This window comes from Pseudoneobacillus rhizolycopersici, assembly GCF_054786815.1.
The window spans coordinates 115,343-173,013 of sequence record NZ_JBTOOE010000007.1 but is presented as its reverse complement, the minus strand read 5'-3'; the positions used below and the strand labels follow the sequence as shown (position 1 = coordinate 173,013).

The 57,671-nt window shown below is 37.2% G+C and carries 56 protein-coding genes and 1 other annotated feature (2 of these 57 running past the window's edge); of the genes, 54 read left to right on the top strand and 2 right to left on the bottom strand.

The features are described from left to right. From ACX9YW_RS10085 to pyrE, 47 genes are all read left to right on the top strand, one after another. Positions 1–497 carry the 3' portion of an acetyl-CoA carboxylase biotin carboxylase subunit gene (locus ACX9YW_RS10085; RefSeq protein WP_460345727.1) on the top strand. It extends 850 nt beyond the left edge of the window, so the window shows 497 of its 1,347 coding nt (coding positions 851–1,347); its start codon lies beyond the left edge, outside the window; it ends in the stop codon at positions 495–497. 14 nt (positions 498–511) lie between these two features. Further along, complete coding sequence (locus tag ACX9YW_RS10080; protein ID WP_460345724.1) at positions 512–724, top strand: biotin/lipoyl-binding carrier protein; 213 nt, start codon at positions 512–514, stop codon at positions 722–724. Positions 725–749: 25 nt separating this feature from the next. Continuing rightward, a complete protein-coding gene (locus ACX9YW_RS10075) occupies positions 750–2,288 on the top strand; it encodes an acyl-CoA carboxylase subunit beta (RefSeq protein ID WP_460345721.1) in 1,539 nt (512 codons plus the stop codon). 111 nt (positions 2,289–2,399) lie between these two features. Then, on the top strand, positions 2,400–3,296 hold the full coding sequence (locus ACX9YW_RS10070) for a 2-dehydropantoate 2-reductase (RefSeq protein WP_460345718.1): 897 nt from the start codon (positions 2,400–2,402) through the stop codon (positions 3,294–3,296). Next, entirely contained in the window at positions 3,286–3,678 is a 393-nt protein-coding gene (locus ACX9YW_RS10065; RefSeq protein ID WP_460345715.1) for a DUF3397 domain-containing protein, read from the top strand. The genes ACX9YW_RS10070 and ACX9YW_RS10065 overlap by 11 nt, the downstream gene beginning before the upstream one ends. Positions 3,679–3,757: 79 nt before the next feature. After that, positions 3,758–5,392, top strand: coding sequence for a bacillithiol biosynthesis cysteine-adding enzyme BshC (bshC, locus tag ACX9YW_RS10060; protein ID WP_460345712.1), 1,635 nt, complete (start codon positions 3,758–3,760; stop codon positions 5,390–5,392). A gap of 208 nt (positions 5,393–5,600) precedes the next feature. Beyond that, positions 5,601–6,032: a division/cell wall cluster transcriptional repressor MraZ gene (gene mraZ, locus ACX9YW_RS10055; protein WP_460345709.1), complete on the top strand. Its 432-nt coding sequence runs from the start codon at positions 5,601–5,603 to the stop codon at positions 6,030–6,032. A 48-nt stretch (positions 6,033–6,080) separates the two neighbouring features. Continuing rightward, positions 6,081–7,013, top strand: coding sequence for a 16S rRNA (cytosine(1402)-N(4))-methyltransferase RsmH (rsmH, locus tag ACX9YW_RS10050; RefSeq protein ID WP_460345706.1), 933 nt, complete (start codon positions 6,081–6,083; stop codon positions 7,011–7,013). A gap of 26 nt (positions 7,014–7,039) precedes the next feature. Then, complete coding sequence (ftsL, locus tag ACX9YW_RS10045; protein WP_460345703.1) at positions 7,040–7,405, top strand: cell division protein FtsL; 366 nt, start codon at positions 7,040–7,042, stop codon at positions 7,403–7,405. Next, on the top strand, positions 7,402–9,621 hold the full coding sequence (locus ACX9YW_RS10040) for a penicillin-binding transpeptidase domain-containing protein (protein ID WP_460345700.1): 2,220 nt from the start codon (positions 7,402–7,404) through the stop codon (positions 9,619–9,621). Before ftsL ends, ACX9YW_RS10040 begins: the two co-directional genes overlap by 4 nt. 103 nt (positions 9,622–9,724) lie before the next feature. Further along, positions 9,725–11,641: a stage V sporulation protein D gene (locus ACX9YW_RS10035; protein ID WP_460345697.1), complete on the top strand. Its 1,917-nt coding sequence runs from the start codon at positions 9,725–9,727 to the stop codon at positions 11,639–11,641. Between the two features lie 141 nt (positions 11,642–11,782). Then, positions 11,783–13,243, top strand: coding sequence for a UDP-N-acetylmuramoyl-L-alanyl-D-glutamate--2,6-diaminopimelate ligase (locus ACX9YW_RS10030; RefSeq protein ID WP_460345694.1), 1,461 nt, complete (start codon positions 11,783–11,785; stop codon positions 13,241–13,243). 1 nt (position 13,244) lies between these two features. Then, positions 13,245–13,676 carry a hypothetical protein gene (locus tag ACX9YW_RS10025; protein ID WP_460345691.1) on the top strand — a complete coding sequence of 144 codons (432 nt, stop codon included), beginning with the start codon at positions 13,245–13,247 and terminating at the stop codon, positions 13,674–13,676. Positions 13,677–13,678: 2 nt separating this feature from the next. Further along, positions 13,679–14,653: a phospho-N-acetylmuramoyl-pentapeptide-transferase gene (gene mraY, locus ACX9YW_RS10020; RefSeq protein ID WP_460345688.1), complete on the top strand. Its 975-nt coding sequence runs from the start codon at positions 13,679–13,681 to the stop codon at positions 14,651–14,653. Next, positions 14,654–16,003: a UDP-N-acetylmuramoyl-L-alanine--D-glutamate ligase gene (gene murD / locus ACX9YW_RS10015; protein ID WP_460345685.1), complete on the top strand. Its 1,350-nt coding sequence runs from the start codon at positions 14,654–14,656 to the stop codon at positions 16,001–16,003. Positions 16,004–16,077: 74 nt separating this feature from the next. Beyond that, entirely contained in the window at positions 16,078–17,178 is a 1,101-nt protein-coding gene (spoVE, locus tag ACX9YW_RS10010; protein WP_460345903.1) for a stage V sporulation protein E, read from the top strand. Between the two features lie 120 nt (positions 17,179–17,298). Further along, positions 17,299–18,207, top strand: coding sequence for a UDP-N-acetylmuramate dehydrogenase (murB, locus tag ACX9YW_RS10005; RefSeq protein ID WP_460345682.1), 909 nt, complete (start codon positions 17,299–17,301; stop codon positions 18,205–18,207). 145 nt (positions 18,208–18,352) lie between these two features. Beyond that, entirely contained in the window at positions 18,353–19,135 is a 783-nt protein-coding gene (locus ACX9YW_RS10000) for a cell division protein FtsQ/DivIB (protein WP_460345679.1), read from the top strand. Continuing rightward, positions 19,119–19,814 carry a DUF881 domain-containing protein gene (locus ACX9YW_RS09995; RefSeq protein WP_460345676.1) on the top strand — a complete coding sequence of 232 codons (696 nt, stop codon included), beginning with the start codon at positions 19,119–19,121 and terminating at the stop codon, positions 19,812–19,814. The genes ACX9YW_RS10000 and ACX9YW_RS09995 overlap by 17 nt, the downstream gene beginning before the upstream one ends. Before the next feature lie 27 nt (positions 19,815–19,841). Continuing rightward, complete coding sequence (locus tag ACX9YW_RS09990) at positions 19,842–20,570, top strand: DUF881 domain-containing protein (protein WP_460345673.1); 729 nt, start codon at positions 19,842–19,844, stop codon at positions 20,568–20,570. 4 nt (positions 20,571–20,574) lie between these two features. Continuing rightward, positions 20,575–20,928, top strand: a complete 354-nt coding sequence (locus ACX9YW_RS09985; RefSeq protein ID WP_460345670.1) for a small basic family protein — start codon at positions 20,575–20,577, stop codon at positions 20,926–20,928. 132 nt (positions 20,929–21,060) lie between these two features. After that, complete coding sequence (gene ftsA, locus ACX9YW_RS09980; protein ID WP_460345667.1) at positions 21,061–22,341, top strand: cell division protein FtsA; 1,281 nt, start codon at positions 21,061–21,063, stop codon at positions 22,339–22,341. A gap of 38 nt (positions 22,342–22,379) precedes the next feature. Next, positions 22,380–23,519 carry a cell division protein FtsZ gene (ftsZ, locus tag ACX9YW_RS09975; protein WP_460345664.1) on the top strand — a complete coding sequence of 380 codons (1,140 nt, stop codon included), beginning with the start codon at positions 22,380–22,382 and terminating at the stop codon, positions 23,517–23,519. A 230-nt stretch (positions 23,520–23,749) separates the two neighbouring features. Further along, positions 23,750–24,688, top strand: a complete 939-nt coding sequence (spoIIGA, locus tag ACX9YW_RS09970; RefSeq protein WP_460345659.1) for a sigma-E processing peptidase SpoIIGA — start codon at positions 23,750–23,752, stop codon at positions 24,686–24,688. A 46-nt stretch (positions 24,689–24,734) separates the two neighbouring features. Beyond that, a complete protein-coding gene (gene sigE / locus ACX9YW_RS09965) occupies positions 24,735–25,454 on the top strand; it encodes an RNA polymerase sporulation sigma factor SigE (RefSeq protein WP_460345656.1) in 720 nt (239 codons plus the stop codon). A 171-nt stretch (positions 25,455–25,625) separates the two neighbouring features. Continuing rightward, positions 25,626–26,405 carry an RNA polymerase sporulation sigma factor SigG gene (gene sigG, locus ACX9YW_RS09960; protein ID WP_460345653.1) on the top strand — a complete coding sequence of 260 codons (780 nt, stop codon included), beginning with the start codon at positions 25,626–25,628 and terminating at the stop codon, positions 26,403–26,405. A gap of 88 nt (positions 26,406–26,493) precedes the next feature. Beyond that, a complete protein-coding gene (locus ACX9YW_RS09955) occupies positions 26,494–26,760 on the top strand; it encodes a YlmC/YmxH family sporulation protein (protein ID WP_460345650.1) in 267 nt (88 codons plus the stop codon). Between the two features lie 73 nt (positions 26,761–26,833). Continuing rightward, positions 26,834–27,652 (top strand): peptidoglycan editing factor PgeF, encoded by an 819-nt coding sequence (gene pgeF / locus ACX9YW_RS09950; protein ID WP_460345647.1) that lies wholly within the window; start codon positions 26,834–26,836, stop codon positions 27,650–27,652. A gap of 9 nt (positions 27,653–27,661) precedes the next feature. Next, positions 27,662–28,333: a YggS family pyridoxal phosphate-dependent enzyme gene (locus ACX9YW_RS09945; RefSeq protein WP_460345645.1), complete on the top strand. Its 672-nt coding sequence runs from the start codon at positions 27,662–27,664 to the stop codon at positions 28,331–28,333. A 17-nt stretch (positions 28,334–28,350) separates the two neighbouring features. After that, positions 28,351–28,773 (top strand): cell division protein SepF, encoded by a 423-nt coding sequence (locus ACX9YW_RS09940; protein WP_460345642.1) that lies wholly within the window; start codon positions 28,351–28,353, stop codon positions 28,771–28,773. A gap of 15 nt (positions 28,774–28,788) precedes the next feature. Beyond that, positions 28,789–29,052 (top strand): YggT family protein, encoded by a 264-nt coding sequence (locus ACX9YW_RS09935; RefSeq protein ID WP_460345639.1) that lies wholly within the window; start codon positions 28,789–28,791, stop codon positions 29,050–29,052. Between the two features lie 49 nt (positions 29,053–29,101). Next, positions 29,102–29,875, top strand: a complete 774-nt coding sequence (locus ACX9YW_RS09930) for a YlmH family RNA-binding protein (RefSeq protein ID WP_460345637.1) — start codon at positions 29,102–29,104, stop codon at positions 29,873–29,875. Between the two features lie 78 nt (positions 29,876–29,953). Next, positions 29,954–30,472: a DivIVA domain-containing protein gene (locus ACX9YW_RS09925; protein ID WP_460345634.1), complete on the top strand. Its 519-nt coding sequence runs from the start codon at positions 29,954–29,956 to the stop codon at positions 30,470–30,472. Positions 30,473–30,522: 50 nt separating this feature from the next. Next, positions 30,523–30,762: a binding site (T-box leader), on the top strand. Positions 30,763–30,867: 105 nt separating this feature from the next. Continuing rightward, positions 30,868–33,639, top strand: coding sequence for an isoleucine--tRNA ligase (gene ileS / locus ACX9YW_RS09920; protein ID WP_460345631.1), 2,772 nt, complete (start codon positions 30,868–30,870; stop codon positions 33,637–33,639). Between the two features lie 117 nt (positions 33,640–33,756). Beyond that, on the top strand, positions 33,757–34,053 hold the full coding sequence (locus tag ACX9YW_RS09915) for a TraR/DksA family transcriptional regulator (protein ID WP_460345628.1): 297 nt from the start codon (positions 33,757–33,759) through the stop codon (positions 34,051–34,053). A 78-nt stretch (positions 34,054–34,131) separates the two neighbouring features. Continuing rightward, positions 34,132–34,623 carry a signal peptidase II gene (gene lspA, locus ACX9YW_RS09910; RefSeq protein ID WP_460345625.1) on the top strand — a complete coding sequence of 164 codons (492 nt, stop codon included), beginning with the start codon at positions 34,132–34,134 and terminating at the stop codon, positions 34,621–34,623. Continuing rightward, positions 34,595–35,506 (top strand): RluA family pseudouridine synthase, encoded by a 912-nt coding sequence (locus ACX9YW_RS09905; RefSeq protein WP_460345622.1) that lies wholly within the window; start codon positions 34,595–34,597, stop codon positions 35,504–35,506. The genes lspA and ACX9YW_RS09905 overlap by 29 nt, the downstream gene beginning before the upstream one ends. Before the next feature lie 202 nt (positions 35,507–35,708). Continuing rightward, positions 35,709–36,251, top strand: a complete 543-nt coding sequence (gene pyrR, locus ACX9YW_RS09900; protein ID WP_460345619.1) for a bifunctional pyr operon transcriptional regulator/uracil phosphoribosyltransferase PyrR — start codon at positions 35,709–35,711, stop codon at positions 36,249–36,251. A 153-nt stretch (positions 36,252–36,404) separates the two neighbouring features. Then, positions 36,405–37,709 (top strand): solute carrier family 23 protein, encoded by a 1,305-nt coding sequence (locus ACX9YW_RS09895; protein WP_460345616.1) that lies wholly within the window; start codon positions 36,405–36,407, stop codon positions 37,707–37,709. A gap of 131 nt (positions 37,710–37,840) precedes the next feature. Then, on the top strand, positions 37,841–38,776 hold the full coding sequence (locus ACX9YW_RS09890) for an aspartate carbamoyltransferase catalytic subunit (protein ID WP_460345613.1): 936 nt from the start codon (positions 37,841–37,843) through the stop codon (positions 38,774–38,776). Further along, positions 38,742–40,022, top strand: a complete 1,281-nt coding sequence (pyrC, locus tag ACX9YW_RS09885; protein ID WP_460345610.1) for a dihydroorotase — start codon at positions 38,742–38,744, stop codon at positions 40,020–40,022. Before ACX9YW_RS09890 ends, pyrC begins: the two co-directional genes overlap by 35 nt. After that, entirely contained in the window at positions 40,019–41,107 is a 1,089-nt protein-coding gene (locus ACX9YW_RS09880; RefSeq protein WP_460345900.1) for a carbamoyl phosphate synthase small subunit, read from the top strand. Before pyrC ends, ACX9YW_RS09880 begins: the two co-directional genes overlap by 4 nt. Further along, entirely contained in the window at positions 41,104–44,316 is a 3,213-nt protein-coding gene (gene carB, locus ACX9YW_RS09875) for a carbamoyl-phosphate synthase large subunit (protein WP_460345607.1), read from the top strand. Before ACX9YW_RS09880 ends, carB begins: the two co-directional genes overlap by 4 nt. Further along, positions 44,316–45,092, top strand: coding sequence for a dihydroorotate dehydrogenase electron transfer subunit (locus ACX9YW_RS09870; protein ID WP_460345897.1), 777 nt, complete (start codon positions 44,316–44,318; stop codon positions 45,090–45,092). Before carB ends, ACX9YW_RS09870 begins: the two co-directional genes overlap by 1 nt. After that, entirely contained in the window at positions 45,089–46,027 is a 939-nt protein-coding gene (locus ACX9YW_RS09865) for a dihydroorotate dehydrogenase (RefSeq protein ID WP_460345604.1), read from the top strand. Before ACX9YW_RS09870 ends, ACX9YW_RS09865 begins: the two co-directional genes overlap by 4 nt. Beyond that, positions 45,999–46,715: an orotidine-5'-phosphate decarboxylase gene (gene pyrF, locus ACX9YW_RS09860; RefSeq protein ID WP_460345601.1), complete on the top strand. Its 717-nt coding sequence runs from the start codon at positions 45,999–46,001 to the stop codon at positions 46,713–46,715. The genes ACX9YW_RS09865 and pyrF overlap by 29 nt, the downstream gene beginning before the upstream one ends. Next, the gene (gene pyrE, locus ACX9YW_RS09855) at positions 46,712–47,347 is read left to right on the top strand and encodes an orotate phosphoribosyltransferase (protein WP_460345599.1); all 636 of its coding nucleotides are present in this window, start codon (positions 46,712–46,714) and stop codon (positions 47,345–47,347) included. The genes pyrF and pyrE overlap by 4 nt, the downstream gene beginning before the upstream one ends. Before the next feature lie 29 nt (positions 47,348–47,376). On the opposite strand, the gene ACX9YW_RS09850 is transcribed toward pyrE, so the two are convergent. Further along, on the bottom strand, positions 47,377–48,432 hold the full coding sequence (locus tag ACX9YW_RS09850) for an ATP-binding protein (protein ID WP_460345596.1): 1,056 nt from the start codon (positions 48,430–48,432) through the stop codon (positions 47,377–47,379). Between the two features lie 326 nt (positions 48,433–48,758). After that, entirely contained in the window at positions 48,759–50,480 is a 1,722-nt protein-coding gene (locus ACX9YW_RS09845) for an Rqc2 family fibronectin-binding protein (protein WP_460345594.1), read from the bottom strand. Between the two features lie 155 nt (positions 50,481–50,635). On the opposite strand from ACX9YW_RS09845, the gene ACX9YW_RS09840 reads away from it, so the two are divergent. From ACX9YW_RS09840 to priA, 7 genes are all read left to right on the top strand, one after another. Then, entirely contained in the window at positions 50,636–53,314 is a 2,679-nt protein-coding gene (locus ACX9YW_RS09840; protein ID WP_460345591.1) for a cation-translocating P-type ATPase, read from the top strand. A gap of 81 nt (positions 53,315–53,395) precedes the next feature. Then, entirely contained in the window at positions 53,396–54,271 is an 876-nt protein-coding gene (locus tag ACX9YW_RS09835) for a YicC/YloC family endoribonuclease (protein WP_460345587.1), read from the top strand. A 60-nt stretch (positions 54,272–54,331) separates the two neighbouring features. After that, entirely contained in the window at positions 54,332–54,595 is a 264-nt protein-coding gene (remA, locus tag ACX9YW_RS09830) for an extracellular matrix/biofilm regulator RemA (protein WP_460345584.1), read from the top strand. 9 nt (positions 54,596–54,604) lie between these two features. Then, entirely contained in the window at positions 54,605–55,219 is a 615-nt protein-coding gene (gene gmk / locus ACX9YW_RS09825; protein ID WP_460345581.1) for a guanylate kinase, read from the top strand. Between the two features lie 2 nt (positions 55,220–55,221). Further along, positions 55,222–55,434, top strand: a complete 213-nt coding sequence (gene rpoZ, locus ACX9YW_RS09820; RefSeq protein ID WP_460345578.1) for a DNA-directed RNA polymerase subunit omega — start codon at positions 55,222–55,224, stop codon at positions 55,432–55,434. Positions 55,435–55,570: 136 nt separating this feature from the next. Beyond that, on the top strand, positions 55,571–56,779 hold the full coding sequence (coaBC, locus tag ACX9YW_RS09815) for a bifunctional phosphopantothenoylcysteine decarboxylase/phosphopantothenate--cysteine ligase CoaBC (RefSeq protein ID WP_460345575.1): 1,209 nt from the start codon (positions 55,571–55,573) through the stop codon (positions 56,777–56,779). Further along, on the top strand, positions 56,776–57,671 hold the beginning of the coding sequence (gene priA / locus ACX9YW_RS09810) for a primosomal protein N' (RefSeq protein ID WP_460345573.1). 1,519 nt of this gene lie beyond the right edge of the window; only the first 896 of its 2,415 coding nucleotides appear in the window; the start codon lies at positions 56,776–56,778; its stop codon lies off the right edge, out of view. The genes coaBC and priA overlap by 4 nt, the downstream gene beginning before the upstream one ends.

The window sequence follows — 57,671 nt, the reverse complement described above, 5'->3', positions numbered from 1 at the left end:
ATTTCTTAGAAATGAATACACGTCTACAAGTTGAACACCCTGTGACTGAGGCAGTTACCGGATTGGATTTAGTTGAATGGCAAATAAGAGTAGCAAGAGGAGAACGCTTACCTTTATTACAAGCAGATATAAAACAAACTGGCTATGCTATCGAATATCGATTATATGCGGAGGATCCAGTCACTTTTTTTCCTTCACCTGGAAAAATCGAAACATTAGATTGGCCAAACATGATAAACGCCCGAATAGATAGCGGTTATGAGAGTGGCCAAAATGTAACCCCTTTCTATGACCCGATGATTGCTAAATGTATTATGTTTTCTGATAGTCGTGCCGAAGCCCTTTCTGTATCGAAAAAATTTTTTCAATCGTTGAAAATCGAAGGGATAAAAACAAATGCACCACTATTCCTTGAAATTTTAAAGGATGAAGATTTTGAAAAAGGTCATTATACAACATCATTTCTAGCTAAAAAGCAATTTACGATTAAAAAATAGGAGGAAAATGAATAATGAAAGAAATTACTGCATCAATGGCTGGCACTGTATTTAATATTTTAGTTTCTACAGGTGAGGAAGTGGCTGTAGGAGATCAAGTTCTAGTTTTGGAATCAATGAAAATGGAAATTCCGGTTGACAGCTCTTTTGCAGGTAAAGTTGTTGAGGTAAAGGTTAATATCGGTGATTTTGTTAATGAAGGTGACGTTTTAGTAGTCATCGAATAAGATACAAAACTTTGGGAGGAGAAATATGACAATCCAAACTTTAAATGATAGCTTGTTTCAAAAACGAAAAGAAATAGAAGCAGGCGGCCATCTAAAATATCACGAAAAACAAAAGGAACAGAATAAATTGTTCGTTCGCGACCGATTAGCATTGCTGTTTGATAATGGGGCATATGAAGAAGATGGCAAGTTTGCTAATTATACTGCAGGTGACCTGCCAGCTGATGGGGTTGTTACTGCTATTGGAAAGGTGAATGGCCAAACAGTTTGTGTAATGGCCAATGATTCGACTGTTAAAGCAGGTTCATGGGGTGCTCGAACAGTTGAAAAAATCATCCGAATTCAAGAAGTTGCTGAAAAATTGAAAGTACCACTGCTTTACCTAGTTGATTCGGCCGGTGCGAGGATTACCGACCAACTTGATATGTTCCCGAATCGCCGTGGAGCTGGTAAAATTTTTTATAATCAAGTGAAATTATCAGGTATGGTACCTCAAGTTTGCTTGCTTTTTGGACCATCTGCTGCGGGTGGAGCTTACATACCTGCATTTTGTGATATTGTCATTATGGTTGATAAAAACGCATCCATGTATTTAGGTTCACCGCGTATGGCGGAAAAGGTTATTGGCGAAAAGGTTACCCTTGAGGAAATGGGTGGTGCAAGAATGCATTGCACTATTAGTGGCTGTGGTGACCAGTTGGCCTTAAGTGAAGAGGATGCCATTGAATCTGCGAGAAAATATTTGAGCTATTTTCCAGCTAATTTTAAAAATAAGCCAGTTAAATTGGATGGTGTGTTGCCAAAACAAGGGCGAACATTAGAGGAAATCATTCCGGAGAATCAAAACGCCCCGTTTGATATGTACGAGTGTATTGACCAATTAATTGACGAAGGCAGTTTTTTTGAAATAAAAAAACTTTTTGCACCTGAAATTATCACGGGATTTGCTCGAGTAGATGGTAGAGTTGTTGGAATTATCGCCAACCAGCCAAAGGTAAAGGGTGGAGTATTATTCGTTGACTCAGCTGATAAAGCAGCCAAATTCATTACTCTATGTAATGCCTTTCATATTCCATTAATTTTCCTTGCTGATGTGCCAGGTTTTATGATTGGAACTAAGGTAGAACGTGCGGGGATTATTCGTCACGGGGCCAAATTAATTGCGGCGATGAGCTCGGCAACTGTACCGAAAATTTCGGTTATTGTTAGAAAAGCTTACGGGGCTGGTCTATATGCAATGGCTGGTCCAGCTTTTGAGCCGGATTGTTGTATCGCATTACCAACAGCACAGATTGCTGTCATGGGACCAGAAGCTGCTGTTAATGCTGTTTATTCTAATAAAATAAATGAAATAACAGATCCTAAGGAAAGATTTGCATTTGTTCAAGAAAAACATCAAGAGTATAAAGAGCATATTGACATATACAAATTAGCGTCAGAATTAATTGTCGATGAAATAGTTGCTCCATCCGAGTTGCGAGACGTACTTGTACAACGGTTGAATCTATACGAAACGAAAGAAATGTTTTTTAGTGACAGAAAGCATCCAGTTTATCCTGTATAATTAATGGAGGATTCCTATTTTGGGATCCTTTTTTGTTGATAATTTTTTGTACAAGCCTCCTCTATCTTTGGTAATATATAGATAAATCGGGAGAGAAAGAAGGGTTAACATTTGAAGGTAGCAATTATTGGTGGTGGATCAATTGGTCTCCTTTTTGCCTATTATTTAAGCGACAAGTACGATGTGACCTTATATACAAGAACAGAACAACAAACACAAGCAATTTTAGACAATGGCATCCATATAATGACAAATGGGATAACTCATAGAAAATGGGTAAATTCGAAGTGTGTTGATTATTGGCAAGGGATGGAAGAACTTACATTTATAGCGGTTAAACAATATCATTTGGAACAATTTATAAATGATACCTTGAATAAAAATTCCCGCAATACCAAGCTAATATTTCTTCAAAACGGTATGGGACATCTAAAACTACTAGAGAATCTTGATTCGACTTCAGTCTATGTTAGTACGGTTGAACACGGTGTGTTTAAAAAGAATAATTTTTCCGTTTCCCACAACGGCATCGGGCTAACGAAAATATCTTTATATAAAGGGGAGGAAACACTACCCTCTACAATCTTTTCGATTTCTAATTTTCCAATTGTACTTGAGGAAGATTTTTATAGTATGCTAGTTAGAAAACTAATCATTAACGCAATCATAAATCCATTAACCGCACTGCTCCGTATAACTAACGGTCAAATTATTGAAAATATGTATTATCTTGAAGCTGCTAAAGGTATTTTTAGAGAAGTGGCTGAGGTTTTGGAATTAGAAAATCGTGAATCGTATTTCCAACAGGTACTTGATGTGTGTCATAAGACAGCGAAAAATCGTTCGTCAATGCTTAAGGATATTGAACAAAATAGACAAACAGAAATCGAGGCAATCATTGGATATATTTTAGAAGAAGCTGAAAAGAAAGAGAAAAAGGCTCCCATCTGTCAAATGCTGTTTGATTTAATTAAGGGGAGTGAAATAGGGAGATCAAATGATGGTTGATATTTTTTCGTCATTTTTAGCTACATTCATTACTGTTCCTATGTTTGTGTATTTTGTTTTATTTATTGTTAGCAAGGTAATGACAAAGCATCATCGTAGGTCAGTTCAATTGGCCATCGATTATAGTACGATATTTTTTATTTTAGCGGTTCATTTTTTAATTGTAACGATCTGGGAACGTTCATTTCTATGGGTAATCATAATCATTATGCTTTTTTGTGCTATTATATTCGCGATAATAAACTGGAAGGTAAAAGGTGAAATTATTTTCACACGCGTTTTTAAGGGTTTCTGGCGTTTTTGTTTTCTTATTTTTGTCATTGCTTATTTATCATTGCTAATATATGGAATCATACATAGGGTGAATGGTTACTTATCGTAAGCAAAAATTTTTTATGTTTTTAGCGACAGTGTTATACTCATATTTAGAAAATAGTGTTACTTAGAAAGGGCGTAAATGAATGGAGATTTTAAATCTCTCGTTACCAACAACAAATCAATTTGCATCAGGATACCTACAGCAAAATCCTGAAATAATGACTTTTTTTCATTACCGATATGGAGATTTAACTAGTGATAAAAAGCGGTTAGCTGAACTTAAGGATAGAGTATTCCCTAGAGAACTTTTAGCAAATCACATTGAGCAGTTTATGAATCGGTATCCAACATCTGCAAAGGTGTCGGAATCTCTTTCAAAATTAAAAAATCCCGATAGCGTAGTGGTAATTGGCGGTCAGCAAGCAGGGATTTTAACAGGTCCTTTATATAGCATACATAAGGTCATTTCGATTATTAAACTTGCTGAGGAAAAAGAAAAAATATTAAATGTACCTGTTATACCTGTTTTTTGGATTGCTGGTGAGGACCATGATTATCAAGAGGTCAATCATGTCTACCTTCCGCATGGGCAAAAACTTGCTAAAAAAGTGTATCCAGATAAAATTGCAAATAAGAAAATGGTTTCAGATATAGAATTAAATGAGGAATTATGTCAGACATGGATGGAAGAAATACTGGAAGTTCTTGGTGAGGCTGAATATACTCATGAGATCCAACATTTCGTTCAAAAGGCTATTTCCCAATCTAAAGACTTTGTTGATTTCTTTGCTTACATAATTATGGAGTTGTTTAAGGACAAAGGAATTCTGCTTGTTGATTCAGCCAACCCTGATTTAAGAAAAATAGAAAAAGCCTACTTTCTTGATTTTATAAATTATCATAGAGAAATTTCAATTGCTTTATTTAGGCAACAAGAAGAGATTTTATCTAACGGATTTTCATTAACAATTGAATCAGCGAAGAACTCTGCCAATCTTTTTTATTATGAAGAGAAATATAACGAGCGACTATTGTTAGAGTTTAATGAAGATACCAATTTATTTATGAGTAAAAAAAATAACGTTTCTTTCAGCTTGGACGAACTAACTACAATTTCTAATGATTTCCCTGAGCGGTTAAGTAATAATGTCGTTACACGACCGCTTATGCAGGAACTGCTATTTCCGACCCTTGCCTTTATTGCGGGCCCAGGGGAAATCGCTTATTGGGGCGAATTAAAAAAGGTATTTGAACTATTTGAGATGAAAATGCCTCCAATTGTTCCTAGATTAAATATTAGCTTTCTTGAAAGAGCGGTTGAAAGTGATATTTTTGACCTTGGATTAACGATTGAGGAAGTGCTACGGTCTGGAACATCATCTGCAGTTGAAAGCTTTTTCTCTTCGGTGAAGGATGCCGAGATTACAGAACAATTTTTAAATATGAAGGAACATGTATCTGAGCAATATAAGGTTATCGAACAAAAACTTGCTGGATTAGATAAGGGGTTACTGCCTTTGTTGTTAAAGAATGAAGCAAAGTTGTTGGAACAAATTGATTTTATGCAGGTGAAAATTGATCAATCCATACAGCAAAAGCATTCAAACACCTTTCAGAAATTTAATCGAATTGAAAATTCGCTGCGCCCAAATGGTGGACCTCAAGAACGAACATGGAATGTATTTTATTTTTTAAATAAATATGGGTTTACGATAATAAAGAATTTATTAGAGCTGCCACTTGAATTTGATGGTAAACATAAGGTAATAAAACTATAGGAAAAAGTGTAACTTTCCCCCAATCCAGTAGAAGGATTGGGGTTTTTATTTTTGGATATTAGGCTAATAGTAGCAATTTTTAGTATTTTTCTAGAAAAGTTATCGAAGTTTGAAGGGATTCTTACCTTAAAGGGCGAATTACTTAAAAAAGAGTGGAGGAAAGTGGGGGATTGTGGTACATTTTAGTTAGAAAGTGGGTGAACTGGGTATGTTTATGGGTGAACATCATCATAACATTGATAGTAAAGGACGACTTATTGTCCCTGCTAAATTTCGCGATAGTCTTGGAGAGTATTTTGTACTTACACGCGGTTTAGATCAATGTTTGTTTGGATATCCCATAAGCGAGTGGAATGAAATTGAGCAAAAGCTTAAGGCCTTACCACTAACAAAAAAAGATGCCCGGGCATTCACACGATTTTTCTTCTCTGGAGCAACAGAAAGCGAAATCGACAAACAAGGAAGAATCAATATTCCAACACCACTTCTTCAATATGCAAAATTAGAAAAAGAATGTGTTATTTTAGGGGTTTCCAATCGAATTGAAATATGGAGCAAGGAGATTTGGGAAGACTATTTTAATGAGTCGAGTGAATCTTTTGCGGAAATTGCAGAAAATATGATTGGGTTTGATATATAATTATACTCATATAATAATTTTTCAATTCGAAAAAGGAGTTATTTTTACATGTTTGATCATACAACAGTACTTTTGAAAGAAACAGTCGACGGTTTAAATATTAAACCGGATGGAACTTATGTGGATTGTACTCTCGGTGGAGCAGGTCACAGTGAGCTAATATTATCTCAGTTGTCAGAGGATGGTAGGCTAATTGCATTTGACCAAGATCAGATAGCCATTGACCATGCATCAGAAAAACTAGCTAAATACAAAGGGCAGGTAACATTTATTAAAAGTAACTTTCTCCACCTAAAAGAGAAACTTGCTGAAATCGGTCTTCAAAAGGTTGATGGAGTTCTTTATGATTTGGGAGTATCTTCACCTCAATTAGATACACCTGAACGTGGGTTCAGTTACCACCATGATGCCCCCCTTGATATGCGAATGGACCAAGAGTCGGATATTTCTGCTTACCATGTCGTCAACCACTGGTCATATGAAGACTTAGTAAGGATCTTTTTTCAATATGGTGAAGAGAAATTTTCAAAACAAATTGCTCGCAAAATAGAAGCAGCTAGAGCAATAAAACCAATTCAGACAACAAGTGAATTAGTTGAACTGATTAAAGACGGAATCCCTGCTCCAGCAAGAAGGAAAGGCGGACATCCTGCCAAACGTGTATTTCAAGCCATCAGAATAGCGGTAAATGATGAATTAGCCGTATTTGAAAAATCTCTCCATCAAGCTATTGAGATACTTAATCCTAGCGGAAGAATTAGTGTGATTACCTTTCATTCTCTTGAAGATCGGATTTGCAAAGTGGCTTTTAAGAAGAATAGTGAAGGACCGGAATTACCACCAGGGCTGCCGTTTATTCCACAAGAATATGAACCGGTATTAAAGCTTATTACCAGAAAACCAATACTTCCTTCGGATGAGGAATTAGAGCATAATAATCGTGCACGATCGGCAAAGCTGCGCATCGCCGAAAAAAGATAAAAACACAACTTTCGGGAGGGGAACTCATGAGTAATTTGGCAAGAAAATATCAACAAGAAACTAAGGGACAACCACAAAAAAAGAGGCAGCCATTAAACCAACCAAAAGAGAAATTCTTTAGAGTAACTCCGGGAGAAAAAGTGTTAGGATTGCTATTTGGTACAATGGTATGTTTTGGGGCAGTACATTTAATTTCTGCCCAAGCATCCATATACGAAATGAATAAGGATATTACTTCTATGGAAACCGCAATCCAAGAGCAGAAAAAAGTAAATAAAGATTTAATGATAGAAAAGAAGGAATTAAGTAATTACGAACGGATAATGAGCAAAGCTAGTGAAAGAGGCATGAAATTAAAGGATAATAATGTTAAGGTTGTGCGGGAAAAATGATTAAAAAACAACGAAATATGAATTTCGGAGCAGCCCTATTGTTTGTTGGATTCGGCCTGCTCTTTTTTGTCTTATTGTCTCGTTTTGCCTTTATTCAAATTACAGGGGAAGCATCAGGGCAGGTAATTGCCGAATTCGCGGAGAAAAAATATATCCGGGAACGAGTCATTGAAGCCAATAGAGGTTCCATTTTTGATAAAAATGGAGAGGTCATTGCTGAAGATGCTGCAGCTTATACGCTAGTTGCGATATTAAGTGATAAAGTAACAAATGATCCGAAAAAGCCGCGCCATGTAGTTGACCCGGAAAAAACGGCAAGAGCTCTCGCGGAGTTTATTGATTTACCGGAAGCGGAGATATATCGAATTTTGACTAAGAAAACAGAGAAAGGTCCCTTTCAAGTTGAATTCGGAAAAGCTGGAAAGGATATTTCGCATCAAACAAAAAAGGCAATAGAAAAGCTGAAGTTACCTGGCGTTATTTTTACTCGGGATTCAAAACGATTTTATCCTAATGGAATATTTGCTTCTCATTTAGTTGGATTCGTTGAAGAAAAAGAAGATGAGAAAGGTAAAGTAAAAAAAGTTGGAACTCTAGGAATCGAGCAAAGTCTTGATGAACAACTTTCCGGAAGTAACGGCAAAATTAAATATGAGAGTGATATTTGGGGAATCGCGCTTCCAAGTGGAAAAGAAAATATTGACCCTGCAGATAATGGTAAGGATGTCTATTTAACAATTGATAAAAAAATTCAAACCTTTGTAGAAGACGCTCTTAATAAAGTTGATAAGGAATATAAGCCTAAAAAAATGATTGCGATTGTTGCGGATCCCAAAACAGGAGAAATTTTAGCGATGGGACAGAGACCATCCTTTCATCCTAAAACAAGAGATGGAATTGATAAAAGCTGGCACAATGAGGCAATAGAAACTTCATTTGAGCCTGGATCTACAATGAAAATCTTTACTCTTGCCGCCGCCATTGAGGAAAATAAATTTGATCCAAATGAATGGTATGAATCAGGTTCTTACAAAGTTGGACCTGACCGGATTCGTGACCATAACTGGTCAGGATGGGGGAGTATCACATATTTAGAAGGAGTTCAACGATCATCCAACGTAGCTTTTGCAAATTTGGCTGAAAAGAAACTTGGATTTGAAAAATTTCATGAATATCTAATGAAATTTGGTTTTGGACAGCAAACAGGAATTGATTTGCCGCAAGAAACAACTGGAACGATTCTATATAACTATCCACTTGAAAAAATTACCACATCATTTGGTCAAGGGTCTACGCTTACACCTATCCAACAAATACAGGCGGCTACAGCCGTTGCCAATGATGGAAAAATGATGAAGCCACATGTCATTAAGAAAGTAGTAGATCGTGATAAAAATAAAGTCATCCTAGAAAAGAAACCTGAAGTTGTAAGTGAACCAATTTCTGCGGCGACAGCCAAGCAGGTACGGGATATTCTTGAAACGGTTGTAACTTCTCCTAAGGGAACAGGTAACCGATATCAAATTGATGGGTATAGTGTTGCAGGTAAAACAGGTACGGCTGAAATCCCTGGACCGAATGGTAAGTATTTAACTGGACCGCAGAATTATATTTTCTCATTCCTTGGAATGGCTCCAAAGGATGATCCTAAATTAGTGGTGTATGTTGCTGTCCAACAACCAGAACTGGATAGTTACTTTAAAGGATCCATCCCTGTTTCAATGGTTTTTAATTCTGTGATGAAAAATAGCTTGCAATATATGAATATTGAGCCGACAAAAACAAAAAAAGCTACTACAGTTGTTTTGCCTGATGTGAGTAGTGAAACGCCAAAAAACGCTAAAAAAATACTAGAATCTCTTGGTCTGGAAGTTGCATTAATAGGTAAAGGATCAAAAATCATTGGTCAGTTACCAAAACCAAGCCAGACAGTTTTAGAGGGTGAAAAAATAATTATTAAAACAGATGGAGAACAATATTTTCCAGATTTATCAGGTTGGTCATTAAGGGATGCCATAAAAGTTGCTAATCTTGCTGGATTAAAGCTTAATCCAATTGGAAATGGTTTTGTTGTAAAGCAAAATATAGCACCAGGTTCTACGATTAAAACTGGTGAATACTTAATATTGAATTTTGAAACACCGTTGGAACAGTTCGAAAAAGGACAAAATCAAATTAAGGAAGAAGATCCTTTAGAAATTGAAGTTAAGGATTGACCGATACTCCTCCATGCTCGTTCTAATTAAAAAAGTACAAGCATATATTTGAAACGACGAATCGTATAAAAGGACGAGTAAAAGGAGGAGCGTCGGTTAAAATATGAGAGTTTCAAATGTGACTGTTAGAAAGCGATTAGCTGTCGCCTTATTCATTGGAATATTAATCTTTTTTATTATTGATGTTCGCTTAGGTTATGTACAATTTGTATTAGGAGATATGTTAACAGACCGAGCAAGAGATTCTTGGAGTCGTAATATTCATTTTGAGCCTGAGAGGGGACAAATCGTTGATCGAAACGGTGTTGCTTTAGCAACTAATATTAGTGCACCAACCATTTATGTTGTACCTAGACAGGTGAAGAATCCAGCTGAGACAGCAGAAAAATTAGCAGCTACCTTAAAAGCTTCTAAAGAAAATGTCTTTAAGCAAATTACCAAAAAAACATCCAGTGTAAGGTTAAAAGAAGGACGAAAAATTTCGCATGAAAAAGCAAAAGAAATTCGGTCCCTAGGACTTGAAGGTGTTTATATTGGGGAAGATTCGAAGAGACATTATCCATATGGCAGCTATCTTTCTCATGTATTAGGTTTTGCGGGAATTGATAATCAAGGTCTAATGGGACTTGAACTTTATTACGATAAGGCATTACAGGGGAAGAAGGGGTCTGTTCAGTTTTATGCAGATGCCAAAGGGGCTAGAATGAAAAATATGGCAGATGATTATGAGCCGCCAGTAGATGGGTTAGATTTAAAATTAACCATAGATACAAAGGTTCAAACCATTGTCGAACGAGAACTTGATATTGCACAGGCAAAGTATAACCCTGATGGAATCATCGCAATAGCAATGGATCCTAATACAGGTGAAATCCTTGCAATGTCTAGTCGTCCTGATTTTGATCCTGCGAATTTTAGAAATGTTCCACAGGAAGTTTATAACCGTAATCTTCCTGTTTGGAGTACGTATGAACCTGGATCAACCTTTAAAATTATTACTCTTGCTGCAGCGCTCGAAGAAGGAAAGGTAGATTTGCAAAAGGAGCATTTTCATGACCCAGGGTATGCCAAGGTTGAAGGAGCTACTTTACGCTGTTGGAAAAAAGGTGGACATGGCTCTCAAAGCTTTTTAGAGGTAGTCCAAAATTCCTGTAACCCGGGATTTGTTGAACTAGGTCAGCGTTTAGGAAAAGATACGTTATTTAAATACATTAAAGATTTTGGCTTCGGTCAGAAGACCGGTATCGATTTACAAGGGGAAGGAACAGGAATTATGTTCAAGATGGCCAATGTTGGCCCGGTAGAACTGGCTACAACAGCCTTTGGACAAGGGGTTTCTGTAACCCCTATTCAACAGGTTTCTGCTGTTGCAGCAGCTGTGAATGGTGGTACTTTATATACACCATATATTGCAAAAGAACTTGTTGACCCGATTACTAAAGAAATTGTAATGAAAAATTCACCAGTTCCTAAACGACGTGTGATTTCTGAAGCAACCTCGAAAGAGATTCGTCATGCCCTAGAAAGTGTAGTAGCCCAAGGAACTGGGGGAAGAGCATTTGTCGATTCTTATCGTGTAGGAGGAAAGACCGGAACGGCACAAAAAGCCCAAAATGGTAGATATCTCGAAAATAATCATATCGTGTCGTTTATCGGTTTCGCCCCAGCAGATGACCCACAAATTGTTGTCTATGTTGGAGTCGATAATCCGAAGGGTACAGTTCAATTCGGAGGAGTAGTTTCGGCCCCAATTGTTGGAGCAATAATGGAAGATAGTCTTCATGCTATGAATGTGAAACCAAGAAAAAATCAAATCCCGAAAAAAATGACCTGGGAGGATAAGCCTGTTATTGAGGTGCCAGATTTAATGGGCTTGTCAAAAAAAGAAATTCAAGAGCAATTAATTGACCTGAAAATTGACGCAAGCGGTGAAGGAAATATCGTTGTCAAACAGTCTCCGGAGCCGGGTACAAAACTAAAGGAAGGTTCGACTATTCGCCTATATTTTGATAAAAAATAAGATGGTTGGGGCGGCGGCAAAGGAGCTGCCGTCCATTTTTTATATGACTAATGGAGATTTTAAAGATTTTCATGTAATATAATACACAGTTATATCTTGCTTCATAAGTTTTCTGTTTATATTGAGAGGATTTGATTTGTTTTGAAATTACAACAACTACTAGAAAGCTTACAATTATTAACGCCTTATACAGGACCTGATGTAGAAATAGCTTCTATTGAAAATGATAATCGAAACGTTAAAGCAGGAAGTTTATTCATTTGCATTAAAGGCTATACAGTTGACGGTCATCATTTTGCAGGTTCAGCCGTATTGAACGGGGCTGTTGCAGTTATTTCGGAAAGAGAACTTAACCTAGAGGTTCCAGTTATTATAGTTAAGGATACTACTAGAGCGATGGCCCTTCTTGCTGATGCCTTTTATGGGCAGCCTAGTCAGCAACTTCATGTTATTGGAATAACAGGAACTAACGGAAAAACTACAACTAGTCATTTAATTGAAAAAATCCTTTCAGACAACCAACAAATGACTGGATTAATTGGAACGATGTACACAAAAATTGGCGAGGAAATCGAACCTTCAAAAAATACGACACCAGAAAGTTTAGCCTTGCAAAAGACATTTCGGTCGATGCTTGACAAAGGTGTAACGACAGCTATAATGGAAGTTTCCTCTCACGCTTTAGATTTAGGGCGAGTTCATGGTACAGATTTTGACGTCGCCATCTTTACGAATATTAGTCAAGATCATTTGGACTATCACAAAACGATGCAGGAATATACACAGGCTAAGGGGCTGTTGTTTTCACAATTAGGGAATAGCTTTAAGTTCAATAAACCAAAGTTCGCTGTTTTAAATGCAGATGAATCTACGTTTAATGATTATAAAAAAATAACCGCTGCTCATGTTGTTTCTTATGGTATTGATAAGGAAGCTGATTTTCGAGCACAAAATATTACCCTTACGCCAAGTGGCACTAAATTTAATCTTTTACTGGCGGGTCAAGTCTATCCTGTAAAATTGCAATTGGCAGGTAAATTTAATGTCTATAATGCGTTAGCTAGTATTGCTGCAGCATTTGTTTCTAAAATACCGATTTTTAACATTATCACCTCATTAGAAAATGTTGAGGGTGTAGCTGGCAGATTTGAATTAGTCAAAGCTGACCAGGATTATACGGTCATTGTTGATTATGCGCATACACCTGAAGCATTGGAGAACGTATTGAAGACAATTAATCAACTTACTAAAAACAATGTTTATGTGGTTGTAGGTTGCGGTGGAGACCGCGATAAAACGAAGCGACCGATTATGGCTAGAATTGCCTGTCAATATGCCACTTACCCGGTATTTACATCTGATAATCCAAGGAGCGAAGATCCGCTTTCAATTTTGTCTGATATGGAAGAAGGAGTTAAAGGAAAATCCTATAAAACCATCGTTGACCGACGGGAAGCGATTAATTTTGCCATCAAACAGGCGAAACCCGGTGATGTAGTTTTGATTGCCGGAAAAGGGCATGAAACCTACCAAATCATCGGTACGGATGTTTATGATTTTGATGACCGTCTGGTGGCAAAAGAGGCGATTGAGGAGAGATAAAATGTTTTTAACGTATCATGACTTAGCGAATTTGTTTCCTAAAGTTAAAGGAGTTAAAGATGAATTTGTTTTTAATACAATCTCTACAGATGCCAGCTTAAAGCAAGAACGGGGGTTATTTGTACCGTTATTTATCGATTCTGGTGATTTAATGACAGCCATTCAAAATGGGGCAATTGCATGTGTATGGGATGAGGGTATTCCAGTCCCTTCTTATATTCCAAGTCAGTTTCCCGTCTTTTATACAAATGATTTAAAGGATGCGTTTGAGTCAATCATCCGCACCTATTCACAATTAATAAATGGAGAAAAAATAGAAATGATCGATAGAACCAATTTCCTAATTATTCAAGAAAAACTTCTGAATGACGAGTTATCGTCATATGATAAACAATTATTAACATTCGTCCCGAAAGAGGAGGGGAGGGGATAAAAATGTTGGAACAAGTTATTTTTTTCACAATTCTATTAGGTTTCCTTATAACAGTTTTAATTTCGCCAATTTTTATCCCTTTTTTACGGAGGTTAAAATTCGGGCAAAGTATAAGAGAAGAAGGACCAAAGAGTCATCAAAAGAAAACTGGGACGCCGACAATGGGCGGAGTAATGATTCTCTTATCTATTATCATAACGACTTTTGTGATGACAGGTAAATTTGCTGAACCTACTGCGAAAACATATTTATTATTGATTGTTACTTTTGGTTTTGGTTTACTTGGCTTTTTAGATGATTTTATTAAGGTAGTTATGAAAAGAAATCTTGGGCTAACATCTAAGCAAAAGTTGTTAGGGCAAATTATTGTTTCCGCTATTTTTTATTTTATATATATCCAAAATGAGTTATCGACTGAAGTTACGATCCCCTTAACGGACTTATCATTTGATCTTAGCTGGTTTTATTTTTTCTTTGTTTTATTTTGGTTAGTAGGTTTTTCGAATGCTGTTAATTTAACGGATGGGCTAGACGGGCTTGTTTCAGGAACATCTGCTATCGCATTTGGGGCTTTAGCCGTACTAGCTTGGAGTCTATCGCAATTTGAGGTTGCCATATTTTCGGTGGCAGTGGTAGGAGCTGTTTTAGGATTTTTGGTTTTTAATGCTCATCCAGCAAAGGTTTTTATGGGGGATACGGGATCTCTTGCACTAGGCGGAGCTATCGCCTCGGTGGCAATCCTTTTAAAACTTGAAATTTTGCTTATTGTAATTGGTTTTGTTTTTGTAATGGAAACCTTATCTGTCATTCTTCAAGTTATTTCCTTTAAAACAACTGGAAAGCGTATTTTCCGGATGAGCCCAATTCACCATCATTATGAACTAATTGGTTGGTCGGAATGGCGGGTCGTTGTGACCTTTTGGGCGGTCGGATTACTATGTGCGATTCTCGGAATCTATATAGAGGTGTGGTTATAATTGAAACAGCTAACAAAATATCAGCATAAAAAAATATTAGTGCTTGGCTTGGCGAAAAGTGGCGTAAGCGCCGCTTCCCTATTACATAAGCTTGGTGCTTTTGTTACGGTTAACGATATGAAACCTTTATCAGAGAACCCGGAAGCTCAAGGGTTACTTGAACAAGGAATTACTGTCATTTGTGGTGATCATCCGGTTGATTTACTTGATGAAGGTTTTGAGTTAATTGTGAAAAATCCAGGAATTCCATATCATAATCCAATGATCGTAATGGCTATCGAAAGGGGAATCCCAGTCATTACTGAAGTGCAGTTAGCTTACGAGATTTCAGATGCACCGTTTATAGGGATAACTGGAACAAATGGAAAAACAACAACAACAACTTTAATCTATGAAATGTTAAAAAGTGGTCAGAAAAACCCGCTAATTGCTGGAAATATTGGAACGGTCGCGTCAGATGTTGCACAAACAGCTGACAAAGACAATCAAATTGTGATTGAATTATCATCCTTTCAATTAATGGGGATTACAGACTTTAAACCTCGTTTGGCTGTCTTAACCAACCTATACAACGCTCATTTAGATTATCACGGAACAAGGCAAGAATATTTTGTGGCAAAAGCTAATATTACTAAAAATCAAACTGAAAATGACTATTTTGTTGTCAATTTTGAACAGGAAGAAGTTATGAATATCGCCAGACTCTCTCAAGCAACAATTATACCGTTTTCAACCAAACGGTTTCTGGAGTTTGGATCATCGATAAAGGATGGCTGGATTTATTTTAATAGTGAACCAATTATAGAAAGAGAAAATATTGTTCTACCAGGAGATCATAACCTTGAAAATATCCTTTCAGCCATTGCTGTTGCAAAATTAATAGGGGTTGAAAATCATGCGATTCAAGACGTCTTATCGACGTTTACTGGAGTAAAACACCGCTTGCAATATATCGGAGAGAAACATGGGCGAAAGTTTTATAATGACTCAAAAGCTACGAATATTTTAGCAACACAAAATGCATTAGCTGCGTTTAAAGAGCCTGTAATTTTATTAGCTGGCGGACTGGACCGTGGTAATGAATTTGATTCCCTTATACCTACTTTAAAAAATGTAAAAGCATTAGTTACATTTGGTCAAACTGCCGAAAAGCTTGAAAGGGTTGGAAGAGAAGCAGGAATAAAATCAATTATTCGTGTCGATAATGTGGAAAAGGCAGTGCCTGTGGCATTTGAACTTTCTGAAGTAGACGATGTAATCCTCTTATCTCCCGCATGTGCTAGTTGGGATCAATATAAAACTTTTGAGGTTCGTGGTGACATTTTTATAAATGCCGTGCATAAGCTTTAGTAAGGGCTTGTCTACATATAAAAAAAATATGTGAGCCTGACTTTGCCCTAAATTGTGCAGTCGAGGTGTATTAAATTGTGACCAAAAAAACAACTCCAGATTTAATTTTAATTATTGTTACCTTTATGCTTCTTGCAATAGGCTTAATCATGGTCTATAGTGCCAGTGCAATTTGGGCAGATTATAAGTTCAATGATTCATTTTTCTTTGCTAAAAGGCAAATGCTTTTTGCCGGGGTAGGAATTATTGCGATGTTTTTTATCATGAATATCAATTATTTAACTTGGCGAACTTGGGCAAAAATTATTTTAATCGTTTGTTTTGTCCTCTTGATAGTCGTTCTTATACCTGGTATAGGTAATGTACGGAATGGCTCAAGGAGCTGGATAGGTGTAGGAGCCTTTTCAATCCAGCCATCTGAATTTATGAAACTTGCGATGATTGCCTTTTTGGCGAAATTTTTATCGGAAAACCAAAAATTAGTTACTTCTTTCAAAAAGGGGCTCATCCCTTCCCTTGGTTTAGTTTTTCTTGCCTTCGGGTTAATAATGGTACAACCGGATCTAGGGACCGGAACTGTTATGGTTGGGACATGCGTCGTTATGATTCTAGTAGCAGGAGCAAGAATATGGCATTTCGCCATCTTTGCTTTATTAGGAGTGGCTGGCTTTATTGGATTGGTGCTATCCGCACCATACCGGATAAAACGGATTACTTCTTTTCTTGACCCTTGGCAAGATCCTCTGGGAAGTGGGTTCCAAATCATTCAGTCGTTATATGCGATTGGTCCAGGGGGATTATTTGGGTTAGGTCTCGGTCAAAGTAGGCAAAAGTTTTTTTATCTACCCGAACCACAGACTGACTTTATTTTTGCCATTTTAGCAGAGGAACTTGGATTTATTGGAGGTTCATTTATTTTATTACTTTTTAGCTTATTGTTATGGCGAGGGATACGGATCGCTCTTGGTGCGCCTGACCTTTTTGGCAGTTTTTTAGCTGTTGGAATTATTGCAATGGTAGCTATACAGGTGATGATTAATATTGGGGTAGTTACAGGGCTAATGCCTGTTACGGGAATAACTTTACCATTCCTTAGTTATGGTGGTTCATCTCTTACCTTGATGCTAATGGCAATAGGTGTTCTACTCAACATCAGCAGATATTCTAGATACTAACATATTTTACCCTGTTTATTTACAGGGTATTTTTATTTATAATTCAAAAGAGTAGCCCAAAAAACATTCGTTTGCATAAAATACATATAAGGCTTTTTGGAACAGAAAGGGAGGTTACAAATGAACAGCTTGTTAACCGAAATGAGAGAATTAAATCTTGGTAAGGTTAAAGAAAATGAACTATTGGCCAATCATACGACAATGAAAATCGGGGGACCAGTTGATATATTTATCGAACCATCTTCCATTGAAAATATTGAAAAATTGATGGAACTTATTATAAAATACAAAACACCTTGGCGAGCAATTGGGAGGGGTTCAAACCTTCTTGTTTCGGATTTAGGAATGGAAGGTATTGTTATTAAGCTTGGTGCTGGATTAGATCATTTGACGATAAATGGCCAGTCTATTACTGTTGGTGGAGGACATTCCTTGGTAAGCTTATCGACCATTATTAGTAAGAAAGGTTATTCTGGTCTTGAATTTGCCAGTGGAATTCCAGGCTCGGTTGGCGGAGCTGTCTATATGAATGCAGGTGCTCATGGTTCAGATATTTCGAAAATATTAGAAAAAGCAAGAGTTTTGTTTGAGGATGGGACGATTAGCTGGTTATCCAATCAGGAGATGGAGTTTTCTTACCGAACATCATGTTTACAGAAGAAACGACCAGGTATTGTTTTAGAGGCAGTTTTTCAATTAACTGAAGGTGACCGTGCTAAAATTGTTGATGAAATGCAAAAGAATAAAGATTACCGGAAAAAAACCCAACCATATAACTTTCCATGTGCGGGAAGTATTTTCCGCAATCCATTACCTCATTATGCAGGCAAATTGATTGAATCGGCAGGACTAAAGGGGTACTCCATTGGTGGAGCTAAAATTTCTGAAATGCACGGAAATTTTATTGTTAATGCTGGAAATGGGAAAGCCCAGGATGTATTAGATTTAATTCAACATGTTAAAAAAACGATATTTGATCTATACCAAATCGAAATGGAAACAGAAGTTGAAATAATTGGAAAAAGGTAATTGTTGAAAAACCTTTAAATAATCATTGGCTAACAGGAGAATATCCCCTTTTGATTTACAAATATTGTGATATAATAATAATTTGTAACGGCATGAACTTGTTCGTGCCGTTGTTTCGATTATAAGTTTCTAGGGGTGAAAATGAATGGGAAGGGGAAAAATAGTTTCGCTAGAAGATCGTGTTCCTATGCTAAAACAACAACGAAGAAAAAAAGCAAATCGACGCTTGATTTTATTGTTGGTGTTATTTTTTTCCTTGATTGCCTGCGTGGCTTATTTTCAATCTCCTCTTAGTAAAGTGAAACAAATTACCGTAATAGGAAATAATCATTACTCGTCAGAGCAAATATCCCGTCACTCGGGTATTAGTCTAAATACGAATATTTGGAAACTCAAGAAGGATCATGTTGTCGATAGCATAAAAGAACTACCCGAAATAAAAAATGTAACAGTCACCATTATTTTTCCAAATAAGGTCCAGATAAAAATAGAGGAATTCAGACGTGTAGCTTATATGATGAAGGAAACTTCCTTTTATCCGATTTTAGAAAATGGGAAACTGGTTAAGAACGGGAAATTAGCTAATTTGCCATTTGATGCTCCAGTCTTAAAAAATTTTTCTGAAGGAAAAGTTTTAGAAGAAATGATCCGTAGCTTAAGTGAATTACCTCCAGAGGTTGTTAATTCCATTTCGGAAATCCATCATACGCCGAAAGACACAGATTCATACCATATTACCTTATTTACAAACGAGGGATTTGAAATCACTGCAACATTGCGTACATTTTCAGGGAAAATGCGGCATTATCCTGCGATTATCAGTCAACTGGACTCAAAAATTAAAGGGATTATTGATATGGAAGTAGGTTCATATTTTAAAGCTTATGAAGCAGAAGAGGAGGAAAATCAAGATGAAAGTGAAAGGTAATCATGTCATCTTGGCATTAGTGTTCCTCGTTCTAGGATACATGATTGCTTTTTCGTATCATTTAACGGATAAAATGAATGAACGGGCACCACAAACAAGCAAGCAATGGGAACGTAATTTAAGTCTTCGTAACCAAATAATCAATGTGCAAGAAAGAAACCGTGAGTTACAAAAAGAATTAACCAAAAAACAAGAAAAGGTTTCTCAAATTGAAAAAGAGCTATCAAAAGAGGCTCAAGTTTATTTTGATCTAGCCGATGATATTGAGAAATACCGGATGTTCATAGGCAAAGTGAAAGTAAAGGGAAAAGGTGTCGAAGTTACCCTTGCTGATGGTGATTATAACCCAACGGAGGAAAATGCCAATAATTATATCGTCCATGAGTCACATGTTTTTAAGGTGATTAATGAATTATATATTTCTGGGGCATCTGTTATCAGTATAAATGGTCAACGTCTTTCCCATAATTCCTATATTCATTGTAATGGGCCTGTTATTACAATTGATGGCTACCAACATCCAGCCCCTTTTGTGATCTCAGCGATAGGGGACCCTGAGGTCTTAACTGCTGCTCTTAATCTTTCGGGTGGAGTAACAGATCAACTTTTAAGTGACAATGTAGTTGTGTCATTAGCAACAAGTAATGAAATTATCATTGATCCGTTATTAGGGAATTAGTTTAATTGGAAAAAGGAAGTTGATAGTGTGAGCATAAAAAAAAATGGGGGCTTCACTATTATCGCTTTGGTAATTGGATTTATGATTGCAATCCAATTCCAGTCAGTTCAAGAACCGGTTGTTCGCGATACAAGAGATGAATGGCAGCTTCGAGAAGATTTATTAAAAGAAAAAGAATTACAATCAAAATTAATAAAAGAAATTCAATCCAATGAAGAGAAACTTTCCATGTATGAAACGGAAAGAAAACATGGAAAAGAGCAAGTCTTAAGGGAAACCCTGAGTGAATTAGAGGAAGGAGCGGGGCTTACGGCGATTACCGGTCCTGGGATTATTCTTACGGTTCAACCGGATTTTGCTGAAATTGTTTTAGGACAACCAGTTGCTAGCGTTTCACCTGAGGTATTACAAAGACTTTTAAACGAACTGAATATGTATGAAGCATTACATATATCGATTGATGGAAACCGAATTATTAATACAACTGTTATTCGTGATATCAATAACGAAACAACAATTAATGGACAACCTATTAAAAAATTGCCGTTCGACATAGTGATTGTTACAGACAGTATGAGTTCCGCTGAAAAATTATCAAATCGGATGAAAGTCTCTAATTCAGTGGAGGATTTCTTTATTGATAATCTAAGGGTGACGGTTTCAAAACCAATTCCTGAGGTAACTGTACCTGCCTACTCTGACAAAATCAATGTTCGATACATGGAACCAATCCAGGCAGATAAAGGGGGAAGTTAAAATTATGTGGCTTCCATTTATGGGTTTAGTTATTGGGATATTTCTTGGCCTATTAACAGAGATTCGGATACCCGAAGAGTATTCCAATTATTTGTCAATTGCCGTATTGGCAGCTCTAGACACATTATTTGGAGGAATTCGGGCACATCTACAAAATATTTACGATGAGAAGGTATTTGTGTCTGGATTTTTCTTTAATATTATTCTTGCAGCAAGTTTGGCTTTTCTAGGTGTTCATCTTGGTGTAGACTTATATTTAGCAGCGGTTTTTGCGTTTGGTGTAAGGCTTTTCCAAAACATTGCTGTTATTCGAAGAATTTTGCTGACAAAATGGTCAAATAAACAAGAAAAAATTTAAAAAAAATGAGTTTTTGAAAAGGGAAATCCCTACGAATGCCGAATATTTTACTAAAGAATAAAGCTGTAAGAAATTGAAAAAAATTCGATTGTTGTTCGGATGATGGAATAGCGATTAGGGAGGTGCCAAAGAATGAACAGCAATGAAATATACGTAAGTCTTGACATCGGTACATCCAGTGTGAAAGTAATCATTGGGGAAATCGTCAATGACTCTTTAAATATCATTGGCGTAGGAAATGTTAAATCTGAAGGCTTAAGAAAAGGTTCTATCGTTGATATTGATGAGACCGTTCATTCTATAAAAAATGCAATTGAACAAGCTGAGCGAATGATAGGATTAGAAATTAATCAAGTGGTAGTTGGTATTACAGGAAACCATGTTGGACTCCAAGATTGCCACGGAATAGTAGTGATTTCAAGAGAAAACAAAGAAATTACCGAAGAAGATGTTGAACGTGTCATGGAATCAGCAGAAGGGTCAATTCCACCGGATCGAGAAATTATCAACCTAATTCCAAAACAGTTTATTGTTGATGGTCGTGATGAAATTAAAGATCCTCGGAAGATGCTAGGGGTCAGACTAGAAATGGAAGGTATTATCATTACCGGTTCTAAAACGATATTACAAAATACTTGTCGTTGTGTCGAAAGAGCTGGCCTTGATATTTTAGATATTGTCCTTCAACCTATGGCAGCAGGTGAATTGGTACTTTCAAGAGATGAGAAAGAACTAGGGGTAGCCTTAATTGATATTGGTGGAGGCTCAACAACTGTAGCTGTATTTAAGGATGGTTATTTAGAAGAAACTTCTGTCATACCTGTTGGAGGAGAGCATATTACTAAGGACATCTCTATTGGGCTTCGAACTTCAACTGAAAATGCTGAAAAAATTAAGATTGATTATGGACATGCTTTCTATGATGATGCTTCTGAGGATGTTGTTTTTAGTGTACCGGTTATAGGCAGTGATCAATATAAGCAGTTTGACCAGCTTTATTTATCGGATATTATTGAGGCTAGAATGGAAGAAATTTTTGAGCTTGTTCAAAATGAATTAAGAAAAATGGGAGTTCGTGATTTGCCAGCTGGCTTTGTTCTGACTGGTGGGGTAGCGAATATGCAAGGTGTCCTGGAACTAGCTAAGGATATTTTCCAATATCCTGTGCGTATTGCTTCACCTGATTATATCGGATTTAGAGAACCTCAGTATACAACAGCAGTTGGGTTAATTAATTATGCATATAAGAATACTAGATTACCAGTTCGTGAGCATGAATCTGCAGCAAAGGTACCTCAAACAAAGGAGAAGCGTGTCGTAAAACAACCGCAACCTAAAGCGAAGCCAGAAAAACATCCAGAAGAAAAAATGACATCAAAAGTTAAAAAATTCCTTGGTTACTTTTTTGAGTAATATTGTCGGGGAATAAGGACCAGTTAGGAGGATTTGTCATGTTGGATTTTGATACAAATATAGATCAACTTGCTACAATAAAAGTAATTGGCGTCGGTGGTGGCGGTAATAATGCAGTAAATCGCATGATTGAACACGGAGTACAAGGTGTTGACTTTATTGCGGTTAACACAGATGCTCAGGCTTTAAACTTATCAAAGGCTGAAGTAAAAATGCAAATTGGTGGTAAGCTTACCAGAGGGCTTGGCGCAGGTGCCAATCCAGAGGTTGGAAAAAAGGCAGCTGAAGAAAGCAAAGAGCAAATCGAAGAAGCACTTCGTGGAGCGGATATGGTATTCGTAACAGCAGGTATGGGCGGCGGTACTGGAACAGGTGCAGCCCCTGTTATTGCTCAAATTGCCCGAGATTTAGGTGCTCTCACTGTAGGAGTTGTCACACGTCCGTTCTCATTTGAAGGGAAAAAGAGGTCTGGCCAGGCGGCAGGAGGGATAGCTTCTTTAAAAGAAGCAGTTGATACTTTAATTGTAATCCCAAATGATCGTTTGCTAGAGATAGTCGATAAAAGTACACCTATGCTTGAGGCATTCCGTGAAGCTGATAATGTATTACGTCAAGGGGTTCAAGGGATTTCCGACTTGATCGCAACACCAGGATTAATCAACCTAGACTTTGCTGATGTTAAAACAATTATGGCTAATAAGGGCTCTGCTCTTATGGGGATTGGAATTGCTTCCGGTGAAAACCGTGCTGCAGAGGCAGCCAAAAAAGCCATTTCTTCACCTTTATTAGAAACCTCTTTAGATGGTGCTCAAGGAGTACTTATGAATATTACAGGTGGAACCAATTTAAGCTTGTATGAAGTTCAGGAGGCTGCTGATATTGTTGCATCTGCTTCAGACCAGGAAGTCAATATGATTTTTGGTTCTGTCATTAATGAGAATCTAAAAGATGAAATTATTGTAACAGTTATTGCTACAGGCTTTAATGAAGAGGTCATTATTCCAAAAGCTAATCGATCTACCGGGTTTGGACAGCCTAAAACCAATATTAATGTTGTAAAAAGGGAGCCAAAACGCGAGGAAGTTCCACAAGAGACCTACCGTAATCCTAGCCCAGCTCAGCAAGAGGACACATTAGATATCCCTACTTTCCTAAGAAATCGTAATAGAAGAAGGTAATTACAATATACATTTTTAAAGGTATGATTCTAAATGAATCATACCTTTTTTTAAATTCCATGGTGAATACAGATAAATTGACAAAATCCGAAAAGAATAGTGAAAATTTCCCCCATTTCATTTACAGAATATGACACACTTCTCCTCACATAATCGGTTATACTTTTTCGTAACGAATAATAGAAACTAGCAAAACATTCTAAAAAGACAGTATATAAGGAGGATATGTATTGACTGTTTATTTGGACGTTATTTGGTTTCTAAATTTTCTTTTTGACAGCCTCCTTCTATCCTTGGTAGCAATTATGTTAAAACGGAGTGTTCGTTGGTGGAGAATAGCGTTAGGTGGTCTAGTTGGAAGTACTATTATATTACTGAACTTTACTATTTTGGCCAGTTCTGCAAATCACCCGATAACAAAAATATGTTTTTCATTTGCTATGGTGTTGATTACATTTGGTTATAAACGTTTTCGTTTTTTTATAAAGGCTGTTTTTTTTCTATACCTTGCTACATTTTTATCAGGTGGAACATTAATAGGGGTCCATTATTTTATTAAGTTTGATTCAAGGTTAACTGATGAGGTTTTAATAGACAGTGTGAAGGGATTCGGTGACCCGATCAGTTGGTTATTTGTCATTCTGGGGTTTCCGATTGTTTGGTATTTTTCAAGAAAAGGTGTTGAGAGTTTAGAAATAACAAAAATCCAATATGATCAGCTCGTTACTGTTGATTTGTTAATCCATGATTTAGCTTGTTCCTTTAAAGGATTAATAGATAGCGGGAACCAACTTTATGACCCGATTACCAAATCACCTGTTATGATTGTTTCGATTGAGAGTGTTAAAGAACAATTTCCTATTGAATTACTACAAATGATCATGAATCCCGAAAGTTATATTTTTGGAGATTGCGAGATTCCGGTCAAATGGGAAAACAAAATAAAAATGATACCGTGTAAGGTAGTTGGTCAAGACCATCAGATAGTCATCGCCTTTAAACCCGATCAATTAGAAATTCGCACAGAGAAGGAAACGATAAATGTTACCAAGGCTTTAGTTTCCTTTACGATGCAAAAACTGTCAGGGGATGATTCATTTCAATGTATTGTTCATCCCAAAATGTTAACTGAAATGAATCATGCAAACACTTCTAGTAAGGTGAGCTAATAATACTATACACAGAACAAGTCAATTTTAGAAGGAGGTCCTTAAAATGAAAAAATTCAAACTTCGCTTAACCTACTATTGGTATAAGTTATTAATGAAATTAGGACTAAAATCAGATGAAATTTACTATATTGGTGGCAGCGAAGCGTTACCTCCTCCTTTAAGTAAAGAGGAAGAAGAAGTCCTATTAAATAAATTACCTAATGGTGATAAAGCTGCCAGGTCTATATTGATTGAACGAAATCTTAGGTTGGTTGTTTATATAGCCAGGAAGTTTGAAAATACCGGAATAAACATAGAGGATTTGATTAGTATTGGAACAATTGGGTTAATCAAAGCAGTAAATACATTCAATCCCGAAAAAAAAATTAAGCTTGCTACATATGCATCAAGGTGTATTGAAAATGAAATCTTAATGTACTTGAGAAGAAATAATAAAATTCGTTCAGAGGTGTCGTTTGATGAACCATTAAATATTGATTGGGACGGCAATGAACTTTTATTATCAGATGTTTTAGGTACGGAAGAGGATATTATCACCAAAGACCTAGAAGCTAATGTTGATAGGAAATTACTTGTAAAGGCTTTGCATCAATTATCAGAGCGCGAAAAACAAATTATGGAACTTCGATTTGGATTATCAAATGGAGAAGAAAAAACACAAAAAGATGTTGCTGATATGTTAGGTATCTCGCAATCCTATATATCTAGATTAGAAAAAAGAATTATTAAAAGGCTAAGAAAAGAATTTAATAAAATGGTATAACTGAAAAAAAAGTTTGGCTTTTTTAAAAACTTTAAACCCTTGATACCACTAATAAAATTGATTATGAATGGTATGAGATTCCAATTTGTGTTTTGGTTATATGTGCATATTTTTCCTTCCCACGGAGATACTTAAGTTTGTACAGCAACTCCGAATGAGGAGGGAAAAAGATTGACTCGAAATAAGGTAGAAATTTGCGGTGTGGATACATCGAAGCTTCCAGTACTAAAAAACGAAGAAATGAGATTACTCTTCAAGCAAATGCATGCGGGAGATCTATCCGCAAGAGAAAAACTTGTCAATGGAAATCTCCGATTAGTCTTAAGTGTTATTCAGCGTTTTAACAATCGTGGAGAATTCGTTGACGACCTATTCCAGGTTGGCTGTATCGGGCTAATGAAGTCGATTGATAATTTTGATTTAAGCCAAAACGTAAAATTCTCAACATATGCAGTTCCAATGATTATCGGCGAAATTAGAAGGTACCTTCGTGACAATAACCCGATACGTGTTTCTCGCTCATTAAGGGATATTGCCTACAAAGCCCTGCAGGTGAGAGAACGATTAATGAGTGAAACTTCTCGCGAACCTACGGCTGAAGAAATTGCCAAAGTGTTGGAGGTCCCTCATGAAGAAATTGTTTTTGCTTTAGATGCTATTCAAGACCCAGTCTCATTATTTGAACCGATTTATAATGATGGTGGAGATCCAATCTATGTAGTTGATCAATTAAGTGATGATCGTAGTAAAGATACCCATTGGATTGAAGAGATTGCCCTCCAAGAAGGGATGAGACGTTTAAATGACCGTGAAAAACTAATTTTAAGGAAACGGTTCTTCCAAGGAAAAACCCAAATGGAAGTGGCCGAGGAAATTGGGATTTCGCAAGCCCAGGTTTCTCGCTTAGAAAAAGCGGCCATAAAACAAATGAATAAAAATATTCAAAGCTAAGCTGCTCGAAGTAAGAGCAGCTTTTTGTATTTATTTCTATTGGTACTCATATATTTATTATTAAGACAATTGGTAGGAGAGTGGGGAAATGGTGAAAATATCTGATTTTCAAATTAAGGATGTAGTAAATGTCGCTGATGGAAAGAAACTAGGGAATATTGGCGATATTGATATTAATTTAACAACGGGCAAAATTGACGCTGTAATTGTTAGTGGTACCGGCAAAGTGCTCGGGTTTTTTGGTAAAGAGGAAGACATCATTATTCCTTGGAAAAATATATTAAAAATAGGGGAAGACGTCATTTTGGTGCGCTATAAAGATCAAGAGGTTAAGTATATCGAAGAAGAGGCTTAAAAAGCCTCTTCTTTATTATGAAGTGGAAACTATTTTATGGTAAACTAAAGAAAACGTGTAGAGGTTGGCGAAAATGGAGTCTTTTGTTTTAAAAGGTAAAGAATATTTGGCCATAGAAGAATGGGAGAACAATTGGCCAAATTTAGTTGTTGGATTTTCTACAAAAAATGGTGGACTGAGTAAAGGTGATTATTCTACATTAAATATGGGTTTCCATGTAGGTGACAATAGTGATATAGTATGTCAAAATAAACAGACAATCGCTAGTATAATCAATTTTCCTTTAAACAATTGGGTAGCTGCGGAACAGACACATGGAATAAATATAAAAAAAGTAACCAGTTCTGACTTAGGAAGCGGTTCTTTTCAATACGATGATTCAATCTTAAATACGGACGGGTATTACACGAATGAAACAGGAATCCTTTTAACCCTTTGTTTTGCTGACTGTGTTCCCATTTATTTTATTGACGACCAATCGAAAATGATTGGAATCGTTCATGCCGGCTGGAAAGGTACTGTAAATGGTATTACCCGTGAGTTTGTTAATACTTGGAGGAAAATAGGGATACAGAAGTCAAATATTAAAGTCGCTATTGGACCATCCATATGTAAAAATTGTTATATTGTTGATGATTATGTAATCAATTTCGTCGAAAAGACACTAGAAGATGTCGAAAAAAAGCCCTATAATTTAATAAAAGCAAATCAATATCATTTAGATTTGAGTGAACTAAATAAACAAATATTAATCCGTTATGGAATTAGGGAGTCAAATATTTTAGTCACAAATTATTGCACAAGCTGTCATTCCGAATTGTTTTTCTCTTATCGAAGGGACAGTGGTCAAACAGGGCGGATGATGAGTTTTATCGGATGGAAGGAGGATTAATAACCTTTAATGGATGTGGTAACTAATCTGAAGAACCTTAATCAGCAAATTTCTGAAACATGTCGACAATCTAATCGGAATCCTAATGATATTAAAATCATCGCCGTTACAAAGTATGTAAGTATTGATCGTGCTAATGAGGCCTTAGCTGCAGGAGTTGAGCACCTTGGTGAAAATAGGGATGATGGGCTTTTATCGAAATGGCAGGTATTGAAAAATAAGCCAATTTGGCATTTTATTGGGACACTTCAAACCAGGAAAGTAAAAAATATTATAGATGTAGCCGATTATATCCATTCTTTAGATCGACTTTCTCTTGCAGAGGAAATCAACAAACGGGCAATCCAAAGAAAAAAATGTTTGGTCCAAGTAAATGTTTCAGGTGAAGATAGCAAACACGGACTTTCTCCATCGGAAGTGGTTTCTTTTATTGAAAGTCTTAAAGATTATCCCAATATATTGGTTGTAGGATTAATGACAATGGCTCCAAATACTAGCGATGATACAATGATTCGCCATTGTTTTCGAACTCTTAAATCATTACAGGGACAAGTAATGGAAAGGGGCTTCGAGCATGCCCCATGTTTGGAATTGTCCATGGGGATGTCCAATGATTTTAAAATCGCCATTGAAGAAGGAGCGACAATGATTCGAATTGGAACTGCTTTAGTCGGTGAATAGTAGAAAGGGGTGTCTAAATGAGCATAAAATCTAAATTTAAAACATTTTTCTATCTAGATGACAATTCTGATGATTATGAAGAAGACTTTGTTGAGGAAGAAGAACAAGAACCTGCTAAACAACTAAAAAAGTCAACGGCAAAGCAAAATATAGTAAGTCTTCAAAGTATTCAAAAATCCTCAAAAATGGTTTTAATTGAACCAAGAGTGTTTGCAGAGTCACAAGAGATTGCTGACCATTTAAAAAGTCGTCGTTCTGTCGTGGTTAATTTACAACGAATTGAACGGGACCAAGCCCAAAGGGTGATTGACTTTTTAGGTGGTGCTGTCTATGCACTCGGTGGAGATATCCAAAAAATCGGGATAGACATTTTTTTATGTACTCCTGATAATGTTGAGGTTTCAGGAAATATATCGGAAATGTTTAAACAACATGATTAGAGGTGGTTAAAAATAATGGATCTTTTGTTTTCATTAATCTATAGGCTCATTGAACTTTATTCATGGGCACTTATTATTTATATTCTACTATCTTGGTTTCCTAATGCTAGAGAATCATCATTTGGGCAAATTTTAGCAAGAATTTGTGAGCCTTACTTAGAACCATTTAGAAGATTCGTCCCACCGATCGGAATGATTGATATCTCTCCAATTGTGGCCATTCTTGTATTAAGGCTTGCCACATCAGGGTTACATCAGATTTATGGATGGCTTGTTTAACGAGTAGGGTTATATAACCCTATTTGTTTTTATTTTAAAGGAGTAAAGTATGAACATTTACCAACATTTTCGACCAGAAGAGCGAGAATTTATTGATCAGGCATTACAATGGAAAAAAAGTGTTGAGGATACCTATACATATAAACTTACAGATTTTTTAGATCCTCGGCAGCAGCAAATTCTTCAAATGATCATAGGGAACGGTTCGGATGTTCTTTGCTATTTTTTTGGTGGTACAGATCATTCAGAAAGGAAAAGAGGAATTATTTATCCTGATTATCATATTTTGAACCAGGACCAATTTCAAATTATTTTATATGAATTGTCTTATCCAAAAAAATTTGTATCGATTGAACATAGGCAAGTTCTTGGAAGTTTAATGTCACTTGGCCTAAAAAGAGATAAGTTTGGTGATATATTATTTGAAGGAGACAGAATTCAAATTATTGCTGCAAAAGAAATTGGTCATTATTTAGAAATGCAGTTTACATCTGTTGGAAAATCAAAAGTTTCACTTAGAGAAATTGAGCCTAATCAAATCCTGTCTCAACATTTCGATTGGAATGAAGAGATTATAATAGTATCCTCCTTAAGATTAGACAGTATCATTTCCGCGTTTTATAATATCTCAAGACAAAAATCGCAAAGCTTTATTGAACAAGGGAATGTCAAAGTAAACCATTCTGCCATCTTAAAACCATCGTTTGAATGTGGTGAGTTTGATTTAATTTCCTTACGAGGACATGGGCGAACTAAGGTGATTTTAATAGACGGGAAAACTAAAAAGGATAAATGGAGAATTGTTGTTGGAAAACAAAAATAATTGTCAAAACAAAGCAGGATTTAAGGAAAACCTGTCGAATTATGTACGATATATAAAAGTTCTTTAGGAGGTTGCATAATGCCATTAACACCGTTGGATATACACAATAAAGAATTTAATCGGGGATTTCGTGGATACGATGAAGATGAGGTAAATGAGTTTTTAGATCAGGTCATTAAGGATTATGAATTAATCATTCGTGAAAAAAAAGAATTAGAAGAGCGGGTCAATGAATTAAATGGTCGTTTAAGTCATTTTACTAACATTGAGGAAACATTAAATAAATCTATAGTGATTGCTCAAGAAGCTGGGGAAGAAGTAAAGCGAAATGCTAGCAAGGAGTCGAAGTTAATAATTAGAGAGGCAGAAAAGAACGCTGATCGCATCGTTAATGAAGCCTTGTCGAAGGCAAGAAAAATTGCCCTTGAGATTGAAGACCTTAAAAAGCAATCGAAGGTATTCCGAACTAGATTCAAAATGTTAATTGAAGCACAATTAGATTTACTAAATAACGATGATTGGGATCATTTATTACAGTATGAAATCGATGCAACTGAGTTAAAAGGCTTAGAAGAGGATATTGAAATTAAATCTTGACGTGATGTTGAAGACTAACATATAATTTTCTAATAAAATAAAAATATGGCTATTTGACAATGACAGGGACAGTACATAATGATTCCTTTTTAAGCGAGTTGGGGAAGGTGAAAGCCCATCAAAGGATTATTTTCGGAAAATCACCCTTGAGTTCTAAATCGAAATTTCTTATTTCTTGGAGAGTAGGTTTGGCGTCTAGATCACGTTACGATTGCTTAAAGTGGATTATGTTTTTGATAATCTATAAGGGTGGTACCGCGGGAATAATACAATGCCTTCTCGTCCCTTTTGGGATGAGAGGGCTTTTTTTATTTTCGAAAAGTATTATCCTTCTTGTTTAAGGTTATATTGTCAAAAGCGATGATTTTTGTAAGTTAGGTTTAGGAGGAATAGAAATGGATTTTAAAGATACGTTATTAATGCCACAAACTGAGTTTCCAATGCGGGGAAATTTACCAAAACGTGAACCGGAAATTCAAGGGAAATGGCAGCAAGTGAATATTTATGAAAAGGTACAAGAGAGAACAAAAGAACGCACGATGTTTGTCCTTCATGATGGACCTCCTTATGCAAATGGAGATATTCATATTGGTCATGCCTTAAATAAAATTTTAAAAGACTTTATTGTTCGTTATAAGTCAATGAGTGGATTTAATGCCCCTTATGTTCCAGGTTGGGATACCCATGGGTTGCCGATAGAGCAAGCTCTAACAAACAAAGGTGTTAAGCGAAAAGAAATGACCGTTGCCGAATTTAGAAAGCTTTGCGAAAAATACGCCTATGAACAAATCGAAAGTCAACGGATTCAATTTAAACGCTTAGGGGTTAGAGGTGATTGGGAAAATCCGTATATTACCTTAAAGCCTGAGTACGAGGCTCAGCAAATTAAAGTATTTGGTGAAATGGCTAAAAAAGGTTACATTTATAAAGGCTTAAAACCGGTGTACTGGTCTCCTTCAAGTGAATCTGCCTTAGCTGAGGCAGAAATTGAATACAAAGATAAACGATCTGCCTCTATTTATGTTGGCTTTAAAGTAAAGGATGGAAAAGGACTGTTAGATTCAGGGACAAATGTTGTTATCTGGACAACGACTCCTTGGACAATTCCAGCAAATTTAGCGATTGCCCTACATCCAGAATTAACCTATGTTGTATTAGAAGTAAATGGTTCTAAATATGTTGTTGCTGAAGCTTTAGTAGAATCAGTTACAAAGGAAATTGGTTGGGAAAATCCAACCCTATTAAAGAAACTTAAAGGCGAAGAATTAGAGCAGATTATTTGCCAACATCCATTTTATAATCGCGAGTCTGTTGTTGTACTAGGTGAGCATGTTACGACTGAAGCTGGAACCGGCTGTGTTCATACCGCACCTGGACATGGAGAGGACGATTTCCTTGTCGGTCAAAAATACGGTCTAGAGGTTCTGTGTCCTGTCGATGATAAGGGATATATGACAAAGGATGCCCCAGGATTTGAAGGATTATTTTATGACGAAGCAAATAAGCCGATTACTGAAAAGCTGCAAGAAGTTGGGGCTCTATTAAAACTAAGCTTTATTACTCACTCATACCCACATGACTGGAGAACAAAAAAACCGGTTATATTCCGAGCTACGGCTCAATGGTTTGCCTCCATTAAGGATTTCCGCGAAGAGCTTTTAAAAGCTGTGGAAGAAACAAACTGGGTGCCTGCATGGGGTGAAACAAGATTATTTAATATGGTTCGTGACCGCGGCGATTGGTGCATTTCCCGTCAACGTGTGTGGGGAGTACCAATTCCAGTTTTCTTTGCTGAAAATGGTGAAGTCATTATCACAGATGAAACAATCAATCATGTTTCAGATTTATTTAGAAAGCATGGCTCCAATATTTGGTTTGAAAAAGAAGCAAAAGATTTATTACCTGAAGGCTTTACTCATCCAGGAAGTCCAAATGGCAGATTTACGAAAGAAACCGATATCATGGATGTTTGGTTTGATTCTGGTTCCTCTCATCAAGCTGTATTAGAGGAAAGAGAAGATTTACAAAGACCAGCAGACCTTTACCTTGAAGGGTCAGATCAATATCGAGGTTGGTTTAATTCTTCATTATCAACAAGTGTTGCCGTTACAGGAACAGCACCGTATAAAGGCGTTTTAAGTCATGGCTTTGTCCTTGATGGTGAAGGCCGTAAGATGAGCAAATCTTTAGGGAATGTAATTGTACCAGCAAAGGTAATGGATCAATTAGGAGCTGATATTTTACGTTTATGGGTTGCATCTGTTGATTATCAGTCTGATGTTCGTGTTTCTGATGCCATTTTAAAACAAGTTGCTGAAGTCTATCGTAAGATTCGTAATACGTTCCGTTTCCTTTTAGGTAATCTTTCTGACTTTAATCCAGAATTGGATGCGGTATCTTATGAAAATCTTCGTGAAGTAGATCAGTACATGTTGGTAAAGTTAAATAAATTAATTAAGCATGTCCGTGCTTCATACGAAAATTATGAATTTGCAGGAATATATCATGCGGTTAATAATTTTTGTACATTAGATTTAAGTGCATTCTACCTCGATTTTGCAAAGGATATTCTATATATTGAGGCAAAAGATCACCAAGATCGCCGAGCCATTCAAACGGTTCTTCATGAGTGTTTATTAGCACTAACGAAACTTGTTTCACCAATTTTACCGCATACTGCAGATGAGGTTTGGGGCTATATTCCTTCCGTACCGGAAGAAAGTGTTCAATTAACGGATATGCCAGAATACCGAGAGTTTGAAAATGGACATCAGCTAGAAGAAAAGTGGACTCAATTTTTAAAACTTCGAGATGATGTTTTAAAAGCATTAGAAGAAGCGCGAAATGCAAAAGTAATTGGAAAGTCTCTTAATGCAAACGTTACTTTATATGTAAATGAAAAGACTAAATTATTACTTGAGAGTATTAATGAAAATTTAACTCAATTATTTATTGTGTCAGGCTTTGAAGTAGCTGATTCCTATGATCAGGCTCCAGAAAATGCGTTGAAATTTGAAACAGCAGCTATTGTTGTCACAAAAGCTGAGGGTGAGACATGCGAACGTTGCTGGGTAGTAACTCCGGAAGTAGGTAAGGTGTCAGAATATCCAACACTTTGTTCTCGTTGTGCAGACGTCATTAAAGAGAACTATGCGACTAATGCCTAAATTTTACTTAAGACAGAACTTCAAGTTCTGTCTTTTTACATTCATTCCAAATGTTGTTTCGTTTTAAATCGTAATGAAAGCAAATACTATTTGTAATATCATTACGGAGGTGTTAAAATGAAAGTTTTTGAAAAGAAGCTTTATGAGGAACTCCGTGATTTTGAACGAGAATTAGCCGAAAAACTAAGAAATAATACGGTACACCAAAATGTTCGAAAATTTGTTGAGGCTGAGTTGAAAGATGTCCAAACAACTATACAAAAGATCGAATGTGGGGAATTTGGGAAATGTGAAATATCGGGAGAGTTAATTCCTTTTGACCTTCTTGCGGCTATTCCAACGGCCAAATCTCTTCAGGACTTTGACCAAATGAAAAGTTACTTTAGGAAGCCACATTCCTATTATTACGAATAAAATGTAAGCATAATTGTCTATGTCGATTATATTGTGCTAAAATGCAAAGGAACGCTAGTTAAGTTTGGAGGTTTCTTTGTGTATTTTTACATAATCGCTCTTATTGTGATTTTGTTAGACCAGTTTACGAAGTGGCTTGTTGTAAAAAAAATGTATCTTGGTGAAAGCATCACCATTATTGAAGATTTTTTATACATCACTTCCCATCGTAATAAAGGTGCTGCTTGGGGTATTTTGCAAGGACAAATGTGGTTCTTTTATGTTGTCACTGTTATCGTTATCATCGGAATTATTTATTACATTCAAAAGCACGCAAAAGGAAAATGGGTACTTGGTACCTCATTAGGGCTAATGCTTGGGGGAGCAATTGGCAACTTTATTGATCGTTTATTTCGAAAAGAAGTTGTCGATTTTGTTAATACCTTTATTTTTAGTTATGACTTTCCCGTATTTAATATTGCCGACTCCGCACTAGTTATCGGTGTAGGTTTGTTAATGATACAAATGATTCGTGAAGAGAGAGAATCGAAGGAGAAAACAAATGGAGAAGATAGAAGTCCTCATTCATGAGGAACAAAAAAATGACCGGATTGATAAGGCGATAAGCACAATTAATGAAGAATGGTCGCGAAGCCAGGTCCAACAATGGATAAAAGATGGTCATGTTTTAGTGAATGGTCAAACAGTAAAATCCAATTATAAATGCCAAATAAACGATGTAATTGAAATTAGAATTCCTGAACCAGAAGTATTAGACGTCATTCCGGAAGAAATGAATCTAGATATTTACTATGAAGATGCAGATGTGGTTGTTGTTAACAAGCCAAAAGGGATGGTCGTTCACCCTGCTCCTGGTCATGCATCAGGAACACTTGTAAATGGATTAATGGCCCATTGCAATGATTTATCGGGAATAAATGGGGTTCAGAGGCCGGGAATTGTCCATCGTATTGACAAAGACACTTCAGGATTGTTAATGGTGGCCAAAAACGATTTAGCACATGAAAGCTTGGTCAATCAATTGGTGGAAAAAACGGTAACACGCAAATATAAAGCAGTTGTTCACGGTGTGATCCCTCATGATTATGGGACAATTGATGCCCCACTTGGCCGTGATCCAAGGGACAGGCAAAGTATGACAGTAGTGGATAACGGAAAACATGCTGTTACTCATTTTAGGGTAATGGAACGATTCAAGGATTTTACTTTTGTTGAATGTCAGTTAGAGACTGGCCGTACCCACCAAATTCGTGTTCATATGAAATATATTGGATTTCCACTAGTAGGAGATCCGAAGTATGGACCCAAAAAGACATTGGATTTAAACGGACAGGCTTTACATGCAGGCGTACTAGGGTTTAATCATCCTAGATCAGGTGAATATTTAGAATTTGAAGCTCCATTGCCATCAGAATTTGAAGACCTATTAAATCAATTGAGAAATAATCGTTGACATAAACAACATCCTTCATTATTATTAGGATAGTTAAATAAGCCCTTTAAAACAGTCCCGTGAGGCTGAGAAGGAATCGATTTTTAATTGTGGGGGAGACAGACGATACCCACATTTAAATTAACGAACTTAATCCCTCTCATCTTATACGGTGAGAGGGTTTTTATTTTTAATAAAATACGTCTGAAAGAAGGAATAAAGAATGGTCCAAAAAGCAGTCGTTTTAGATGAGCAAGCAATCAGACGTGCACTGACAAGAGTCGCTCATGAAATCATTGAAAAAAATAAAGGAATTGAAAATTGTGTGTTAGTCGGTATTAAGACAAGAGGCATTTTCATCGCCAAACGTCTTGCCGAACGAATTGAACAAATTGAAGAAAAGACCATTCCTGTCGGTGAAGTAGATATTACTTTATATCGTGATGACCTTACTAAAAAAACCGACAATGATGAGCCGTTAGTGAAAGGCTCGGATATTCCATTCGAAATAAAAAATCAGAAAGTTATCTTAGTGGATGATGTTCTTTATACAGGTAGAACGGTCCGGGCTGCGATGGATGCTATCATGGATATTGCAAGACCTGCAGCAATTCAGTTAGCCGTTTTAGTTGACCGAGGACACCGTGAACTGCCAATTCGTGCCGATTATGTTGGTAAAAACATTCCAACTTCGAGTGAGGAAAAAATTGTTGTCCAACTTAATGAAGTGGATCAACTTGAGCAAGTAAGTATTTATGAAAAATAAATATTCAACCCTTTAAGTGAAGTCCAGAGAGGCTGTCGAAGGGGAAAGGACAAAAGGAATATCTATGTTTTCTTTTGCCTCTAATCCTACCCTCTTGATAGTTCTCCGACTACAAGAGGTTTTTTTTGCAAAAAAATGATAGGAGCGATTGATGTGAACAAACCAATATTAGATGTAAATGATAAACCGAATGCATTCCAATGGCTGACTTTAAGTCTACAACACCTATTCGCCATGTTTGGTGCAACCATTCTTGTACCTTTTCTTGTTGATTTATCTCCTGCGATCGCATTAATTTCAAGTGGGCTAGGAACTATCGCTTTCCTTATCATCACAAAATGGAAAGTACCTGCCTATCTAGGTTCTTCCTTTGCCTTTATAGGTCCTATCATTGCTGCCAAGGCAACCAGTGGCCCAGGGGGAGCAATGATTGGAACATTTCTAGCGGGGTTAGTATATGGAATTGTCGCGCTAATTATTAAAGCAGTGGGCTATCGATGGATAATGAAAATACTTCCTCCAATCGTGGTTGGGCCAGTCATCATTGTAATTGGTCTAAGTTTAGCTGGGACAGCGGTTAATATGGCCATGATAGATAGTGTAACGAATGAGTACAGCTTGTTACTTTTCTCAGTTGCTCTAGTTACACTTGCTGCTACGATTATTTGTACGATTTATTTTAAAGGAACAATGGGCATGGTCCCAATTTTGTTTGGAATAATTGTCGGTTATATATATGCTGTTTCAGTTGGAATCGTCGATTTTACTTCGGTAAAAACAGCAGATTTGATTGAGCTGCCTGATTTCTTGATTCCAGGTGTGGACTACTCGATAAAATTATCATTAGATATTGTCCTCCTTATGGTTCCGGTAGCAATTGTTACAATATCTGAACACATTGGACATCAGTTAGTGCTTAATAAGGTTGTCGGCCGAAATTATTTTAAAGAACCAGGATTACACCGATCCCTTTTAGGAGATGGAATGGCAACAATGATTTCTGGTTTAATTGGTGGTCCACCAAAAACAACATATGGAGAAAACATCGGTGTAATGGCGATAACAAGGGTTTATAGTGTCTATGTAATTTTGGGTGCTGCTATTTTAGCCATAATTTTTGGATTTAACGGCAAAATTACTGCCTTAATTGGATCTATACCGACACCGGTTATGGGGGGAGTATCCATTCTCCTCTTCGGAATCATTGCTTCATCGGGATTGCGAATGCTGGTGGATAGTAAAATAGATTTTGGTGACAAACGAAATTTAGTCATTTCTTCGGTTATTCTAGTAATTGGAATTGGTGGGGCCTTTATTAAAGTATCAGATGAATTTCAAATTCAAGGAATGGCTCTAGCGGCAATTTGCGGAGTGGTACTAAATTTAATTTTACCTGGAAAAGAGTCAGTTAAAGAAGATTTATTTGAAGAAGAGACAACTGAAGATCAAGTAGCGTAACCTTTTAAGAATGGTCCAGTGAGGCTAAAAAGGGTGTTTGCTTTTAACATGCCTAGTAAAGATAATTACTAGCTTCCGACACCCTGAATGAAATGATTCAGGGTGTTTTTTTGAAAAAGGGGGAGAGACGTTTGAAACATTTATTAACTACTTCTGAATTATCTGTATCGGATATGGTTGAAATTTTGCAATCAGCCGATAGATTCGCCAGAGGAGAAACCTGGAACTCGGAAAGACAATACTTTGTTGCAAATCTGTTTTTTGAAGCAAGTACAAGAACAAAATGCAGTTTTGAAGTAGCAGAAAGAAAATTAGGCTTGTCAGTCATCCCCTTTGAAACAAGTACCTCGAGTGTTGTTAAAGGAGAGACACTATACGACACCGTTAAAACATTAGAATCAATCGGCATAAATGCTGTTATCATACGTCATCAACAAGAAAATTATTTTAATGAACTTCTTGGAAATATAAACATACCAATTATTAATGGTGGGGACGGATGCGGCCATCATCCAACTCAGTCCCTACTTGACCTTTATACGATTAAACAAGAATTTGGAAGTTTTGAAGGTCTAAAGGTAGCGATAATTGGCGATATCAAGCATAGTCGTGTTGCTCGTTCAAATGCAGATGCGTTAGTTAGACTGGGAGCAAGGGTTGTTACTAGCGGACCTGATCATTGGTTTGATAAAGAAATGATGAGAGAATGCCCGTTTGAGCCAATGGATGATGCCATAGCAAATTCGGACGTTGTCATGTTACTTAGGGTCCAACAAGAACGCCATTCTGCAATGCAAGGATTTTCTGTAGAGGATTATCATCAAAAATATGGTCTGACAATTAAAAGGGAAAAAATGATGAAACCTACAAGTATCATTATGCACCCCGCACCGGTAAATCGTGATATTGAAATTGCTAATGAGCTAGTTGAATGTCCACGATCTAGAATATTTAAACAAATGGAAAATGGTGTTTATGTCCGAATGGCCGTATTAAAACGAGCATTGATGAATGAGATGGGGGAGAACCAAAATGATTATCAAAAACGCCAAGCTATTTACATATAACAATGAACTAGAGTCTTTTGATGTTTTTATTGAGGATGGAAAAATAAAAGCGATTGAAAAAAATATTGAAGTAGCAAATGAGGAAATTGTTGACGGAAAAGGATTACTGCTTGCACCGGGATTTATAGATCTCCATGTTCATTTGCGTGAGCCAGGTGGCGAAAAAAAGGAGACCATTGAATCAGGTACAAAAGCAGCTGCAAAGGGTGGGTTTACAACCATAGCCGCGATGCCAAATACAAGACCTGTTCCCGACAATTCGGAAATGCTAGATTGGTTGAATAAAAGAATTAAGGAAACAGGTATCGTCCGAGTTTTACCGTATGCTTCGATTACAAAGAGAGAGCTAGGAGAAGAATTAACAAATTTCAAAGATTTAAAGAAATCAGGAGCCTTTGCCTTTACAGATGATGGTGTAGGCGTTCAATCGGCTGCCATGATGTTAGAGGCAATGAAACAAGCGGCAAAATTAAACATGTCAATTGTGGCCCATTGTGAAGAAAATACATTAATTAATAAAGGCTGTGTACATGAAGGAAAATTCTCTGATGTAAATCAATTAAGAGGAATCCCATCTGTTTGCGAATCCGTTCATATTGCCCGAGATGTTTTATTAGCTGAGGCAGCGGATTGCCACTATCATGTCTGCCATATTAGTACAAAGGAGTCAGTTCGTGTTGTTAGAGATGCTAAACGAGCGGGTATTAAAGTCACAGCTGAGGTAACCCCACATCATTTATTGTTAAGTGAGGATGATATTCCTGCTATAGATGCCAATTATAAAATGAACCCGCCATTGCGAGGCGAGCTTGACCGCTTAGCATTAGTGGAAGGTCTGTTAGACGGGACGATTGATTTTATCGCGACCGACCATGCCCCTCATACAGCGGAGGAAAAGGCAGAAGGAATGCAATTAGCACCATTTGGTATCGTTGGTCTGGAAACGGCATTTCCATTATTATATACAAATCTAGTAAAAGAAGAAATTATTACCTTGAAACAATTAATCGATTTTCTAACTATTAAACCTGCTGAATCCTTCAATCTACCGTATGGAAAATTGGAAGTAGGGGCATCAGCCGACTTAGTATTAATTGACTTAGACATGGAACAAAGCATCATCCCTGAGAATTTCTTATCAAAAGGAAAAAACACACCATTTGCAAACTGGAAATGCCAAGGCTGGCCGGTTTTAACGATTGTAGAGGGAAAAATCGTTTGGAAACAGGAAAGGGTGGAAGTATGAAACGACAATTAATATTAGAAGACGGCACAGTTTTTATTGGGAAGGGCTTTGGAAGTGATGTCGAAAAGATAGGTGAGGTTGTTTTTAATACGGGAATGACGGGCTACCAGGAAATACTCTCGGACCCATCCTACTGTGGCCAAATAGTTACCTTAACTTACCCATTGGTAGGGAATTATGGAATTAACCGTGACGATTTTGAGTCTATCCATCCAGCCATCAGCGGATTTATCGTTAAGGAAGTAGCTGATTTTCCTTCTAACTTTAGAAGTGATTGGAACTTAAATGAATATTTTAGAATGAAGAAGATTCCTGGAATATCAGGAATTGATACTAGAAAGTTAACAAGAATTATTCGTAGGTACGGCACGTTAAAGGGAGCAATCTGTGGAATCGAAGAAAATGTTGAAGAGATACTGGACAAACTGCGTCAAAAAAATTTACCGACTAATCAGGTTGAACAAGTGTCTACTAAAACCGCATATCCAAGTCCAGGCCGTGGTTTTCGGATTGTCTTAGTCGATTTTGGGATGAAACATGGAATTTTACGAGAGTTAAATAAACGGGATTGTGATGTAATTGTTGTTCCATATAACACTACGGCTACTGAAATCCTCCAGCTGCGTCCGGATGGAATTATGCTTTCTAATGGACCTGGGGACCCGAAGGATGTACCCGAAGCAATCGAAATGATTAAAGGGATCATTGGCCATGTACCGCTATTCGGAATATGTTTAGGTCACCAGCTGTTTGCTTTAGCTTGTGGTGCGAATACCGTGAAAATGAAATTTGGACATCGTGGCGGTAATCATCCAGTGAAGGATTTAACAACTGGCAAAGTAGCCATTACTTCACAAAATCACGGCTATACAGTTGAGGAAGCATCCCTTTTTGGAACTCCATTAGAAGTAACTCATATTGCTTTAAATGATGGGTCAATCGAAGGGATGAAACATAAAACAGTACATGCCTTCACCGTTCAATATCATCCGGAAGCCTCACCAGGACCTGAGGATGCCAATTATATATTTGATCAATTTTTACAAATGGTTAAAAACGTAAAAGAGGAAGGGGTTACAGCATGACGAAACGAACGGATATTCATTCGATATTAGTAATTGGGTCTGGTCCAATCATCATTGGGCAGGCAGCTGAGTTCGATTATGCGGGCACGCAAGCTTGTATAGCTTTAAAGGAAGAAGGCTATAAAGTCATTTTAGTAAATTCAAACCCAGCAACCATCATGACTGATACGGAGATGGCGGATGTTGTCTATATTGAACCACTTACCTTGGAATTTGTTAGTCGAATTATTCGTAAGGAACGCCCTGATGCTATTCTAGCAACTCTTGGTGGCCAAACAGGATTAAATTTGGCTGTAGAACTGGCTGACTCTGGAATTCTTGAAGAGTTCGGGGTCGAAATCCTTGGTACAAAGCTGTCAGCTATACAACAAGCAGAAGATCGTGAGCTGTTCAAGGATTTAATGAATCGATTAGGAGAACCGGTTCCAGAAAGTGCGATTGTTCATAGTGTGGGAGATTCTTTAGCCTTTGTTCAACAAGTCGGCTACCCGGTCATTGTTCGCCCTGCCTTCACGCTAGGAGGAACCGGTGGGGGAATTTGTCATGAAGAAAATGAACTTATTGAAATCGTTTCAAGCGGAATCAAGAATAGCCCAGTTGGTCAATGTTTATTAGAAAAGAGCATCGCTGGTTATAAAGAAATCGAGTATGAAGTTATGCGAGATTCAGCGGATAATGCGATTGTTGTATGTAATATGGAGAATATTGACCCTGTAGGAGTACATACCGGGGATTCGATTGTTGTTGCTCCAAGCCAAACACTTAGTGACCGTGAATATCAATTGTTGCGTAATGTTTCATTAAAAATCATACGGGAACTTAAAATTGAAGGTGGCTGTAATGTTCAGCTTGCGCTAGATCCCTATAGTTTTCACTATTATATAATCGAGGTCAATCCGCGGGTAAGCCGTTCATCAGCACTTGCTTCCAAAGCCACAGGCTATCCAATCGCTAAGCTTGCTGCAAAAATTGCTGTCGGATTAACCCTTGATGAAATGATGAATCCGGTAACCGGAAAAACCTATGCTAGTTTCGAACCAGCCCTTGATTATATCGTCACTAAGATTCCTAGATGGCCTTTTGATAAATTTGAATCTGCCAACCGTTCGCTAGGCACTCAAATGAAAGCAACTGGTGAGGTAATGGCGATTGGTAGAAACTTTGAAGAATCCTTGTTAAAGGCAGTACGGTCACTAGAAACCAATACATTTCATCTAGAACTTGCCGGAGCAGAAAAGTTTGACCATGAAACAATCGAAAAACGGATTCGCAAGGCTGGAGATGAAAGGCTGTTCTATATTGCTGAAGCGATTAGAAGAGGAACTAAGATTGAGACCATTCATGAGTGGAGCCAGATTGATTTGTTTTTCCTTTATAAAATCAAAGGAATTATCGAACTAGAAAAAACTGTTATGGAAGAACCGTTTAATTATGAAATGGGTAAGCTAGCAAAGGAAAAAGGCTTTGCCGATATAACCCTTGCGAAACTTTGGAATTCTAATGCCCTAGAAATTTACAATTGGAGAAAAGAAAACGACCTAATCCCGGTATATAAAATGGTTGATACATGTGCAGCAGAGTTCGAATCAGCGACGCCATACTTTTACGGAACATATGAAGATGAAAATGAATCGATTGTAACAGACCGCAAAAGCGTAGTTGTTTTGGGGTCCGGTCCGATACGAATTGGCCAGGGAATTGAGTTTGACTATGCGACTGTTCATTCTGTATGGGCGATAAAAGAAGCAGGATATGAAGCAATAATAATCAATAATAACCCGGAAACCGTTTCGACCGATTTTAGTATTTCAGATAAACTTTATTTTGAACCATTAACAATCGAAGATGTTATAAATATCGTTGACCTAGAAAAACCAATGGGTGTTGTTGTCCAATTCGGAGGCCAAACCGCAATTAATCTTGCGTCTGCACTTGTTGCAAGAGGCGTAAAGATTTTAGGAACTAGCCTTGAGGACTTAGACCGGGCGGAAAATCGAGATAAATTTGAACAGGCATTGGCACAATTAAAAATCCCGCAGCCGTTAGGAAAGACAGCACTTTCAGTCTCTGAGGCAGTTAGCATCGCTTCAAATATCGGCTATCCGGTGTTAGTACGTCCATCCTATGTACTTGGCGGAAGAGCAATGGAGATTGTCTATCATGAACAAGAGCTTCTTTACTATATGGAAAATGCGGTCAAAATCAATCCTGAACATCCGGTGTTAATTGACCGTTACTTAACAGGTAAGGAGATTGAAGTTGATGCCATATCCGATGGGGAAAACGTATTAATACCAGGAATTATGGAACACATTGAAAGAGCAGGGGTTCATTCCGGTGATTCGATAGCAGTGTATCCGCCACAAACGATTTCAGCGAGTGTTAAGGCGAAACTTATCGAATACACAGAGAAGCTGGCTAGGGGTTTGAATATTGTCGGTTTATTAAATATCCAATATGTCGTCAGTGGTGAAGAGGTATTTGTTATCGAAGTAAATCCGCGTTCAAGTAGAACAGTTCCATTCTTAAGTAAGATAACAAATATTCCAATGGCTAAGATTGCCACAAAGATTATTTTAGGACAGTCCATCCTTGAACAGGGATATACGTCAGGACTGGTTCCAGAAAAAACGGGTGTTTATGTCAAGGTTCCTGTTTTCTCTTTTGAAAAGCTACGCCGGGTGGATATCACTCTTGGACCAGAAATGAAATCAACAGGAGAAGTAATGGGCAAAGATCATACTCTTGAGAAAGCTTTATATAAAGGCTTAATAGCCGCAAAAATGAAGATTAAAAGGTCAGGTACTATCCTGTTAACGGTTGCAGATAAGGATAAAGAGGATGCACTACTCTTGGCAAATCGTTTTGCTGCGATTGGCTTCAAGCTTGTTGCAACCAGTGGGACGGCAAACTTTATGAAAATGAACGGTGTTGAGATTGAGGTTGTTGAGAAAATTGGTTCGTTTGGAGAGACTTTACTCGATGCTATACGAAAAGGCGAAGTCCAAATGGTCATCAATACCTTAACAAGAGGGAAGCAGCCGGAACGGGATGGGTTTAAAATCCGCCGTGAATCTGTAGAAAATGGAATACCCTGCCTAACTTCATTAGATACAGCTGATGCGATACTAAAAGTTTTAGAATCGATGACTTTCTCTACCGAAGCGATGGAAGGACACCCCATTTCAAAGGAGGCGGTACTCTTATGATAAAACAAGAGCATTGTTTTGTAGTTGAACAAATTGCAATAGCTGAAAATATTTATAAGCTCACTTTACAAGGTGAGATTGTTTCTGAAATGAAGGAACCTGGTCAGTTTGTCCATTTAAAAGTGACTGACGGTATTGCCCCTTTACTGCGCAGACCAATTAGCATATCTAATATTGATCAAAAGAATAAACAATTTTCTATGATTTATCGTAAAGACGGTATTGGTACTTCTCGATTAGCTGAAAATTCTAGCGGGATGAGCGTTGATGTACTCGGTCCACTCGGAAATGGTTTTCCAGTCGCAACGGCAAAGCAGGGAAGTACTGTTATTTTAGTTGGTGGCGGTATTGGGGTTCCCCCTTTATACGAGCTATCAAGGCAATTAAAAGATAGAGGGGTAAATGTCATCCATGTATTAGGGTTTCAGACAGAGAATGTTGTTTTCGGTGAAGAAGATTTTATGGCCTTAGGTGAAACCTACATCGTTACAGCTGATGGTACTTATGGATATAAAGGCTTTGTAACAGATGTGTTAAAAGAATTTCAGTGGGATTTTGACACGATGTATGCCTGTGGACCAACCCCAATGCTAAAAGTTTTAGCAACTCTATACCCAAATAAAGAGGTATTCTTGTCTCTTGAAGAACGAATGGGATGTGGAATAGGTGCTTGCTTTGCTTGTGTCTGTCATTTGAAAGATGACCCAAATGGATACTCTTATAAAAAAGTGTGTAGTGATGGCCCAGTATTTAGAGCGGGGGAGGTAGTTCTGTGAGTTTAAGTGTTCGATTACCAGGTTTAGACTTGAAAAATCCAATTATGCCAGCCTCTGGCTGTTTTGGATTTGGTAAAGAGTTTAGTCAGTTTTATGACCTAAGTACTTTAGGAGCAATTATGATAAAAGCGACAACGGTTGAACCCCGATTTGGCAATCCGACTCCTCGCGTCGCGGAAACTTCAGCTGGGATGTTAAATGCCATCGGGTTGCAAAATCCAGGTCTTGAAAAAGTTTTACATGAGGAACTGCCCTGGCTAAATCAATTTGATGTTCCAATCATCGCTAATGTGGCAGGATCTACTGAAGAAGATTATGTTGAAGTGGCAGCAAAAATTTCGAAAGCCCCGAATGTCCATGCACTTGAATTAAATATCTCTTGCCCGAATGTGAAAACTGGAGGCATCGCCTTTGGAACCATTCCAGAAGTTGCCAAACAGTTAACTAAAAAGGTAAAAAGTGTATCGAGTGTCCCTGTATATGTAAAGCTTTCACCAAATGTGACGAATATTGTTGAAATGGCAAAGGCAATAGAAGAAGGCGGGGCAGATGGACTTACGATGATTAATACGTTACTTGGAATGAGACTAGATCTTAAAACAGGGAAACCAATCCTTGCAAACAGAACTGGTGGTTTGTCAGGTCCAGCGATAAAACCTGTGGCGATTCGGATGATTTATGAAGTGAGTCAGCATGTCAATATACCCATTATTGGAATGGGTGGAGTGCAGACCGCTGAAGATGTAATGGAGTTCTTTTATGCAGGAGCGAGTGCTGTTGCTGTTGGCACTGCCAATTTTGTGGATCCTTTTATATGTCCTAATATAATTGAAGAACTACCATTGTTGTTGCAAAAGTTTGGTATAGACCATATCTCTGAATGTACGGGAAGGAGCTGGGGAAAAAATGAAAAATTCGCTTATCATCGCGCTTGATTTTTCAAATAAACAAGTGATTGATCGTTTTCTTGAAAAATTTCAAGGTGAATCTCTATTTTTGAAGGTCGGTATGGAACTTTTTTATCAAGAAGGTCCTAGTATCGTAACGTATTTAAAGGAAAAAGGACACAGGGTATTCCTTGATTTAAAGTTACATGATATCCCTAACACCGTTTATCACGCCATGAAAGGTATTGCTTCATTAGGTTGTGACCTCGTCAATGTTCATGCTGCAGGTGGAGTTGACATGATGAAAGCGGCTCTCCGTGGACTGGAGGAAGGAACAAACCCAGGTGACCGTAGACCGTTTTGTATTGCCGTCACGCAACTTACAAGTACTTCTGAGGAACAAATGCAAAAGGAACAATTAATATCCTCGTCCTTAAAGAAATCCGTTATTCATTATTCTATGCTCGCGAAAGAAGCTGGCTTGGATGGAGTCGTTTGTTCCGTACACGAATCAAATCTAATTCATGAAATACTAGGGTCTGATTTCTTGACTGTCTGTCCTGGAATAAGATTGAGTAACTCGGATTCACAGGACCAGAAACGGGTCGCAACTGCAAAATATGCAAATAGTTTAGGTGTTTCCTCCATTGTGGTAGGAAGAGCAATTACTAAAGCAAATAACCCAAAGGAAATGTATCAACTTTTACTAAATGAATGGAGAGGTGTTTTTGCATGAAAAGGGAAATTGCCGAGCAATTATTATCAATTGGAGCTGTTTCATTAAAACCAACAGAGCCGTTTACCTGGTCTTCAGGATTAAAATCTCCTATTTACTGTGATAATCGTTTTACAATAGGTTTTCCTGAAGTCCGCAAAAAAATTGCAAATGGTCTAGCGGCCTTAATTTCTGAACATTTTCCTCAGGTAGAATGTATTTCGGGTACCTCAACAGCAGGAATTCCACATGCTGCTTGGGTGAGTGATATACTTCATTTACCAATGAATTATGTTAGAGGAACCGTTAAAGCCCATGGGGCAGGTAAACAAGTTGAAGGGATGGCTCTTGCAGGACAAAAAATGGTGATAGTCGAGGATTTAATCTCTACAGGTGGAAGTTCGATAACCACTGCAAAAGCACTTAAGGCAGCCGGTTGTGAAGTGCTTGGGATTGTCTCCATTTTTACATATGAATTAGAGCAAGCGATGCAAAATTTTGAATCAGAAGGACTAAAGTTTGTATCCTTATCTGATTATTCTTCCTTGGTGGAAGTGGCGGAAGAAAACGGGTATATTAAAAAAAGTGAGCTTCAAAGTTTAATAGATTGGAAGAAAAATCCTAAGGAATGGGCAAAAGAGCTTTCCTTATAGGAAAAACCGAGGAGGCTTCCCCTCGGTTTTTATTTATTTTTAATAGGGAAAGTAAAATTGAAGGTAGTTCCCAATCCTATTTTACTTTCTACCCTTATGACTCCATTCATCGCCCGAACGATGCTATAGACCACCATCATGCCAAGTCCGGTTCCTCTTGAACCTTTTGTAGAATAATAAGGTTCACCTAAGCGAGCAATTTGCTCCTTTGTCATTCCAACACCTGTGTCTTTCACTTGAATCGTAATGGAGTTTTCTCCTAACTCTGTGCCAACCTGTAGCAATCCTCCGGTTGGCATCGATTCAATCGCATTCTTTATGACATTAATAAACGCTTGTTGAAACTTTTGCCGATCGCCTTGAATAGAACCAATGACAGAAAAATCGGTAGCAACTTCAACTGAGTTCTGATTGGCAGTAGGTTGAAGTATAGTAATGATTTGTTGTAATTCCTTTTTTACATTCAATTCCTCTTGAACCATAATGGATGGTTTAGCAAAAGTTAAATAGTCCTGAATGACCTTTTCCGCAGCTTTCAGTTCCTCCTTGACAATTAGCAAATATTCTTGTTGTTGTTTCCTAGGAAGATAGCCATCTAGCATTAATTGCACAAATCCACTAGCGGCCGTTAGTGGATTACGAATTTCATGGGAAATGGCTGCTCCCATCTGTTCGACGGCATGTAGTTTTTCTGCTTTAATTAATTGATGTTTCATTTCTACGGTTCTTCGAACGTATTCCATTCCATAAGAGATTAATCCGATACCAAGGGGAGGAATGATGAGATAGGCAAATAATGCATCAATCATTCTATCTCGAGTACTAATCATTTCCATTCCAATAACAGTAATAATACCAAGGATTACCCCAATACTTACGGAGATAAATATCCGATGCTTCGGGATCTGTTTTTGAAACCATGGGTATATTCGCCATAAAATAACTGCTAATGGTGTATATAATAAGGTAGTTAAATAAAAACCGGTATCTATTCCAAAAAATGCACGAAAAAAAATAATAGCTAGGGAAAGGATCAGACCAAGTCCTAGATACAAGCTCCCGATTACATATGGAATAATTCGCAAATCAAACCGTGCTGAAGGAACAGGGTGATAAGAAAATTGGATACATGTCCAAAGTAGTAATAATATTAAAAGGATAAGTGCAGGTTTAGAAATGCTCGTTTTTCTACTTCTCTCAAAAATTACTAAACAAAAAAATACAAAAAACATGATTAAAGAAAAATTATATAAAAAGTGCTTAGTGATTTCCAATAAGTTCACCGTCCGATATGGGCTGTTAGTGAAATTTTATAAATAATTCCGTAGATAAACAATATTATTTTTAAAATATACCGATATTTGTAAAAATATTTGTATAACTTACTGCTTTTAAAAAATCCCTCAACCTATTAGGCTGAAGGATTTTTTGCTTTTAATGAAAGAACTTTTTCTTCATTAGGAGTAACATAAATGGTTTGCTGTTGATCATAGAAAACAAATCCTGGCTTTGCCCCATTAGGTTTTTTGACAAATCGTACTCTTGTGTAATCGACCGGAACAGAGCTAGATAATTTGGCTTTACTAAAATAGGCAGCAAGTGTAGCAGCTTCCAAAATTGTCGTTTCATCAGGATTTTTACTGCGAACGACCACATGGGATCCAGGGATGTCCTTCGTATGGAACCAAATTTCATCTCTGCCTGCAAGCTTGTTGGTTAAATAATCGTTTTGTTTATTATTTTTACCAACTAAGATCTCTGTGCCGTCACTGGCCCAGTAAATCTCAAGTTGTGGTTTTCCTTGAGTGTTGGCTTTGGATTTCTTCCTTTGTTTTTCACGAATATAGCCACCCTCAATCAATTCTTCACGAATCTCGGCAATATCTCTTATCGAGGCGGACATTAATTGTTGCCAGAGGATATCGAAATAAGCATACTCTTCTCCTGCTAAACGAATCTGCTCCTCGACAATGGTAATCGAATTTTTAGCCTTTTGATATTTAGAAAAATACTTTTGGGCATTATCCGAAGGGGTTTTTAATGGGTCTAAAGGAATCAAAACAGTTGCTTCATTTTCATCATAATAATTGAGGACTTGTATCTCCTTCATTCCTTTTTGCAAAGAATACATATTGGCCGTTAACAATTCCCCGAATAATTGATATCGATCAGCCTTCGACGCCTCTTCTAATGTCAGTTTTAATTTTTCAATTTTTTTTGCGTTTTTTTCCATTTCATTTTGGATAAACCGTTCTAAATCATTTGCTTGTTGTCTAACACGGTCACGCTCTGCTTTACCAAAGTAAAACCTGTCTAATAGTTCACTTAATGTTGAATAGCTCTTTTTTTCACCATTTATATGCCCAAGTGGTAGAAAGTAAAATGCCTCTTTTTGTTCATTAATAGATAGTGTTGGTTTGATTTTACCTTCCTTAATGTCACTCATCATAACTAAAAAAGTTTTAGGAACAGTAACACGATTAGCTAAACCGCTTCGATAGATGATTTCCTTTGCCATTAGAGGGGAGAGCCCTGCAAATTGTTCAACTAACTGTTTATCGACCTTTCCAGCATTAAAATCTAATCTCTTTAAAATATCGGTTTCTTCCAAATGAAATGGATTTTGCTTTTCTTGTTGAGGAGGTAGGACGTAAGCATGTCCTGGTAAAATAGCTCGATGGCTATTTACGGCATATGAAACATGCTTAATACTATCAAGAATGGTATTTTTTTCTTTATCCACCAAAATGATATTACTATGTCTCCCCATGATCTCAATAATCAGCTGTTTATAAGTCAGATCTCCTAACTCATTTCTACCCTTTACCTCCATAACAATAATTCTATCTAGTTCAATTTGATATATATTTTCAATAATTCCTCCTTCTAAATGTTTTCGTAAAAGCATACAAAACATCGGTGGTTCATTCGGGTTATCATACGATTCGTTGGTCAATTGAACTCGAGCATAGCTTGGATGTGCCGATAGCAATAGCTTATGGTTCTTCCCGCTTGCTCTCACTGTTATAATCATTTCATTTTTATAAGGTTGGTAAATTTTATTAATTCTGCCGCTAATTAACGACGAAATTTCTTCAGTCATTAATTTGGTAAATAGTCCATCGAAAGACATTGAAATACATCCTTTTCTAAAAAAAATTTTCTTAGTAACTTTAATTATTTTAAGCTCTTCTCCTTATTTTAGCATTTATTAGGACTTGCCTGAATATGAATTGTAAAAGACAGGGACAAACATGTAAAAAACAAAAGGGGAAGTGAGATAGCGGGATGAAATTCCATGAAATGTCTGAAAAAGATATTGAGAGAGCTTTAGATACCGACTATTCAAGAGGATTATCGGAAGAGCAAGTAGGCCAAAGAATTAAACAACACGGCTTTAACGAATTGCAAGAAGGAGAAAAGCAGTCTGCTATACTTCTATTCTTTAGTCAATTTAAAGATTTTATGGTGTTAGTTCTGCTTGTAGCCACCTTCATTTCTGGTTTACTTGGAGAATATATCGATGCAATTGCCATAATGGCAATCGTTTTTATAAACGGGATACTAGGTTTTTTCCAGGAAAGAAGAGCCGAAAAATCACTCCAGGCGTTAAAAGAACTCTCGGCACCCCAAGTGCATGTTCTTCGGGATGGTACATGGCGCAAATTAGCTTCAAAAGAATTGGTTCCAGGCGATATCATAAAATTTTCGAGCGGTGACCGAATTGGTGCCGATGTTAGACTTATCCAAACAACAAGTTTAGAAATCGAAGAATCAGCCTTAACGGGTGAGTCGGTTCCTGTTCAAAAGCATTCCGAGCGTCTAAGAGCTAAGGACCTTGGGATCGGTGATATGGAAAACACGGCCTTTATGGGTACCATGGTCACAAGAGGAAGTGGCATTGGAGTAGTCATTGCAACGGGTATGAAAACAGCTATGGGGCAAATTGCTGACCTACTACAAAATGCCGAGTCGATGGAAACTCCTTTACAACGTCGTTTAGAGCAACTCGGAAAAATCCTTATACTCACCGCGTTAGTGTTAACTCTTTTAGTTGTTGGAATCGGTGTACTTCAAGGGCATGACCTCTATACAATGTTCTTAGCAGGAGTATCATTAGCTGTTGCTGCTATTCCAGAAGGTTTACCAGCGATCGTAACCGTCGCTCTTTCACTCGGAGTTCAAAAAATGATTAAAAGAAAGGCAATTGTTCGTAAACTACCTGCCGTTGAAACGCTTGGTTGTGCATCAGTCATTTGCTCTGATAAAACTGGAACGATGACACAAAACAAGATGACGGTTACCCATATTTGGATTGGCGGGAAAACCTGGAATGTTTCTGGTGGTGGTTATGAACCATCAGGAAATTTCACAAGTAATAATGAAATCATTGATGTAAAAAAGGAAAAGGCATTACAACAATTACTAATGTTTGGAATTCTGTGCAACCATGCCAACCTAATTCTTAGAGATGGTGAGTATATTTTAGATGGTGATCCAACAGAAGGAGCCCTTTTAGCAAGTGGGATGAAAGCTGGTTTTGAGAGCAGTCATCTTTTAAAGCAATACGAAATTATTAAAGAATTCCCCTTTGATTCTGCCAGAAAAATGATGAGTGTAATTGTTAGAGATAAAGAAGGAAGAGAATTTGTAGTAACAAAGGGTGCTCCTGATGTATTGGTAGGGTTAAGTGAATCCATGTTAGCTCACGGGAAAATCCAGAATATGTCATCAGAAAATCGCTCAATTGCATTAAAAGCTATTGATGAATTAGCTTCTCAAGCCCTTCGAACTATTGCGATCGGATATAAACCGCTTACAGGTAATGTGTCGTCAATAACTGAAAAAGAGGCAGAAAAAGATTTAATCTTTATCGGACTTCAAGGTATGATTGACCCACCTAGACCAGAAGTGAAGGAAGCAGTTAAGGAATGTAAGGCTGCTGGTATTAAGACGATAATGATCACGGGGGATCATGTCATTACAGCAAAAGCGATTGCCAAACAACTAGGAATATTAACCGCCAACAGTAAAGTGATTGATGGCAAAGCATTATCTGATATGACGGTTAACGAATTGGAAGAAGTGGTTGATAATGTTTCTGTTTTTGCCCGAGTTTCCCCAGAACATAAGCTAAAAATCGTAAAGGCATTACAAAATCGCGGTCATATCGTTGCAATGACCGGTGATGGGGTTAACGATGCCCCAGCAATAAAAGCAGCGGATATTGGAGTTGCCATGGGGATTACTGGTACAGATGTGGCTAAAGAAGCATCTGCATTAGTACTGTTGGATGACAATTTTGCTACAATTAAAGCCGCTATTGAGGAAGGACGTAATATTTACGAGAATATTCGTAAATTTATTCGATATCTCTTGGCCTCGAATGTCGGTGAAATTTTAGTGATGCTCTTTGCAATGATTTTAGGACTGCCATTACCTTTAGTTCCAATCCAAATACTATGGGTGAACCTCGTAACTGATGGGTTACCTGCGATGGCTTTAGGATTAGATAAACCAGAAGATAATGTCATGAAGCGGGGACCAAGACATCCTAAAGAAGGAGTTTTTGCAAGAGGTCTTGCCTGGAAGGTTGTTTCAAGAGGGTTTTTAATTGGGATAATGACCTTGATTGCTTTTATCGTCGTCTATCATCGAGATCCAGACAACCTTATTTACGCACAAACGATTGCCTTTGTCACTTTAGTCATGGCCCAATTAATCCATGTCTTTGACTGCCGTAGTGAAAAGTCGATTTTGTCACGTAATCCATTTGGAAATCCGTACTTAGTTTGGTCGGTTATTTCTTCCATTATTTTAATTTTAATTGTGGTTTATTACCCACCACTTCAGCCGATTTTCCATACCGTCCCAATTGAGCCGAGAGATTGGATGTTGGTATTGGGATTAGCAGCAGTTCCAACTTTTTTATTGGCTGGCTCATTTTTGGCAAGAAAAACTAAATAATTTGTGTTATAATCCAAAAGGTAGTAGAGTGGACTCTACTGCCTTTTATAATTTCATTTCAGACTGGATGTGGTTGTTTAAATGGTAAAGAGTATGACAGGATTTGGCCGAAGTCACAGGGAGTCAAATGATTTTTCGCTAATAGTTGAGATTAAAACTGTCAATCACCGTTTTTGTGAATACCACATTCGAATGCCTAGGCAGTTATTAAAAATGGAAGAAAAAATAAAAAAACAGATAGGTGAGTATATACATCGGGGGAGAGTGGAGGTTTTTGTCACAGTCTCCGGAAATGGTGCTATTCATCGAAAAGTTACTATTGATTGGCCCCTGCTTGAGGAATATTATCAATACATATTAAAAATTAAAGAAAAATATCATCTTAACTCAGAAATTACGGTGCAAGAACTGTTGGAACGTCAAGAATGGTTGCAAGTTGAAGAAGTTGAGTCAGGTAATGAAGAACTAGAAAGACTTTTTAGCATAACGGTTAATGAAGCTGTTGAGCAATTAATGGCAATGAGGGTTACAGAGGGAAAAGAACTGGAGCTAGATATTCGTAAGCAATTATTGGTTCTTGAGGAAACGATTAACAAAGTAAGGACTTATGCACCGTTAGTGGCTCGTGGGTATCAAGAACGTCTGAATAAACGGTTGCAGGATTTTACGGCAGGTGTTTTGGATGAACAACGTGTCATAACTGAAGTTGCCATCTTTGCTGATAAGGCCGATATTAACGAGGAATTAACGAGATTACAAAGTCATATTCGTCAATTTTTCGAGACTTTACTAGAGCCAGATCCGATCGGTCGGAAGTTAGATTTCTTAATTCAAGAAATGAACCGCGAAGTAAATACGATTGGTTCTAAAGCAAATGATTCAAACATTGCTAAAGAAGTGGTAGAAATGAAAAGCTTACTCGAAAAATTAAAAGAGCAAAGTCAAAATATTGAATAATACCGTTTAGATAAAAAGAATGACGGTGACAATATAGTAGAGAACTTGGGGGATAAGGGAATGTCGATTAAATTAATCAATATTGGCTTTGGTAATATTGTATCAGCCAATCGTATAATTGGGATAGTAAGTCCGGAGTCTGCACCGATTAAAAGGATAATACAGGATGCCCGTGATCGTGGTTCCCTTATTGATGCCACCTATGGAAGAAAAACTAGAGCTGTTATCGTGATGGATTCTGACCATGTAATTCTGTCAGCTGTACAACCTGAAACAGTAGCTGCACGACTTAATGATCGCGATGACATAATCGATGAAGGGTAGGATTTTTTCATGCAAGAAAAAGGGTTATTAATTGTATTATCAGGACCATCTGGTGTAGGAAAAGGAACTGTTAGAAAGGCGATATTTTCACAACCGGATACTGATTTTAAATATTCCATTTCAATGACCACGAGAAATCCTCGTGAAGGAGAAGTAGATGGGGTTGATTACTTCTTTAAATCACGCGAGGAATTTGAGGAATTGATTAAACAGGATAGATTGCTGGAATATGCCGAGTTTGTAGGAAATTATTATGGGACCCCTGTAGACTATGTTCAAGAAACATTAAATTCAGGTAAGGATGTATTTTTGGAAATAGAAGTAAAAGGTGCTAGACAGGTAAGAGAAAAGTTCCCAGAAGGGTTATTTATCTTTTTAATGCCGCCTAGTTTAAGTGAATTAAAGAATCGCATTGTTACACGAGGTACAGAGACTGAAGACTTAATTACAAATCGTTTACTGACTGCCCGTGAAGAAATTGAGATGATCGATCTCTATGATTATGTTGTCGAAAATGACCATGTCGATCTTGCATGTGATCGAATTAATGCGATTGTGAAGGCGGAACATTGTCGTCGTGAACGAGTAGAACATCGTTACAAAAAATTATTGGAGGTTGAATAATTATGTTATATCCATCTATTGACTCATTGTTAACAAAAATTGATTCAAAGTATTCTTTAGTTACAGTTGCTTCAAGGAGAGCAAGAAAAATGCAACTTGAGGGAAATCCAAAACTTCTAAAGTATGTATCCCATAAATATGTAGGGAAGGCACTTGAAGAAATTCATGCTGATGAATTAATCATGGTTAGAAAAGATACGACTCACGGTGAGTAACTCATTCATATTTTTTAAACTATAACAACCTATCACCATTAGGTTGTTATTTTTGTGAAGTTCATTCTTACTTATTTTTAATAAAAGTAAATAGACACCAATCAAATCAAAGCAAAAAGAATATGGAGGGATTTGCATGTTAAATAAAAAAATCCTATTATGCGTCACCGGTGGAATAGCTGTTTATAAGGCTGTCGCTTTAACAAGTAAATTAACTCAAGCAGGTTATGAAGTTAAAGTCATTTTAAGTGAATCTGCCACGAAATTTGTAACTCCACTAAGTTTTCAGGCGCTATCCCGAAATTTTGTCTATACCGATACCTTTGAAGAAACCAATCCAAAGGTAATTGCCCATATTGATTTAGCTGACTGGGCAGATTTAGTGCTTGTTGCACCAGCAACAGCCAATTTGATAGGAAAACTGGCAAATGGGATTGCTGATGATATGATTACAACGACGCTTTTAGCTACAACAGCACCTGTTTGGATTGCTCCGGCAATGAATGTACATATGTACGAACATCCAAGCGTAAAAAGAAATATTAGTAGCCTAGCTGAAATGGGCTATGCCTTTATTGAACCGAATGAAGGATTCCTGGCCTGTGGATATGTCGGAAAAGGTAGATTAGAAGAACCAGAAATAATTGTTGAAACGATTAGAACTTATTTTAACAGTAGTAAAAACAAGATTCTAGATGAAAAAAGGATCATTATTACCGCTGGCCCGACACGAGAAAAAATCGACCCAGTGCGTTATATTACAAACCATTCCAGTGGGAAAATGGGTTATGCACTTGCGGATGTAGCCCAAAAAATGGGAGCAGAAGTTTTTTTAGTTTCAGGTCCTGTCCATCTTGAACGACCTAAAGGGGTTCATTTTATACCAGTTGAAAGTGCTGAAGATATGTACAACGAGGTAATCAGTCGTTTCACTGAGGCAGATATTGTCATCAAAACAGCTGCTGTCGCTGATTATCGTCCAAAACATCCTGCTGATCAAAAAATTAAAAAGCAGCCAGGTGAAGAAGTATTAGAACTAGTCCGGACAAAGGATATTCTGATGGAACTTGGCAAAAGAAAGAAGAAACAATTTCTTGTTGGTTTTGCTGCAGAAACAAATCAGGTTGAAGATTATGCGAAAGAAAAACTAGTCAAAAAAAATGCTGATATGATTGTTGCAAATGATGTATTAGCAGAAGGGGCTGGGTTTGGAACTGATACGAATATCGTAACCATTGTAAAAAAATCAGCAGAGCCAATTAGATTGCCGAAATTATCAAAAAAGGAAGTTGCAAAGGAAATTTTAACCGAAATCGCTCAAATGATAAAGGAAGAACAGGCATGAACATCGCCAGTGTGATTGTTGATGTCCCTGCCCGTCAAACGGATAAGACATTTGATTACTTAATACCTGAGAAATATATCGGAAGTATTCGACCTGGAATGAGAATCGTGGTTCCATTTGGTCCACGTAAAATCCAAGGATTTGTCGTAGAGGTTAAATCCGCCTCAGATGTTTCCAAACTAAAGGAAATTGACGAACCAATGGACCTTTATCCCGTGCTAACACCAGAATTATTAAATTTAGGCGATTGGTTAGCAGAAAAAACCTTATGTTTCAAAATTTCAGGGTTACTAGCCATGTTACCCGCAGCTTTAAAAGCAAAATATACAAAAAAGCTAGTGCTTGCAAAAGGTGTAGATGTAGGGGGAATATCTTTTATACTACAGCCTTTTTTCCAAGATACACGTGAGTTAGCATGGGATGATGCGGTTGCAAATGGAATTCTGACTGAGATTCAATATGAGGCAAACAATCAAAAGATTGATGTTATATATGAAGTAAAGGAACGCATTCATAAAAAAAAGGTTAAACAAATATTACCTATTACAACAATTGAAGGGTTGCGACTAGAAAAAGAAAAAATACCTGTAAGGGCAAAAAAACAACATGAAATAATCGATTATTTTATTAATCACCATGCACCTATTGATTTAAAATTGCTTTTAGCAGAGTTGAATATATCACATAGCACTGTTTCAGGATTAATAGAAAAAAACATTCTATCCGAAAATGAAGTAGAAGTTTACCGTGACCCATTTGTGAATCGACATTTTCCTCGGACTTCACCATTACCACTAACGGAAGCGCAGCAAAATGTCATCAATCCTATTTGGAATACAATCAAAAATGATGACCATCAAGTGTTTTTACTATACGGTGTGACAGGAAGTGG

Coding starts and splice junctions, on each gene's coding strand:
- ACX9YW_RS10080 (WP_460345724.1), top strand. CDS start 512: ATGAAAGAAATTACTGCATCAATGGCTGGCACTGTATTTAATATTTTA.
- ACX9YW_RS10075 (WP_460345721.1), top strand. CDS start 750: ATGACAATCCAAACTTTAAATGATAGCTTGTTTCAAAAACGAAAAGAA.
- ACX9YW_RS10065 (WP_460345715.1), top strand. CDS start 3,286: ATGATGGTTGATATTTTTTCGTCATTTTTAGCTACATTCATTACTGTT.
- bshC (WP_460345712.1), top strand. CDS start 3,758: ATGGAGATTTTAAATCTCTCGTTACCAACAACAAATCAATTTGCATCA.
- mraZ (WP_460345709.1), top strand. CDS start 5,601: ATGTTTATGGGTGAACATCATCATAACATTGATAGTAAAGGACGACTT.
- rsmH (WP_460345706.1), top strand. CDS start 6,081: ATGTTTGATCATACAACAGTACTTTTGAAAGAAACAGTCGACGGTTTA.
- ftsL (WP_460345703.1), top strand. CDS start 7,040: ATGAGTAATTTGGCAAGAAAATATCAACAAGAAACTAAGGGACAACCA.
- ACX9YW_RS10040 (WP_460345700.1), top strand. CDS start 7,402: ATGATTAAAAAACAACGAAATATGAATTTCGGAGCAGCCCTATTGTTT.
- ACX9YW_RS10035 (WP_460345697.1), top strand. CDS start 9,725: ATGAGAGTTTCAAATGTGACTGTTAGAAAGCGATTAGCTGTCGCCTTA.
- ACX9YW_RS10025 (WP_460345691.1), top strand. CDS start 13,245: ATGTTTTTAACGTATCATGACTTAGCGAATTTGTTTCCTAAAGTTAAA.
- mraY (WP_460345688.1), top strand. CDS start 13,679: ATGTTGGAACAAGTTATTTTTTTCACAATTCTATTAGGTTTCCTTATA.
- murB (WP_460345682.1), top strand. CDS start 17,299: ATGAACAGCTTGTTAACCGAAATGAGAGAATTAAATCTTGGTAAGGTT.
- ACX9YW_RS10000 (WP_460345679.1), top strand. CDS start 18,353: ATGGGAAGGGGAAAAATAGTTTCGCTAGAAGATCGTGTTCCTATGCTA.
- ACX9YW_RS09995 (WP_460345676.1), top strand. CDS start 19,119: ATGAAAGTGAAAGGTAATCATGTCATCTTGGCATTAGTGTTCCTCGTT.
- ACX9YW_RS09985 (WP_460345670.1), top strand. CDS start 20,575: ATGTGGCTTCCATTTATGGGTTTAGTTATTGGGATATTTCTTGGCCTA.
- ftsA (WP_460345667.1), top strand. CDS start 21,061: ATGAACAGCAATGAAATATACGTAAGTCTTGACATCGGTACATCCAGT.
- ftsZ (WP_460345664.1), top strand. CDS start 22,380: ATGTTGGATTTTGATACAAATATAGATCAACTTGCTACAATAAAAGTA.
- sigE (WP_460345656.1), top strand. CDS start 24,735: ATGAAAAAATTCAAACTTCGCTTAACCTACTATTGGTATAAGTTATTA.
- ACX9YW_RS09955 (WP_460345650.1), top strand. CDS start 26,494: ATGGTGAAAATATCTGATTTTCAAATTAAGGATGTAGTAAATGTCGCT.
- pgeF (WP_460345647.1), top strand. CDS start 26,834: ATGGAGTCTTTTGTTTTAAAAGGTAAAGAATATTTGGCCATAGAAGAA.
- ACX9YW_RS09945 (WP_460345645.1), top strand. CDS start 27,662: ATGGATGTGGTAACTAATCTGAAGAACCTTAATCAGCAAATTTCTGAA.
- ACX9YW_RS09940 (WP_460345642.1), top strand. CDS start 28,351: ATGAGCATAAAATCTAAATTTAAAACATTTTTCTATCTAGATGACAAT.
- ACX9YW_RS09935 (WP_460345639.1), top strand. CDS start 28,789: ATGGATCTTTTGTTTTCATTAATCTATAGGCTCATTGAACTTTATTCA.
- ACX9YW_RS09930 (WP_460345637.1), top strand. CDS start 29,102: ATGAACATTTACCAACATTTTCGACCAGAAGAGCGAGAATTTATTGAT.
- ACX9YW_RS09925 (WP_460345634.1), top strand. CDS start 29,954: ATGCCATTAACACCGTTGGATATACACAATAAAGAATTTAATCGGGGA.
- ileS (WP_460345631.1), top strand. CDS start 30,868: ATGGATTTTAAAGATACGTTATTAATGCCACAAACTGAGTTTCCAATG.
- ACX9YW_RS09915 (WP_460345628.1), top strand. CDS start 33,757: ATGAAAGTTTTTGAAAAGAAGCTTTATGAGGAACTCCGTGATTTTGAA.
- ACX9YW_RS09905 (WP_460345622.1), top strand. CDS start 34,595: ATGGAGAAGATAGAAGTCCTCATTCATGAGGAACAAAAAAATGACCGG.
- pyrR (WP_460345619.1), top strand. CDS start 35,709: ATGGTCCAAAAAGCAGTCGTTTTAGATGAGCAAGCAATCAGACGTGCA.
- pyrC (WP_460345610.1), top strand. CDS start 38,742: ATGATTATCAAAAACGCCAAGCTATTTACATATAACAATGAACTAGAG.
- ACX9YW_RS09880 (WP_460345900.1), top strand. CDS start 40,019: ATGAAACGACAATTAATATTAGAAGACGGCACAGTTTTTATTGGGAAG.
- carB (WP_460345607.1), top strand. CDS start 41,104: ATGACGAAACGAACGGATATTCATTCGATATTAGTAATTGGGTCTGGT.
- pyrF (WP_460345601.1), top strand. CDS start 45,999: ATGAAAAATTCGCTTATCATCGCGCTTGATTTTTCAAATAAACAAGTG.
- pyrE (WP_460345599.1), top strand. CDS start 46,712: ATGAAAAGGGAAATTGCCGAGCAATTATTATCAATTGGAGCTGTTTCA.
- ACX9YW_RS09845 (WP_460345594.1), bottom strand. CDS start 50,480: ATGTCTTTCGATGGACTATTTACCAAATTAATGACTGAAGAAATTTCG.
- ACX9YW_RS09840 (WP_460345591.1), top strand. CDS start 50,636: ATGAAATTCCATGAAATGTCTGAAAAAGATATTGAGAGAGCTTTAGAT.
- ACX9YW_RS09835 (WP_460345587.1), top strand. CDS start 53,396: ATGGTAAAGAGTATGACAGGATTTGGCCGAAGTCACAGGGAGTCAAAT.
- remA (WP_460345584.1), top strand. CDS start 54,332: ATGTCGATTAAATTAATCAATATTGGCTTTGGTAATATTGTATCAGCC.
- gmk (WP_460345581.1), top strand. CDS start 54,605: ATGCAAGAAAAAGGGTTATTAATTGTATTATCAGGACCATCTGGTGTA.
- rpoZ (WP_460345578.1), top strand. CDS start 55,222: ATGTTATATCCATCTATTGACTCATTGTTAACAAAAATTGATTCAAAG.
- coaBC (WP_460345575.1), top strand. CDS start 55,571: ATGTTAAATAAAAAAATCCTATTATGCGTCACCGGTGGAATAGCTGTT.